We start from the raw sequence: 57,671 nt of genomic DNA on the forward strand, positions 1-57,671 counted from the left end.
ACCACCCCGGTCCACGCCGTCGCCACCCGCTGGGGCCTGCCCCGCGCCGACGACTTCAGCCGCGCCTTCCGCGCCGCCTACGGGCTCTCACCCCGTGAACACCGGCAACAGGCCCTGAGCAAGGGGGAGGGCGAGTAGCGGGAGGGGCCGCCCCGATCACTCGACGGTGCGGGAGCTGCTCCCCAGCGCCTCCAGGTTCCAGGTGATGATCCGCCGGGGGTGGACCCGGACGATGTCCTTGCTGAAGCGGTCGGGCGCCACCGGGGGCACGTCCACGGCCAACACCTCGGCCCGGCCCCTGATCTCGATACCGCGCCCCCAGCCGGACGCCACCGGGTCGTCGTCCGGTGCCATGTCGTCGACCAGTACGGAGACTTCGGGACGGGCGGCTGCGTTGCGGTACTTCTGGCTGCGGGCCATGTCGGGCCCGCCGATGTCGATGGTGCCGTCCTCGTTGAGCCGGAAGCCGACCGGGCGGACCTGCGGGGAGCCGTCCGGTCCGGTGGTGGCCAGGCGGGCCAGCAACTGGGCGGTGAGGTAGGCGCGTTCTGTTTCGGTGAAGATCACGCGGTCGACGATAGGGCCTCAAGCCGACTTGAGGTCAAGACCGTTCGGGGATCCGGACCGACCGGGCGGCTGCCGCGGCGGGTCCGGGCGGAGGTGCGAGGTGAAGGTGCGTCAGGGACGGGCCCCGGGTCCGGTCCCGGTGTGGGCCCGGTCGTAGCCTGGGCGGCGCAGGTCGTACTTCAACTTCCGGGGGGAAGACATGCGTTGGCGTTCCTCGGCTGCCGCCGTCCTGCTCGCCGCACTGACCGCGACGGGCCTGGCCGCGCCCGCCGCCGGCGCGGCCGAACCGGGGGCGATGGTGCCCGCGGCCGACCGCGAGATCAGCTTCACCGCGGACGGCACCACCGCCTACGGCACCCTGCACGTCCCCGCCCACCGGGCCGGGCACCGGCTGCCCTCCGCCCTGCTGCTGCCCGGCAGCGGTCCGACCGACCGCAACGGCGACGAGCCGCCCTCGCTCACCCCGGGCACCCTGGGGGCGGTCGCCGACACCCTCGGCACCGACGGCGTGATGACGCTGCGCTTCGACAAGTACTTCACCGGCCGCACCGGAGCCGGCGCCTACCAGGGGGACCCGGGCCGGCTCGACCTGCCCGCCTTCACCCGCCAGGCGGCCGCGGCCTACGCCACCCTGCGGGACCAGCCGGAGGCCGACCGGCACGCGATGCTGGTGGTCGGTCACAGCGAGGGCGGGCTGCAGGCCCTGCTGGTCGCCCGTACGGTCCGGCCCGCGCAGGCCGGCCTGGCGCTGCTGGCCCCGCAGGACCAGCGCCTGCTGGACCTGCTGACGACCCAGCTCGACGGCCAGATGGACCAGGCGGTCACGGCCGGGCAGCTCACCGAGGAGGTGGCGCGGGCGAACAAGGCCGGCGTGGCCGCCGCTGTCGCGGACTTCCGGGCCGGGCGCCCCGCCGACACCGGCGCCCTGCTGCCTCCGCTCGCCGGGCTGCTGAACGCGCTGTTCGGCCCGAACAACGCCCGTTTCGTCCGCAGCGACGACGCGGTCTACCCGCCGGACGCCGCCCGGGAGGTCCGCCCCGGCACCAGGGTCACCGTCACCTGCGGCACCGCCGACACCAACGTGCCGTGCGCGAGCGTGCCGCCGCTGCTCGACGCCCTGGCCCGGGCGCACACCACCGGCCCGGGCCTGCGCACCCTGGACGGCGTGGACCACTTCCTGCACCCGGCCGGCACACCGGTCGACGACCACGCGCTCGCCCCGGCCGCGGTGGCGGCGCTGCACGAGTTCGCCCGGCCCTGGAAGGGCTGAGCGCGAACGGCGACCACGCGCGCCGGAGCGTCCGGTGCGCGTGGTCGCCGTTCGAAGGCGGTGTCAGCCGGGCCGGCTCGCGGCCAGCAGCTTCCGCAGCAGCGGCAGCAGTTCCTCGGGGTCGGCCGCCGCGAGTTCGGTGAACGCCCCGCTGGAGCGGGCCAGGATGACCCCGGCGAAGGCCGCCGTGGCCAGCTCGGCCCGCAGCTGCGGCCGGTCCACCTCCTCGGCGGCGAAGCGCTCGTGCAGCGGGTGCACCATCCGCTCGTAGAGGTAGGTGCGGGAGGCCTGCTGCACCTCGGTGTTGTCGCCGGGCGTCACCGCGGCCTGGAAGGAGGGGCCGGGGCCGCGCTGGGTGAGCCGCACCAGCAGGGTGCGCAGCCGCTCCTCCTCCAGCAGGTCGGCCGGTGCCTCGTCGCCCAGTTCGAGCCGGACGGTGGCCAGGTAGAGCTGGGTCTTGCCGCCGAAGTAGCGGGCGATCAACGCCGGGTCCACCCCGGCCCGTTCGCCGATCTCCCGGGTGGTGGTGCGGTCGTAGCCGCGTTCGGCGAAGAGTTCCAGGGCCGCCCGGATCAGCAGTTCGCGGCTGCGGGCGGCGTCCCGGCGCCGGGGCGGTGCGGGCTCCGTCCCGGCGGTCCCGTCGGCCGGCGCGCTCACCGGTCGGACTCCGCCCGCAGCACGGGTACCTCGCTCTCGCCGGCCACGGCGTCGGCGATGCTCTCTTCCACCATCAGCTCCTCGTCCACTCGCACACCGTTGTTCCGGGCGGCGCCCGCGGCACTGAGCCGTGGCAGGACGATCGTAGTCACGCCGATCACCACCCAGACCACGCAGCCGATCAGTGCCGCGTCCCGGTAGCCGCTGTCGGCGGGCAGCAGCCGCCCCGGCGCGGTGTGCGCCTGGAGCACGGCGCCGCACAGCGCGCTGCCGGTGGAGTAGCCGATGGTGCGCAGCAGCTGGTTGAAGCTGACGGCGCTGCCGACCTCGTGGGCGGGCACCGCGGTGACGATCAGCCCCGGCATCACCGCGAAGGTGCAGCCGACCCCGAGGCCGGCGAGCGCCATCACGACCAGGTGCTCCCACAGCTGGTCGCGGGCGAGCAGGAAGAACAGCACCGAGCCCAGCGAGACGGCGCAGCCGATCGGCAGGACCAGGGCGGAGGAGGCGCGGCGGGTGAGGACCGGCAGCATCTTGCTGGACGCCAGGCTGGCCGCGGAGAAGGGCAGCAGCACCAGCCCGGCCACGACGACCGAGGCGCCCAGGCCGTAGCCGGTGCTGGTCGGGGTCTGGACGTAGCGGATCACCAGGGAGATCAGCAGGTACATCCCGATGCCGCCGACCAGGCCGGCCACGTCGGCGGTCAGCACGATGGGGTTGCCGAGGCTGCGCAGGTCGACCAGCGGGTGGGGGGTGCGCAGCTCGTGCCGGATCCAGCCGGCGAGCAGCAGCAGCGAGAGCCCCGCGACCGTCCACAGCCGGCCGCCGGCCCAGCCCCAGCTCTCGCCCTCGCTGAGCACCAGCAGCAGTCCGACCAGGGCGAGGCTGAGCAGGACGGTGCCGACCACGTCCAGCGGGCGCCGCTCGCGGTGCGTGGCGCGGGGCAGGACGAGGGCGGCGAGCACCAGGGCCAGACCGCTGATCACGGCGCCGAACCAGAAGCCCGCGTGGATGCCGAAGGACTGGGCGATCAGCCCGGTGACCGGGTAGCCCAGGCCGACGCCGGCCACGGTGGTGATCGACAGCAGCGCGACCGCCGAGCGGGACTTCTCGGCCGGCAGGGCGTCCCGTGCGGTGGCGATGGCCAGCGGTGTGAGGCCGACCCCGACGCCTTGCAGGGCCCGGCCGGCGATCAGCCACCAGAAGCCGAGCGGCAGCGCGGCCAGCACGCTGCCGAGCACCACCACGGCGGCGGCCACCAGGGTGACCGTACGGCGGTCCGGCCCGTCGCCGAGGCGCCCGAGCACCGGGGTGGAGACCGCCCCGACCAGCATGGTGACGGTCAGCGACCACTGGGCCTCGGCGAGCGAGACGTGGTTGACGGTGGCGATGGTCGGGATCATCGGGGCGCCGAGGCTGCTGATCACCGCCACCACGGCGCTGAGGAACACCAGCACGGGCACCAGGGCCCGCTCACGTCGCGTCGACAGGCCCGTTCGGGTCTCCATGGACGCGCCCTCCCTTGTCACAGATCGAGAATCCGAACCGGGGAGCGGGAACCCGACCCCCGGGCACCCCGGGGTACAGGTGACCGAGGGATGTCATCAACCGATGTCATCGAATGATGTCTTCAGATGATGACATGCTGGGGCGGCCCGGCAGAAGCCGGAGGGTCGGTCGAGGCGCGACGGCTCAGCCGCCGTAGCGCCGCTGTCTGGCGGCGAAGCTGCGGACGGCGCGCAGGAAGTCGACCTCGCGGAACGCGGGCCAGTAGGCCTCGCAGAAGTACAGCTCGGAGTAGGCGCTCTGCCAGAGCAGGAAGTTCGACAGCCGTTGTTCGCCGCTGGTGCGGATGACGAGGTCGGGGTCCGGTCGGCCGGCGGTGTACAGGTACGGGGCGATGTCGTCGACGGACAGGGCGTCGGCGACCTCGGTCAGTGACGCGCCCGCTTCGGCCCGCGCGTACATCAGGTCGCGCATGGCGTTGACGACCTCCTGCCGGCCGCCGTAGCCGACCGCCAGGGTGAGGTGGGCGCCGGTGGTGCAGGTGCGGGTGGCCTCGACGGCCTCCCTGAGCGTACGGGCGGTGCTGTCGGGCAGGGCGTCGGCCAGTCCGGCAAGGTGGACCTGCCAGTGGGCGTCCGGGCGGGTGAGGCGATCGGCGACCACCTGCTCGATCAGCCGCATCAGGTAGGCGACTTCGGTGTCGCCTCGGCGCTGGAGGTTCTCGGTCGAGCACACGAAGACCGTGACGTGGTCGATCCCCAGGGCTTCGCACCAGCCGAGCACCTCTTCGACGTGCTCGGCGCCCGCCTTGTGTCCGAAGCTCGGGTCGGCCATGCCCACCTGCCGGGCCCACCGGCGGTTGCCGTCCATGATCAGCCCGACGTGCCGGGGCCGTGGGCCCGCCATGACCTCGCGGCGCAGGCGGCGGGTGTAGAGGGAGCGGAGCAGGTCGGGCATGAGCGCCGTCCAAGTGGGTGGGGGTGGCCCGCCGGTTCGGGCGGGCCCTGGTCGGGTGGGTGCCGCGCGGCTACGCGGCCGATGGCAGGTCGCGAAGGTCGCGCAGGGTGCCCGCGCACACCCCCGTCAGTAGGAGCAGGCTCACGCCGATGCCCGCGCCGAGCGGGTGGAAGCCGCCACCGGTGAGCGAGACCCCGAGGATGGTCGCGCCGCCGGTGGCGCTGGCGCCGGCGAGCGTCCACACGCCGGCCCGGAGACGGCCGGTGCCCGGCGGCACGACGGTGTCCGCGCCGACGCCGGTGAAGATCCGGGGGATCTGGATCGTCCCGAGGCCGAGGGCGATCCACCAGGCGGCGATCACCGCGCTGCGCAGGGTCGGCGGCGAGGCGTCCGCGTCGACGCCGCTGTGCACCAGGACGACCACGACGGTGCCGAGGAGCGTCGGTACGGAGAGGCGGCGGAGCGCCCAGCCCGACAGCGTGACCGCGGCGGCCGGCGTGGGCCGGGGCCGGGGGGCGACCAGGGCGATGCCGAGCAGCAGCAGGGTGGTGCAGCCGTGCATGACCCCGTTCCGCACGCCGTCGGCGGGCAGCGGGCCGGTCTGCTCGGCGGCCAGGTGGCTGAGGAACCAAGCGGCGAGGGCGACCGTGATGCCCATGGTGGCCACCCGCCGCTGCCGCTGTGCCGGGGAGTCGGCGGGCCACACGGCCGGGTGCAGCCACATGTCCGCGATGCCCGCGATCAGGTTGGGCCAGGACTTCCAGCCCGCGCCCCGGGCCTCGTCCTCCACCATCGAACCCCAGCGCTCGCGGAAGGCGTCCGGGTAGAGCCTGACCAGGCTTCGGGTGACGGCACTCATGCCCACTCCTCGCTGCGCTCGTCGCGTGCTCTCGCACAACGCCCGGTTCCCTCGGTTCGCTCGCTGCGCTCGTTCACGCCGGGTTCACCCCCAGGCGTCGCAGTCCCGCGTCCGCGACCCGGGCCATGGCCCGCAGCTCGCGTTCCAGTACCTCGCGGCCCAGGGGTGTGAGCTGCACCGGGCGCTGGCGGCCCTGTCCGTCGAGCGGCTCGATCAGCCGCTTCGACTCCAGCCTGGCCAGCGCCCCGTACAGGCTGCCGGGCCCCAGTCGCTGCCCGGTCAGCTCCTCGATCGCCGTGTTGACGGCGTATCCGTGCAGTGGCCCGTCGGCCAGCGCGCAGAGCACCAGTGTCTGGGCATCGTTGGCTTGCATATCGCTCCTCCCGATCTGACGGAGCACCATACTACGTGCCGCGAAGTACGCGCCAAGTAGTACGCGGTGTGTACTATCGCCGCCATGCGCGATGACTTGACGATCGATCATCTGGAAGTCGGGCACCCCGCCCGGCCCGCCGCCACCGCGGCGCTCCTGACGTCCGCCGCCGGCGCCGCCGCCTTCACCCTGTTCGCCTACCTGACGACCCAGGTCCGCGTGGTGCGGGCGGGCAGCCCCTGGCAGGACGACCCGTACGACGCGGTGGTGACCTTCACCATGTTCTTCGTCCCCCTGCTCGGCGCGCTCGGCGCGGCGAGGGCGCTGCTGTGCCGTCGTGACCGGCCGCTGCCGCGCTACCGGATCGAACAGGTACTTCGGGCCGCACGGGTCTGCACGCTGCTCGTCGCCGCCACGCTCGCCACCGACTGGGCGGCGGTGGTCCTGCGGGCGGACCGCGCCGCCTGGGGTGGCGGCACCCCCTGGCTGATCGCCTCCCTGCTGCCGCTCACCGGGGTGGCGGCCGAGAGCCTGATGTTCCAGCACCAGGCGATCCGACGGCTGCCGGAACCGGCGCGCGGGGCCGAGTGCGGGGCCGAGCGCGGGGACTGGCTGGACGACCTCGCGCCGCTGGCGAACCTGCTCGTCGCCCCCCACTGGCGTACGGGGCGTGCGCTCGCCGCGCTGATCGGCCGCAGCGACGTGCTCGGGTTCGTGCGCCTGCGCTTCGCCCCGCTCGCCGCCGTGGCCGCCCTCGCCGCCGGTCTGCTGGTCGCCACGGGACTGGCCCGCGGCGAGGGCTGGCCCGGGGCGCTGCTCTTCGCGGTGGAGACGGCCGTGTTCGCGGGCGGCACCTTCGCCTTCGTGATGATCTGCAACAGCGTCCTGCGGTTCGCCGCGCCGCCTCCCGCGTCGAGGAGGCGGCGGGCCGCCCGGGTCGCGGTCACCGCGGGCGCGTTGGCGCTGCCGGTCTCACTGGCACTGCGGGACACCGTCTGGCGACTGCTCGGGCTCGGCGAGCAGGTCGACTCCCTCGGGCTGTGGACGGCCCTCACGCTCGCCGGTGCGCTGCTGACGGGCGCGCTCGCCTTCGCGGTGACGGCGGCCAGGGCCGGAACGTGACGGTGCCGGACCCGAGCCGGGGCGGCCACGGACTCTCCGTGGGGTGGGCGCCCGGCGTCAGCGGCGGCCGAACAGCCGCCCGAGCCAGCCGCCGGAGGCCCGCTCCTTCGGCGGACAGGCACACCGCTGCGACGCGGGGATCCCGGCCAGCACCTGTTCGACGTGCATCCCGCACCCGGCGTAGGTCGGCTTCCCGCAGGTACGGCAGGCGATTCGGCGGCACATGCCGCGCTCCCTTCTCAAGGCCCCCCGGTGGATGGACTGACCCGGCAAATATACCCCTACCCGTATTCGAACTGCCGCGACCGAGGCCGTCCACGCGCAGCACCGGGCGCTCGACAAGGCCGACGCGTCCCGCTGCGGGCCCACGCCGGCCGGGTCGGCGAGGCGCCCGGTCCGGTCCGGTTCGATGGTGAAGTCCCGGACGGTGACCGGCGTTCCGTCGTGGCGCCAGGTGAGCCGTGCGGCCGGGGCCCGGAGGTCCGGGGGTGCAGCCGGAGGCTCGGGGGTGCGGCCGGAGGCCCGGGGGTGCAGCCGTACGGGTGATGCTTGAGCCGGGTCCGGGCGGTTCCGCCGGGACGGCTCCCCACGGGTGGTTGGCTGTCCGGCGGGCTGCGGCCGACCGGTCCTCCACCGCCGAACGGAGCACCGGCGCCCGCCCGTTGCCTCCCGCGCGGGCTGCGCCCGGAGGATCCCCGGGCGGCTGGAGGTGGTCGGTGGTCACGGCACGGAACGACGACGGCGATGGCGACGGCGGCGGCGACGACGACGGCGCGGCGCGGAAGCGGCCCCGGCGGCTCGCCGGCGCCCGCGCGGCCGGCGCGAGGGCGGCGGGGTTCGCGAGGGGGCTGGCGGCGGGGATCGGCCGGCTGCCCGCGCCGCCCGGTCCGTTCCGGCCCCGGTTCTGGCGCAGCCCGCTCCGGGGGCCCTGGCTGACCTCGGTGTTCGGGCTGGTGCTGCTGGTCGGAATCCCCGTCCTCTTCGTCACCGGCGCCCTGTCGTACGCCGCCTACAACCCCGACCTCGGCCCGCTCAACGACCAGACGCCGGACAAGGGCGTGCTGGGCTTCTACCTGTTCGACTGGCCCACCAGCCCGGCCTGGCTCTACCGGCTCACCCAGGGCGTGCACGTGACGCTCGGCGTCGTCCTGGTCCCGGTGCTGCTGGCCAAACTGTGGTCGGTGATCCCCAAGCTGTTCGAGTGGCCGCCGGCCCGCAGCGCGGCCCACGCGCTGGAGCGGCTGTCGCTGCTGATGCTGGTCGGCGGGGCCGTCTTCGAGTTCGCGACCGGGATCCTCAACATCCAGCTCCACTACGTCTTCCCGGGGTCCTTCTACACCCTGCACTTCTACGGGGCATGGGTGTTCATCGCCGCCTTCGCCGTCCACGTCGGCCTCAGGTTCGGCAGGATGCTCCGCGCCCTGCGGTCCCGCTCGCTGCTCGTGGAACTGCGCACCGGCCGGGCCGGCACCCGGCCCGAACCGCCGGACGCCGACGGCCTGGTGGCGCCCGAACCCGCCCTGCCGACGATCGCCCGGCGCGGGGCGCTCGCGCTGGTCGGCGCGGGCTCCCTGGCGCTGCTGCTGGTCACCGCGGGGCAGAGCATCGGCGGCCGGCTGCGCGGCACCGCACTGCTGGCGCCGCACAACCGCGACCCGGAGTCCGGGCCGAACGGCTTCCAGATCAACAAGACGGCCGCCGCCGTGGGCATCTCGGCCGCGAGCGTGGGGCCGGACTGGCGGCTGGAACTGTACGGCGCCGGGCCGGTACGGGTGTTCACCCGGGAGCAACTGCTCGCCCTGCCGCAGTCCTCGGCCCGGCTGCCGATCGCCTGCGTGGAGGGCTGGTCCACCGAGGACCAGCAGTGGAGCGGACTGCGACTGGCCGACCTCGCCGCGCTGGCCGGCCTGCCCGACGCCGCGAACGTGCTGGTGGACTCCGTCCAACCACCCGGCCCCTACAGCTCGGTGGTGCTGCGCGGCAACCAGATCCGCGACCCGCGCTCGCTGCTCGCCCTGCACGTCAACGGCGCCGAGCTCTCGATCGACCACGGCTACCCCGCCCGGATCATCGTCCCGGCCAACCCCGGTGTGAACAACACCAAGTGGGTGGGCCGGCTCACCTTCAGGACCTGACCGACATGAGCGACACGAACGATGCGACCGATGCCGCGGATGCCGCCGACCCGGAGCCCGGTGGTCTCGCCCGCTGGTACGGCGCCGGGCCGCTGCACCTGCTGGCGCTCCTCGCCTCCCTCGCCCTGACGGGCTACGCGGTCGAACGCCTGGTGGCCGTACGGCCGCTCGCGGTGGCGCTCTGGTTCGTCGGCGCGGCCGTCGTCCACGACCTGATCCTGCTGCCGCTCTACTCGCTCGCGGACCTCTCGGCCCGGTCGGTGCTGCGCCACCGCGCGGAACGGCCGCCGGGCGTGGCCTGGATCAACCACCTGCGCGTACCGGCGTTCCTGTCGGGCCTGCTGCTGCTCGTCTGGTTCCCGCTGATCCTCGGCCTCTCCGTGCCCTATCCGGGTGCCACCGGTCTGTCGGAGGAGGTCTACCTCGGCCGCTGGCTCGCGATCACCGCCGTGCTGTTCGGCGGCTCCGCCGTCGCCCTCGCGGTCAGGCTCCGCCGCGCCCGTCCACGCGGTGCCCGGCGCGGTGGCGCTCGTCGGGGCGGAGGCCGCCGGGGCGGTGGCGTTCGGGAATCGTAAGGACGCGCTTCGCCGAGGCCGTCCCCGTCCGCTCCTACATTGGTCGGGATCGAACTCCCGAGGAGAGGTGCTTGAGATGACGCTGCGTCAGGACATGCCGGAGGGCCCCCGGGCCGAGCTGGGTGTGATCGGTGGTTCGGGGTTGTACGCGTTGCTGGAGGAGGTGGTGGAGGTGCGGGTGGAGACGCCGTACGGGCCGCCGAGCGATGCGGTGTTCGTGGGGGAGGTGGCCGGGCGTCGGGTGGCGTTCCTGCCGCGGCACGGGCGTGGGCACGGGGTGCCGCCGCACCGGATCAACTACCGGGCGAACCTGTGGGCGTTGCACTCGCTGGGGGTGCGGCAGGTGTTGGGGCCGTGTGCGGTGGGCGGGTTGCGAGAGGAGTACGGTCCGGGCACGCTGCTGGTGCCGGACCAGTTCGTGGACCGGACTTCGGGGCGGGTGCAGACCTTCTACGACGGGCGGCCGCTGCCGGACGGCTCGCTGCCCGGGGTGGTGCACGTGTCGATGGCCGACCCGTACTGCCCGGCCGGGCGGCGGGCGGTGCTGGGGGCGGCGCGCTCGGCGGCCTGGGAGCCGGTGGACGGCGGCACCCTGGTGGTGATCGAGGGCCCGCGCTTCTCCACCCGCGCCGAATCCCGCTGGTTCACCGCCAACGGCTGGTCCGTGGTCGGCATGACCGGCCACCCCGAGGCCGTCCTCGCCCGCGAACTCGGCCTCTGCTACAGCTCCCTGACCCTGGTCACCGACCACGACGCCGGCATCGAGACCGGCGACGGCGTCACCCACACCGAGGTACTGGAGGTCTTCTCCGGCAACGTCGACCGGCTGCGCACGGTGCTGTTCAAGGCCCTGGAGGCCCTGCCCGTGCTCCGGGAGTGCCCCTGCCCGCACGCCCTGGACGGCCTCACCACCGGGCTGCCCGGTGTCCCGGGGCGCTGAGCGGCCGGTGCTCACCCGGACCCTGCCCTGCGCCGCGGCCCTGGCCGCCCTGGTCGCGTCCCTCGCGCTGACCGTGACCGGCGGCGGCACGCTCGCCGACCGGGCGCCGCTGTACGACTGGTACCTCCTGGACGCCGCCCTCTTCGCGCTCGCCCTGCTCCTGCTGCGGCGGGTGGACGACCGCCAGGTGGTGCCGGTCGTCCTGGCCGGGAGCATCCTGGTCGCCGCGGCCGGACTGCTCGCGCCGCCGCGCACCAGCGACGACGCCTACCGCTACGTGTGGGACGGCAGGGTCCAGGCGGCCGGCATCTCCCCGTACGCCCACACCCCGGACGACCCGGCCCTGCGCGCCCTGCGCGACCCCGGCCTGTTCCCCACGGCGGGCGGCTGCACGGCCTGGGACGAGCACCGGACCGCCGCCGGGGACTGCACCCGGATCAACCGGCCCGCCGTGCACACCGTCTACCCGCCGGTCGCCGAGGCCTGGTTCCTGGCCGTGCACCCCTTCGGCGGCGGGGTGCGCGGCGTCCAGGCCGGCGGCGCCCTGCTGGCCGTCGCCACCACCGGCGCGCTGCTGGGCGGCGGACGCAGCCGGCGGGCGGCGCTGTGGGGCTGGTGCCCGGGTGTGACGGTGTGGGCCGTCAACGACGCCCACGTCGACACCCTCGGCGCGCTGCTCATGGTCGCCGGGCTCGGCTGTGTGGCCCGCCGCCGGGCCGGGGCCGGCGGCGCCCTGCTCGGAGCGGCGGTCGCCACCAAGCTGCTGCCCGCCCTCGCCCTGCCCGGGGCGCTCTCGGGGCTGCTGGCCCGGCGGCCCACCAGAGCCGGAGTCGTGCTGCTCGCCTCGGCCCTCGGCACCTTCGCGGCGGCCTACCTGCCGTACGTCGCGCTCTCCGGTGTGGGCGTCCTGGGGTACCTGCCCGGGTACCTGCGCGAGGAGGGCTACGAGCAGGGCCACCTGGAGCGGTTCGGCCTGGTGCGGGCGGTGCTGCCGGACCGCTGGGCCCCGTGGGCGGCCGCCCTGGTGCTGGCGGCGGTGGTGCTGTGGGTGCTGCGGCGCGGTGACCCCGGCCGGCCCTGGCGGGGCGCGCTGCTGGTGACCGGGACGGCCCTGCTGCTGGTCGCCCCCAGCTACCCCTGGTACGGGTTGCTGGTGGTGGCCCTGGTCGCGCTGGACGGCCGGTGGGAGTGGCTGGCCGTCCCGGCGGCCGGGCAGGTGCTCTACCTGGCGGGCGGCGAGGACGCCCAGCGCACCGCGTACGGCGCCGCGCTGGCCTGCGTGCTGGTGGTGCCGCTGCTGCGCGGGCTGGTCCGGGCCGGGGCCACCCGGGCGGCGGTCCGGCCGGCGGGCACCGCGCGCCAGGAGATGACGAAAGTCTGACGGGACGCCGCAGCGACTGGCCCCGGACCGGGTCGAACTGGTCGAATCGTCGCGTGGACAGTACAGACGAAGAGGGCCGGGGCACCCCGGTCGGACGCCGGGTGGTGCTCGGGCTGCTCGGCCTCGGTGCCGCCGGCGTCGCCGCCGGGCCGTTCCTCCAGCGGGTGGAGTCCGGGCTGGCGCAGCGGGACCCGAGCGGCCTCGCCGGGCTGCTGCCCGGCAACAACGGGTTCCGCTACTACTCGGTGGTGACCTCCGTCCCCGAGCGGAGCGCGGCGGACTACACGCTCACCGTGGACGGACTGGTGGACCGCCCCGCCACCCACCGGCTCGCCGACCTCCAGGCCATGCCGCAGCGGCGGCTGGTCAAGGACGTCCAGTGCGTCACCGGCTGGCGGGTGCCGGACACCCCCTTCGAGGGGGTGCCGCTGGCGCACCTGCTGGACGCCGCCGGGGTGCGGCCGGGCGCGAAGGCCGTGCGGTTCAGCTGCTTCGACGGCGCCTACACCGAGAGCCTCACCCTCGACCAGGCCCGCCGGGACGACGTGCTGGTCGCGCTGCGGCTGCAGGACCAGCCGATCGGCCACCAGCACGGCGGGCCGGTGCGGCTGTACGTCGCGCCGATGTACTTCTACAAGTCCGCGAAGTGGCTCTCCGGCATCACCGTCACCGACGCGGTGCAGCCGGGGTACTGGGAGGGCAACGGTTATGACGTCGACGCCTGGGTCGGCCGGTCGAACGGGCGGGACGATGCGCCGACGAGCTGACCTGGTCCCGCGCTTCACCCGCGCCGAGCGCTGGGCGCACCGCGCCACCGCCGCCCTGATGGGCGTCTGCCTGGCCACCGCCGCCTGCCTCTACCTGGCGCCGCTCGCCCAACTCGTCGGCAACCGGCCGCTGGTGGTCACCGTGCACGTGTGGTGCGGCCTGGCGCTGCCGGTGCCGCTGCTGCTCGGCCTCACCACCCGGGCGCTGCGGGCGGACTTCTCCCGGCTGAGCCGCTTCACCCCGGCGGACCGGCAGTGGCTGCGCGCCCTCCGGGCCCGGGCCGCGCACCGGCCGGCCGGCAAGTTCAACGCCGGACAGAAGCTGTACGCCCAGTGGACGCTCGGCTCGATGCTGGTGATCCTCGGCACCGGGCTGCTGATGTGGCTCACCCACCTCGCCCCGCCGGCCTGGCGCACCGGCGCGACCTTCGTGCACGACTGGCTGGCCGCCGCCATCGCCGTGGTGGTCGCCGGGCACGTCCGGATGGCCTGGCGGGACGGCGAGTCGCGGCTGGGGATGCGCACCGGACTGGTCGAGCGGAGCTGGGCCGAGCGCGAGCACCCGCAGTGGCGGCCGGAAGGCGAGGAGCCCGCGCCGGTGCGGACGGGCGCCGGCGAGGCGGCGGACTGACGAACGCCCAGCGACCGCGACCGACAGCGCGACCGACAGCGCGGCCGACAGCGCGGCCGAGGAACGGGCCGTACCGCTCGGCCGGTTGGCGGGTTGACCCGCTCCGGGCACCGTTCGCGCTGTGCCACCCCGCCGGTCGGTCCTCAGCGTGGGGGCAGCAGCAGCCCCCACACGTCGCGCTCGGCCGTGGCCGACCAGACGACGTCCCCGTGCCCGTAGTCCGGCACCACCCGGTAGTCGACCTTCGCGCCGCCCCGGCCGATCAGCCGGGCGCCGAGGCCGTGGTCCCCGCGCCCGAACTCGGCGTTCAGCCAGACCACATCGGCCCGGATCGCCGCCCACTCGATCGCGTGGGTCTCCGTCCGGCCGGCCCAGACCGCCGCCAGGTCGCGCAGCAGCGCGGTCGGCTGGAGGCCGCTGCCGAGGCGGGCGACGGCCTCCTGCCAGACGGCCAGGGGCGTGTGGGTCAGGGCGAAGCGGTCCTCGGCGGGGGTGGCGCCGAAGCGGTAGCTGCCGGTGCTGTGCCCCCGGTGGTGGATCCAGTTGGCCGGGCCGGGCAGGTCCCGGGTGTTCGTCAGCGCGTAGTGCAGCAGCCCGAGGTTGCTGAAGGGCGCCGCCCCGTCCACCGGTCGGGGCAGGCCGCTGGGGGCGTCCGGGTCGGCGGCGGCGCGGGCGAACAGGCCCTTCAGCCCGGGGTCGACGGTCCACCCGCCGGCGTCCAGCTGCTGCTGGAGCAGGTCGGTCAGCGCCTCGGCCCGGGCCACCGACTCCGGTTCCCGCCGCGGGTCGTAGGGGCCGGTGGTGTCCAGGACGAGCACCCGCCGCAGGCCCGCGCGGACGCTCCGGGCGGCGGTGGCCAGGGCGAGCGCGGCCCCGGCGGAGTGGCCGAGCAGCTCGTACGGCAGGCCGGTGGCGGACTCGGCGGCGGCGATGACCCGTTCGAGGTCCGCCCGGTGCCCGTCCAGGCCCCAGCCGGCGCACCGGGGGCCGATCCGCTCGGGGGTCAGCGCGTCCTCGCGCGGGGTGGTGCCGATCACCAGGTAGCCGTGGTCGGCGAAGTAGCGGGCCAGGCTGCGGCCCCGCGCGGTGCAGTAGTCGGCGTCGACGTTGAGGCCGCCGCCGGGCAGCAGGTGGAGCACCCGGTGTGCGGTGCGCTCGTCGCCGAGGACGTCCACGGTGAAGCCGGCCCCGGCCCCGTGCCCGTTCCGGTGCTCGCCCCGGTCTCCGTTCCCGTGCTCGTCCGGGACGGCCAGCCGGTGGTGGCCGGGGCCGACCTGGCGCACCGCCGCGTCCTCGCAGCCGAGTGCCGCCCGCAACGCCCTGACGGTGTCCGTGCCCACCGCAGCCCCCTCCCGTGCCGTGCCGCCCGGTCTGCCGGACGGTGCGCACCAGTGTGACGCATGGTCCGGGCCGGCTCAGCCCTTGCGCAGGGCGAGGAAGCGGCGGCCGTGCGAAGTCCAGCGCTCCGCCTCGACCAGGCCGGCGGCGCGGGACCGCCGCAGGGCGGCGGCCGTCCCGAGGCGGGCCCAGGGGAAGGCCGGGCCGAGCCGGCCGTCCGGCCCCTCCACCCGGACGACGGCCCGCTCGTCCACCTCCTCCGGCTCCACCTCCACCAGCAACAGCCCGTCCGGGGCGAGGAGTTCGGCGCCCCGGCGGAGCAGGGCGTCCGGGTCGCCGCCGATGCCGAGATTGCCGTCCGCGAGCAGCGCGGCGCCCCAGCGGCCCTCGGCGGGCAGCCGGTCGAACACCGAGCGGCAGAGCGCCGCGCCGCCCAGGCCCACGGTGCGGGCGACCGCCGCCCTGGTCACGTCCACCCCGAGGGCGGGCACCCCGAGGGCGAGCAGCGCGGCCACCAGGCGGCCGGGGCCGCAGCCGAGGTCGAGGACGGGCGCGGCCGGCCTGGCACAGCGCAGCAGCAGGCTGTGGTCGGCGCCGGCCGCCGGCGCGCACCAGCGCTCGATGTCCAGGTGCAGCCGCCGGCCGTCCTCGCGGCGCAGCCAGAGCGGGCCGAAGCCGGTGCGGACGGCCTCGGCGAAGGGGTCGTCGACCCAGGGTGCGGTGACGGTCAACTCGCCGCCTCCGGAACGGCGTCGAGAGTGCGCAGCCGGGAGGCGAAGCGGCTGTGCGGGGCCTCCTCGGCGACCTGCCGGGCGTCGTGGATGGTGTCCACGTCGGTCAGCCGGGGCAGCCGGTGGACGGTCAGGCCGGCCTGTGCCAGCCGCCGCAGCAGGGCCGCGCCGGTGTCCGGGGTGGACATCGGGACCCCGTGCAGCAGGCGCGCCGCCAGCCGCTCGGTCGGCCGGGCCAGGCCGAGCGCCCAGAACCCGCCGTCGGCCGCCGGCCCGTACCAGGCGTCCAGGCCCGGCCGCCGGGCGGCGGACAGCGGCTCGGCCAGCGCGGCCGCGTCCAGCTGAGGGGTGTCCATGCCGACCAGCAGCGCGGGGGCGTCCGGGGCCAGCCGGGCGGCGTGGGCGAAGGCGGCGGCCAGCCGGTGGTCCAGACCGCCGCCGCCCTGCGGGAGGACCTCCCAGCCCGGCGGCAGCCAGCCGCCCGGCTCGCCGTCCAGGACCAGCAGGCGGCGTCCGGCGGGCATCGCGCCCAGGGTGTGCAGGGTGTCGGTCAGCGCCGCCTCGGCCAGGGCGGCCGCCTGGGCCGGGGTGCAGGGCGGGGTGAGCCGGGTCTTCACCCGGCCGGGGACGGGCGCCTTGGCGATCACCAGCAGGGTGGGCGGCGGCGCGGCCAGCACCGAGCGCATGTCGCGGACAGCCTGGCGGGTACCGCGCAGGGTGCCGGTGACCTTGGAGCGGCCCGCGCGCGGCAGGTAGTCGACGGGCGTCTCGGCGATCCGCAGCCCGGCGGCGGAGGCCGCGAGCACCATCTCCAGCGGGTAGCCGGAGCGCCGGTCGCCGAGGCCCAGGGCGAGCAGCCGCTCGCGGCGGGCGGCCCGCATCGGGCCGAGGTCGTGCAGCCGGGCGCCGGTGCGGGCCCGCAGCCGGCGGGCGAGGACGGCGTTGGCGAGCCGGGCGTGCACCGGCCAGGCCCCGGCGGTGGCGGGCCGGCGGCGGCCGAGCACGAGGTCGGCGGCGCCGGCCAGGACCGGGCCCGTGACCCGGGGGAGTTGGGCGGGGTCGAGCGAGCCGTCGCAGTCCATGAAGCAGACCAGCTCGGCGGTGGCGGCGCGCAGCCCGGCGTGGCAGGCGGCGCCGAAGCCGCGCCGGGGCTCCTCGACCACGGTCGCGCCGAGGGAGCGGGCCAGCTCGGCGGAGCCGTCGCGCGAACCGTTGTCCACGACGACGGCCCGCCAGCCCGCCGGGATGCGGCCGAGCACCCACGGCAGGGCGGCGGCCTCGTCGAGGCAGGGCAGGACGACGTCGACGACCGCTGCGGGAGGGAGGGGAGGAGTCACGCCGGTCACGCTAACCGCGGCCGGTCCCGCCAGGGTCCAGCCGCGCCCTTACGGAAGTACGACGGCCGGGCGGCGCGGCCCGTTCGGGGGAGCGCGCGGCGGTCGCGGGCGCCGTCGGGCGGTTCTTACGGAAATCGGACGCGGGGGCCGCCGGCCGCCCGTCGGGGCCGGCGGCTCGTATCCTCGGCGAGGTGAACGAGAGCCCCACCCCCGCCGGAGCGCCACCCACCCCCGCCGCAGCGCCGCCCACGCCCGCCGGCCCGACCCGGCCCGGCCGCATCCTGGTGGTCGACGACGACCCCACCGTGGCCGAGGTCGTCGCCGGCTACCTCACCCGGGCCGGCCACCAGGTCGACCGCGCCGCCGACGGCCCCCAGGGGCTGGCCCTGGCCCGCACCGGCCGGCCGGACCTGCTGGTCCTGGACCTCATGCTCCCGGGCATCGACGGACTGGAGATCCTCCGCAGGCTGCGGGCCGACCCGGACGGCGCCGAGCTGCCGGTCGTGCTGCTCACCGCCAAGGGCGACGAGACCGACCGCATCCTCGGGCTGGAGCTGGGCGCGGACGACTACGTCACCAAGCCGTTCAGCCCGCGTGAACTCGTCCTGCGGGTGCAGTCGGTGCTGCGCCGCTCCCGCGCGGGCGGCCCGGCCGGACCGGTCGGCGGCCGGGTGCGCTCGGGCGACATCGCGCTCGACCCCCAGGCCCGCCGGGTGCACCGGGGCGGGCGTGAACTGGCGCTGACGCTGCGGGAGTTCGACCTGCTGGCGTTCCTGCTGCGGCACCCGCAGACGGTGTTCGCCCGGCAGGAGCTGATGGAGCGGGTGTGGGGCTGGGACTTCGGCGACCTCTCCACGGTCACCGTCCACGTCCGCCGGCTGCGGGAGAAGATCGAGGACGACCCGGCGGCGCCGCGGCTGATCTCCACGGTCTGGGGCGTCGGCTACCGCTACGACCCGGCTCCGGCCGAGGTCGCGCAGACCGGCGAGGAGGGCGGGGCGGCGTGAAGGACCTGCTGCTGATCGCGCTGTTCGCCGCGCTCGGCGCGGGCGGGGCGGGCCTGCTCGGCTGGGTGGCCGTGCGGCTGCTGCGGCGCCGTTCGCTCGCGCTGTCGCTGTTCTGCGTCGCCGCCGTCACCGTGCTGGCGGTCACCTCCGGGACCTTCGCGGTGGCTCAGGCGATGTTCCTGTCCCGGCACGACCTCGGTGTGGTGATCACGGTGCTGGTGATGGCGGCCGTGGTCTCGCTGGCCACCGCCGCGCTGCTCGGACGCCAGGTGGTGGCCGGGAGCCGGGCGCTGACCGCGGCCGCCCGGACCGTCGGCAGCGACACCGGGTTCGCGCCGCCGGAGCGCCCGCTCGGCCTGGAGCTGGCCCAGCTCGGCGCCGAACTCGCCGCCACCAGTGCCCGGCTGGCCGAGTCCAGGGCCCGGACCCAGGCTCTGGACGCCTCCCGGCGCGAGCTGATCGCCTGGATCTCGCACGACCTGCGCACCCCGCTGGCGGGCCTGCGCGCCATGGCGGAGGCCCTGGAGGACGGCGTCGCCGAGCACCCGCAGGACTATCTGCGGCGGATGCGCGCCGAGGTCGAACGGCTCACCGGGATGGTCGACGACCTCTTCGAGCTCTCCCGGATCCAGGCGGGCGCGCTCGCCCTGTCGGTGTCCCGGGTCTCGGTGTACGACCTGGTCGACGAGGCGCTCGCCGGGGCCCATCCGCTGGCCCGCCGGCGCGGGGTGCGGCTGGAGGGCGGGCAGGTCGCCGCCGAACCGGTGGAGGTGGACTCCGGGGAGATCACCCGGGTACTCGGCAACCTGCTGGTGAACGCGATCCGTTCGACCCCGGAGGACGGCGTGGTCGCCGTCTCCGCCCGCCGGGAGGCGGACGAGGTGGTGCTCGCGGTCACCGACGGCTGCGGCGGCATCCCGGAGCCGGACCTGCCCCGGGTGTTCGAGACGGGCTGGCGCGGCAGCGCCGCCCGTACGCCCCGCTCGGCCGACCCGGGCGGCGCCCCGGAGCGGGGGGAGGGCGGTGCCGGGCTCGGACTGGCCATCGTCCGGGGCATCGTGGAGGCCCACGCCGGGCGGGCCCGGGTCCGCAACGTCGCCGGGGGCTGCTGCTTCGAGATCGTCCTGCCGGCCGCGCGCGGCTAGGGTCACCCGCGCTGGGGCGCCGCCGCGAGCTCCGTCATGCCCGCCGCGAAGGCCATCCGGGCCCGCCAGCCCAGCTCCGCGCGCAGCCGCGCGGAGTCCGCGGTGATGTGCCGGACGTCGCCGAGCCGGTACTGGCCGGTGACCACCGGGGCCGGCCCGCCGTGGGCGGCGGCCAGCGCCCCGGCCATCTCGCCGACCGTACGGACCTCGCCGCTGCCCGTGTTGTACGCCCGGACGCTGCCCGGCGGGCGCTCGCCGACCGCCGTGAGCGCGGCGAGGTTGGCGTCCGCGACGTCCCGGACGTGGACGAAGTCCCGGCGCTGCCCGCCGTCCTCGAACACCCGCGGCGCCTCGCCCCGAGCCAGCGCCGAGCGGAACAGCGAGGCCACCCCGGCGTACGGGGTGTCGCGCGGCATCCCGGGGCCGTAGACGTTGTGGTAGCGCAGCGTCAGGAGCCGGCCGCCGCAGGCGCGGGCCCAGGCGCCGGCCAGGTGCTCCTGGGCGAGCTTGGTGGCCGCGTAGACGTTGCGCGGGTCGGTCGGGGCGTCCTCGGCGACCAGGCCGGGGCGCAGCTCGGCGCCGCACTCCGGGCAGGGCGGCTCGAAGCGTCCGGCGTCCAGCTCGCCGGGGTGCCGGGGGCCGGGGGAGACCTCGCCGTGCTCCGGGCAGCGGTAGCGGCCCTCGCCGTAGACCACCATGGACCCGCCGAGGACGAGGCTGCGCACTCCCGCCCGGGCCATCGCGGCGAGCAGGACGGCCGTGCCCAGGTCGTTGCAGCCCGCGTAGGCGGGCGCGTCGTCCAGGTCCAGGCCGAGGCCCACCATGGCGGCCTGGTGGCAGACCGCGTCCACCCCGGCCAGCGCCGAGCCGACCGCCGCCTCGTCCCGGACGTCCCCGTGCCGGAAGTCGACGCCGTCCGGCAGCGCGGGGGCCGCTCCGGAGGGGTGGACGGCGGGCAGCAGCGCGTCCAGGACCAGCACGTCGTGGCCCGCCGCCACCAGGGCCCGTACGACCGCCGAACCGATGAACCCGGCGCCGCCGGTGACCAGAATCCTCATGACCGGCGACGCTACCGCCGGCGGCCCCGCCGATTGGGTGATCCGGGGGGCGTGTCACGCTTCGGTAAGACCCGGGGCGGCGTCGGCTCCGTCAGCTCCGTCGACTCCGTCGACCGCGAGGTAGCGCTGGGTAGAGATGACATGTACGCTGCGTGTCGCCGGATGAACAGCAATCGGGCCCGGCCGTTGCTCCGTGGGGGGAGTCACGCCCAGGCCCGGTCACCGGTCGGGGCTCGGTCGCACTCGTGGGGGAGTTGCGGCCGGGCCCATAACCGGTTGCTGGTCGTATGCCCGGTCTGAAGTCCCGCCAGACATGACAACTGTCCAGCGGGAGGCCGGCTTCGGGCCCGTCCGTCCAGAACTGCAGGTCGGCGGCCCGGGGTTGGTCGGCCCTGGGTGCGCGCGGTCGTCGACGGGTTGCCGTCAGCGGCCCCGGTCAGCGGGCCCGGTCAGCGGGCCAGCAGCTGCCGCAGCTGGTCGATGACGAACTGCGGGCTCTCCTCCGTGACCCAGTGGTTGGCGTTCGGCACCACCGCGGTGGTCACGTTCGCGCGCACGGCCACGTGCTTCAGATCCTCGCCGACCTTCTCGCCCATGCTGTGCTGGCCGCCGATGCCGAGCACCGGCATGGTCAGCGGGTTGTCGTCGAGCAGCGCCTGCACCTCTCGCTCGCCCTTGTCCTGCTGGCGGAAGAAGTCGAAACCCGAACGGGTGGCACCGGGTCGGCTGTAGGCGGCGATGTACTCCTTCTGGCTCTTGGCGCTCGGGGCCCCGCCCGGGGCGCCGCCGTTGAGGACCGAGCCGTAGAAGACCTTCTCCCGGCCTGCCACCAACTGCTCCGCCATGCCGGCCTTCTGGCCGTTGACGAAGGAGTCCCACCACAGGTAGTTCGGCTGGTCGGCGACCAGCTGCAGGTACCAGGTGGTCGGCGGCGCCTCCAGGATCGCCAGGTGGTCCACCCGGTCGCGGTACTTGGCCGCGTAGGCCAGCGCCACCCCGCCGCCGACGTCGTGGCCGGCCACCGAGATCCGGGCGTCGCCGAAGCCGAGCCGGTCCACCACGGCGTGCACGTCCGCGGCCAGGGTGAGGGCGGTGTAGGTGCCGTAGGCGTCGCTGTCGGAGGGCTGCGAGCGGCCCAGGCCGCGCAGGTCGACCGCGATCACGGTGTGGTCCGCGGTCAGCGCGGGCGCCACCTGCTCCCAGGTCTGCAAGGTCTCCGGCCAGCCGTGCAGCAGCACCAGCGCCGGGCCGTGCCCGGCCACCGCGTAGTGGATCCGCAGACCGTCGCTGGTCGCGTAGCCGTCCGTGAAGCCCGGCAGCCCGCCGGGCGGGGTGGCGGAGGCCTCGGCGGCGCCACCGGTGGCGGTGAGGAGTGTGGCGACGGTGAGCGCGGCGGCGGTCGCGGCGACCGGCCAGCGACGCTGACGCTTCGTCAATCCCGTGATCGCGGACATGACTTCCCCCAGGTGATCGTTGCGTTTGAGGCGCATCGTAGGGGGCGGGCCGGATAGCTCGGGCGCGAAGGCGCCGGGCCGCGGCCCGGTACCGGGGCCGGGGGATCGACCCCTGCGCCGCCGCCCGGGTGCGTCCCCGGTCGGCAGCTCCGGATGTCCCTGCTGATCAGGGATCAGGGACGGCTCGGTCACATCGAGTCGGACGACTTCGCCGCTGGGGGCCCGACGGCGTCCGGCTCGTCGGGCGGCGGCACCGCACTGGTTGTTCGATTGGCTCGAAATCGCCGTTCCCGTTGGCGCGATGTGCCCGTTCGCCCGGCGCCGCGCCGTGCCCGACCCGGCGATCAGGCCCCCGGCCAGGGGCACAGCGGACCATCGCCCGGGTGCCGCCCGCTCAGACCATCCGGGCCGTGGTGGGGGAGTCCGCCCCCTGGCGGCGGGCGTCGCGGCGGGCCCGCCCCGGGGTCGGGCCGGTGCCCAGCACCCGGCCGGCGCCGAGGGCCAGCCAACTGCCCGGCGGTGTGCCCTCGGGCGCGGGGGCGTCCAGGGCGGCGGCGAGTTCGGCGCCGGGGCCGGCCCCGGCAGGCGGCAGCGGAGCGGAACGGCCCTCGCGCCACTGGGCGGTGGTGCGCTCACCGCCCGAGCGCCGCCGCCAGTGGAGGTGCTGGGCGACGATCAGCGGGCCGAGCGCGGTGAGCAGCGGGAAGCCGGTGGACAGCACCCCGAGGGCGAAGCAGGCGCTGACGGCGCTGGTCACCAGCAGCCCGGCCAGGGCGGCGGTCCACGCCGCCGTCCGGCCGTAGGCCTTGGCGGCGACCAGCGGGAACAGGACGAGCAGCAGCAGGTCGCCGAGGCCGACCGCGACCGGCTGGGGCCCGCCGGTGAGGGCCAGCATCGGGGCGAACGGCCGGTCGCGGACCTGCTCGAAGAAGCGGGCGGTGGTGTCGGTGAGGGTGGTGGCCGCCAGGTCGTACCCGGTGAGCGCGGCGGCCAGCGCGGCGGTGTGGCCGGCCCGCAGGCCGCTCTGGGTCCACAGGTTGGCGACGCCGACCACCGCGACGGCGATCAGCAGGTCGCTGCCGGCCCGGGCACCGTCCGGGTGGCCGGTGAGGGCGGCGAGCCCGGTGGCCGCGGTGCCCGCCAGGGCGGCCGCCCAGGACCACGGTCCGGCCCGCAGCCCGGTGGCGGCGAGCAGCGGGGCGAGGGTGAACTGCACGGCCAGGCAGAGGACCAGGCCGAACACGGCGGAGACGGCCGCCCCGGGCAACGCGGTGTACAGCAGCGGGGCGACGACCACACCGGCGCACAGCACGGCGATGTCGCCCCCGGTGTACACCCCGACCGGCGGCCGGGGCATCCGGATCCGGGCCAGGTAGCGGGCCGCGAGGGCGATCTCGACGGCCACGGCGGCGCTCAGCGCGGTGAGCGCGAGGGGGCTGACGTCCATTCACGGCCTCCCGGGGCCCACGGCGCCCGACGTCTCGAAGCTGTGTTCGCGCAGGTCGGCGCGGACGGGCGCGGTCGGCGGCATGGTGGCCCGGTCCTCGTGCGGCACGATGGCGGACAGCCGCAGCCCGGCCGCCCCGGCCCGCTCCTCCAGCCGGCCGAGCAGGGCGGTCGCGGGCAGCCGGGGGACCAGCAGGTGCAGCCGGGCGGGGCCGTCGGGGCCGTCGGGCCCTTCGGTGAGGGCGTAGCGGGCGGGCAGCGGGACCTCAGGTTCGGCCTCCACCAGGTCGAGCACCTCCCGGGTGGTGACGGCCGTGCTCGGCGGGCCGGACCAGCGGCCGAGGATCTCCGAGGTGGCCGGCAGGTGGGCGAGTTCGCAGTCCGGCGGCCCGTCCGGGAGGCGGACCAGGTCCCCGGTGGCGTAGCGCAGCAGCAGGGTGCAGTCGCGGTAGGGCACGTACGGGGTGTGCACCAGGGTGCCGATAGCGCCGGGCGTGGTCGGCTCCCCGCTGACCGGGTCGAGCACCTCCAGGTGCCCGAACTCGGTGGTGTGGTGCAGATGGCCCCGGGCACAGGGGGTGGCGCCCGAGGGCAGGATCTCGGTCATCAGGTACGCGGAGGACACCGCGGCGCCGAACGCCGCCTCGGCCCGGCGGCGCAGCGGCGCGGAGAGCACCTCGCCGCCGACGCTGATCGACGCCAGGCCGAAGTCGGCGCGCTGCCACTTCTGTCGCTCGGCCTCCTGGACGAGCGCGGCCAGGTACGAGGCGGAGGTGGTCAGGTGGGTGATCTGCGGGTCCTTGCCGGGCAGTCCGAGCGGGGCGGCGAGGCGGTCGAGGGCGAGCGCCGGGTCGATGGTGCCGAACTGGACGAAGCCGGCGCCGGCGCGGGTGGTCGACTCCTCGGCGTAGACCAGCGGCAGGGTGGCGCGGGAGCAGCCGGCGTAGGCCACGGTGTGGCGGGGCCGCAGGCCGAGGCCGAGCACGGCGGAGATGGTGCTGAACGCGATGGCGCTCTCGATCTCGGCGCGGGAGAACCACACCGCGGTGGGGGTGCCGCTGGTGCCGGTGGTGAGCGCCATCAGGGCGGGCGCGGAGGCGGCGGAGACGAAGGCGGCGGGCAGTGCGCGCAGCGCCTGTTTGGGGGTGACCGGGACGCGCGACCAGTCGTCGGGCTCCAACTTCGCGGGTTCGAGGTCGAGTTCGGCGAACTGCCGGCGGTAGTAGGCGGTGTGCCGGGCGGCGGCCCGGGCGGTGGCGCGCAGACTGCGCCGGGCCACCTCGCGGCGCAGCTGGGGGTCGACGTGCCCGGCCCGGCCGGGCAGCAGCGCGGAGTCCTCGCCGGGCTCGCCGAACTCGGCGATGGTGGCGACCAGGTCGCGGGCGAGGCGCTCCAGGTCGCCCGGACGTATCCGGCGGTTCGTCAGGATGGCCGCGCCGTAGCGCAGTTGGCTGAGTGCGGTCGCGAACAAGCGGGCTCCCCGGGCCAGGGTCGGACGGTACGCCACCCGGCCCTGGCCGGGGTCGTGCGGATCAGGCCATGTGCAGGAACATCGCGGCGGTGAGGGTGCTGAAGGCGTACTTGAGGTAGTGCTTGACCATGCTCGGTTCCTCCTTCGTGCGGGCGCGCGGCCGGGCGGGCCGAGCGCGCTGCGGTGTCGCCCGCGGCCGGGACGTGGTCGGCGGGCAGCCGCAGTCTAGGGGCGGCGCGGGCGTGCGGAACAGCCCATGTGCATGGGTAATTCTCCTGTGATTCACCTCAGTTGTCGGCCTGTCGTTCGGAAGGGCCGCCGCGATCCGCTCGACGCCGACCGCGATCCGCTCGACGACGACCTCGCCTCGCCTCGCCTCGCCTCGTCGCGGACGCGGCCGATCGGACGGTTCCGTCCGCCCCGCCGGGGCCATCCGGGTTCTGACGGCGCGGGCGCGGTCGCCGCGGTGGTGGTGGCGGCGGTGGTAGGGGCGGGAGGCGGTTCCGGGGCGGCCCGCCGCTCGCGGCGCCGGCCCGCGGACACCACCGGGCGGTCGGACTCGCCGACCGCCCGGTGACGGGTCAGGCGGTCGGCCTGGCGGTGACCAGGGCGGTGATCTCCTTGGCCAGGTCGGGGCCGAGTTCGCCCCAGCCCTCCTTGTAGCCGTAGACGCCGGCCAGGGTGCGGGCCTCGTAGTCGCCGTTCATGATCTCGATGTCGTTCGCGGTGATGAGCGACGGGTGGGCGACGCCGACGGCCGAGGAGACCTTCATCAGCTCCTTGCGCAGGGTGCGCAGGTAGACGGCGGCGCGGGTGGACTTCGAGGCCGGGTCGAGGCCGCGGGCCAGCCACTGGTTCTGGGTGGCGATACCGGTGGGGCACTTGTCGGTGTGGCACTTCTGCGCCTGGATGCAGCCGATCGACAGCATCGCCTCGCGGGCCACGTTGATCATGTCGACGCCCAGGGCGAAGGCGACCGCGGCGTTCTCGGGCAGGCCGAGCTTGCCGGAGCCGATGAAGGTGAGGTCGTCGGTCAGTCCCAGCTCGGCGAAGGTGCCGTAGACCCGGGAGAAGCCCATCCGGAACGGCAGCGACACCGAGTCGGCGAACATCCGCGGTGCCGCGCCGGTGCCGCCCTCGCCGCCGTCGATCGTCACGAAGTCGACGCCGCGGTCCCCGCGTTCCATCAGCGCGGCCAGCTGCTGCCAGAAGCCCAGGTCGCCGACCGCGCTCTTGACCCCGACCGGCACGCCGGTCTCGGCGGCGATCAGCTCGACGAAGTCGAGCATCGAGTCGACGTCGCCGAACGCGGTGTGCCGGGACGGCGAGGCGCAGTCCTGGCCGACCGGGATGCCGCGGATCGCGGCGATCTCCGGGGTGACCTTCGCGCCCGGCAGCATGCCGCCCAGCCCGGGCTTGGCGCCCTGGGAGAGCTTGATCTCTATCGCCTTGACCGGGGCGCCGGCCACGACGTCCTTGAGCTTCCCGAGGTTGAAGCTGCCGTCCTCGTTGCGGCAGCCGAAGTAGGCGGTGCCGAGCTGGAGGACGAGGTCGCCGCCCTGGCGGTGGTACGGCGAGAGGCCGCCCTCACCGGTGTTGTGCATGACGCCGGCCTCCGCCGCGCCCTTGTTGAGTGCCGTGATGGCCGCGCCGGAGAGCGAGCCGAAGCTCATCGCCGAGACGTTCACCACGCTCGCCGGGCGGAAGGCCTTGGCGCGTCCGCGCGGCCCGCCCAGCACCTTGGCGGAGGGCAGCGGGGCCTGCGGGTCGTGGGCGTCGGGCATGGCCCCGGCGAAGGTGCGCTGCTTGACGTAGGCGTGGCCCTGGACGTGCTCGACGTCGACCTCGGTGCCGAACCCGAAGTAGTTGTTCTCCTCCTTCGCCGACGCGTAGATCCAGCTGCGCTGGTCGCGGCTGAAGGGGCGCTCCTCCTCGTTGGAGGTCACGATGTACTGCCGCAGCTCCGGCCCGATCTTCTCCAGCAGGTACCGGGCGTGGCCGAGCACCGGGAAGTTCCGGAGCAGCGCGTGCTTCTTCTGGACGAGGTCGCGGGCAGCCAGAAGCGCCACCGCTGTCGCGGCGGCCGCGCCGATCTTCCGGGCTTGCATGGAGGTTCCTCCTCGGTGCACGGCTCCATCGCCGTCGGTGGAGTCGTGGGGTCGTGCGTCGGGTGGTGCGGGACGTGGAGCGGCGGCGGGCGCCCGGCCGGTCCGGCTCCGGCGTCCGTCGAGGAATGCGAACCGATCGTAGGAGGCCCCCCTGACCGCTCTGCGGTCAGGGGGGCCTCCGGGCGCCGACGACGGTGGCGGGGTCAGGCCGTGTAGTGGGCCGTGCGGTAGCCGCCCTGGGCGGTGCGGTCCACGTTGTCGTCGTCCCAGGTGTGGGGCACCGCCAGCTTCCAGCGCTTGCGCAGCACCTTGTGCTCCTCGCGGTTCCTGGTCACGTACCACGTGCCCATCCGGCACCAGGCCAGCGGCTCGTCGGTCTCGGTGGCCACCGCCCGCACCAGTTGCTGCGCGTGCCGGGCCACCTCCGACTCCAGGTACTGGTTCATCCGGTAGGTGGCCTGGTCGCCGTGCTGGAACATGGCGTGGTCGGAGCCGGCCTGGGTGTGCAGCCGGCCGTGCTCCAGGGCCACCGTGCCGTGGCGCGCCACCGGCTCCTGCTGGTCGTTCCGGGCGATTCCCGCGTTGAGCCGGTTCAGCAGCTTGGCCTTCTCCATGGTCGCCTCCGGGATCTGGCCGCCGCCGGTGCCGCCCTGGGCGGAGTACACCTCGTGCAGGTCGTAGTCCCCGGTGTAGAGGTACTGCTTCCAGTTCGGGTCGGTCTTCAGGGCGACCAGTGCCGGTCCACCGCCGGCCTGCCCCATGTCGAGCGGCACGTACGGCTCACCGTTGGCGCCGTTCTGCACGATCCCGGCGGGGAGCGTGCCGGGCGGGTTGTCGATCCGCACACCGAGCAGGCCCTGGGCGCCCCAGTGGCCGACGAAGCCGCTCAGGTCGTTGGCGTCCAGCCAGGCCAGCACCGTCGCCGGATCGCCCGGGGCCTGGCCGGGCCCGGTGCCGTACTTCTTCTCGACGGAGGCGGGCTTGATCGACTTCTCCAGGATGGTGTGCGGCTTGGCCTTGGCGCCCTCCGCGATCCGCCGGATCGAGTACTCCCCGGTCTCCCGGACGGCGATGGTGTACTTGTGCTTCTTGCACACCGCCGAGATCGCGTCCCAGTGGTCCTGCCAGACGATGTTCCGCAGGTCGCCCGCCCGTTTGCCCGGGGTGACGGTCCGTCCGTCGAAGGCGCCGGCCGCGCAGGCGGCCTCCACGTTGTTCTCGTCCAGCACCCGCTGCACCACCGGCCGGCCGGCGGCCCGGTCGCCCGCCGCGCGCTGGAGCGCCCGGCCGGTCGCCGCGTTGCCGAGGGTGCTCTGCAGGTCCGCGGCGGACTGCGGGGGCACGGCCCGGGCCGTCGGTCTCTCCCGGGCGCCGGTCCGGGTCGGGCTCGTGTCCTGATGGGAGTGTCCGGCTCTCTCCCGCTGGTTCCTCGCCTGCATGCTGCAACCTCCTCGGTCCCCTTCGTCCCCGTTATATCGGGAGCCGGGGCGGAGGAGGAGACCGCATCCGGACTCGCCCGCCCGGGAGTTGGGGATTCCGGCTCGGCACCGGGACTCCTCACTCCCGCCGACCGATGCCCTCCGCCGGGCGGCTGCTCGGCGGGCCGGCGGACGCCCAGGGCCTGCGGACCGTCCTCGTCCTGGTGCTCGGGGTGCTGGTGGTCGCGCTCGGCTGCGCACTGCGCCTGCGCGACCGGGCGTTGCCGGAGCCGGCGTCGGGGCCATCGCTCGTGTGGGGGCCGTCGCCTTCGTCGGGCTCTCGTCGGGGTGCGGGGCCTGGACGCCCGCCGGGTCGTCGCTTGCCTCCAGGTTAGTTGTGTGGCCACAATGATTGCACCAACACAATTAATCTTGGGAGTGTCCGTCATGCCCGACACCGCGCGGCCGCGGCCCTGGCTCGTGCTCGCCATCTGCTGCATGAGCCTGCTGATGGTCAGCCTCGACGTCACCATCCTGAACGTGGCCCTGCCCGCGATCCGGAGCGATCTGCACACCTCGGTGTCCGGGCTGCAGTGGACGGTCGACGCCTACACCCTGGTGCTGGCGAGCCTGCTGATGCTCTCCGGCTCGACCGCCGACCGGATCGGGCGGCGCCGGGTGTTCCGGATCGGGCTGGTGGTGTTCAGCGCGGCCTCCCTGCTGTGCAGCCTGGCCCCCGGGCTCGGCTGGCTGATCGCGGCGCGGATGCTCCAGGCGGTCGGCGGGTCGATGCTCAATCCCGTCGCCATGTCGATCATCAGCAACACCTTCACCGACTCCCGCCAGCGCGCCCGCGCCATCGGCATCTGGGGCGGGGTCGTGGGCATCAGCATGGCCGCCGGGCCGATCATCGGCGGGGCGCTGGTGGAGTCGGCCGGCTGGCGGGCGATCTTCTGGATCAACGTCCCGGTCGGCCTCGCCGCGCTCTTCCTGACCGGCCGGTACGTCCCGGAGTCGCGGGCGGCCCGCGCCCGCCGGGTGGACCCGGTCGGCCAGCTGCTGGTCGTCGTGCTGCTCGCCGGGCTGACGTACGCGATCATCGAGTCGCCGCAGCGCGGCTGGACCTCGCCGGTGGTACTCGGCTGCACGACGGCGGCCGTGGCCGCGCTGCTGGGCCTGCTCCGGTACGAGCCCCGGCGCCCGGACCCGCTGATCGACCTGCGGTTCTTCCGCTCCGCGCCGTTCTCGGGCGCCACCGTGATCGCGGTCGCCGCCTTCGCCGGTCTCGGTGGCTTCCTGTTCGTCAGCTCGCTCTACCTCCAGGACGTCCGGAAGCTCGACCCGCTGCACGCCGGGCTGTTCATGCTGCCGATGGCCGTCATGGCGCTGGTGGCCGGGCCGCTGTCCGGCCGGATGGTGGCGGCACGGGGGCCGCGCACGCCGCTGCTGCTGGCCGGGACGGCCCTGAGCGCCAGCGCTGTGCTCCAGGCGGTCAGCTACTCCGAGCACCTGCCGACGGGCCTGCTGGTGCTCGCCTTCCTGCTGTTCGGCATCGGATTCGGCCTGGTCAACGCGCCCATCACCAACACCGCCGTGTCCGGGATGCCCCGCTCGCAGGCCGGCGTGGCGGCGGCCGTCGCCTCCACCAGCCGACAGGTCGGCCAGTCGCTGGGCGTGGCCGTGATCGGCGCCCTGATGGCCGGCGCGGCCCACTCCGACCCGGCGGCCTTCACCGGCGCGGCGCGGACGGCCTGGTGGATCGTCGCCGGCTGCGGTGCCGCCGTCCTGGTCACCGGTACGCTCACTTCCGGCCGCTGGGCCCGGGCGACGGCCGAGCGCACGGCGCAGCGGCTCGCCGCCGAGGAGGCCGGCGAGGGAACCAGGACGGTGAAGGAGAGGGTGGGCACCTGATGGAGCGCACGCACACCGGCGGACATCCGGAGGCGGACGAGGCCGACCGCGAGAGGGCGGCCAGGGTCTGGCAGGGGATGGGCACGCTGGTGCTGGAGCGCTACAACCGCCGCAAGGCCGTCGCCGACGCCCTCGGCATGAGCTTCAACCGGGTCCGGGCCCTGCGCCGCCTCGCCGGCGGCCCGATCACCCTGCGGGAACTGGCCGAACGCCTGACCGCCGATCCGCCGTACACCACCGTGATCGTGGACGACCTGGTGCGGCGCGGCCTCGCCGAGCGCATCACCAACCCCGCCGACCGGCGCTCCAAGCTGGTCCACCTCACCGAGGAGGGCGAGGCGAAGGCCGCGCTCGCCACCGGAATCCTCATGACCCCGCCGGACGCCCTGCTCGCGCTGCCGTCGGAGGACATCCGCGCGCTCGACCGGGTGCTGACGAAGCTCCTGGGCTGAGCCCGTCCGCAGCCGCCGACCGGAAGGCGACGGCCTGCGCCAGGGGCGGAACAGGCCCCTCCGTGCCGGGTTGTGGCCAGTTCCGGCCTCACGCCGGCGGTTTCTGGCGGTCGTCGCAACACGTGGTCGGTTGGTTGGGCCGCGAGGAGTTCAGCCAGACGCTCGGCTGGGGTTTCCCAGCCGAGCGTCTGGCGTGGGCGGCAGTCGAGTCCGGTCAGCCGAGCGAGGTGAGGAAGGTGTTGAGCGCCTGGACCTCGGTGGCCTTGTCCGGGTGCGAAGCGCGCAGCGACGTCAGGACCTGGTCGATCTCGCCGTCGAGGAAGTGCCAGGCCTGTCCGTTCTCCGGCGGGTGGGACTCGGCGGACTCGCTGCTCGGCTGCGTACGGGCGGTGACCTCCGTGCTCCGGCCCGAGGACGGGTGAATTCCTTAGCCGCGTCAGTGGTTCGCTGGCTGGGCCGAGAGCGGTCCGCGAGCAGTGGCTGAAGGGGAACGGATGTCCAAGCGTGCACTGATCACCGGGGTGACCGGCCAGGACGGGTCATACCTGGCCGAGCACCTGATCTCCCTGGGGTACCAGGTGTGGGGCCTCACCAGGGGGCAGGCGAATCCGCGGAAGGACCGGGTCAGCCGGCTGATCCCGGAGCTGCGCTTCGTCGACGGCGACCTGATGGACCAGAGCAGCCTGGTCTCCGCGGTCGACACGATCCAGCCCGACGAGGTGTACAACCTCGGGGCGATCTCCTTCGTGCCGATGTCCTGGCGTCAGCCGGAGCTCGTCACCGAGGTCAACGGCACCGGTGTGCTGCGGGTGCTGGAGGCGATCCGGATGGTCAGCGGGATCAACCGGCCGGCCGCGACCAGCGGAGGTGCCGGGCAGATCAGGTTCTACCAGGCCTCCAGCTCCGAGATGTTCGGCATGGTCGCCGAGGCTCCGCAACACGAGTCCACCCGGTTCCACCCGCGCAGCCCGTACGGCGTGGTGAAGACCTACGGGCACTACATCACCCGCAACTACCGCGAGTCGTACGGGATGTACGGCGTATCCGGGATCCTGTTCAACCACGAGTCCCCGCGCCGCGGCGCGGAGTTCGTGACCAGGAAGATCTCCCTCGCGGTCGCGCAGATCAAGCTCGGCCTGCAGGACCGGCTGCTGCTCGGCAACCTCGACGCCGTCCGCGACTGGGGCTTCGCCGGGGACTACGTCCGGGCGATGCACCTGATGCTCCAGCAGGACGACCCGGGCGACTACGTCATCGGCACCGGCCGGATGCACTCGGTCCGCGACGCGGCCCGGATCGCCTTCGACTGCGTGGGGCTGAACTGGGAGGAGCACGTCACCGTCGACCCCGCGCTGGTGCGTCCCGCGGAGGTGGAGACGCTCTGTGCCGACGCGGACAACGCGCGTCGCACGCTGGGCTGGGAGCCGACGGTGGACTTCCCCGAACTCATGCGGATGATGGTCGAGTCCGACCTCGAACAGGCCCGGCTGGCCCGCGACTACGGCGACGTGCTGGCGGGCGGGCACTGGTGACGGCGCCCGCGGGCTGACGGGGCGGTGGGGACGGGGGAGGCCCGGCCCCACCGCCCTACGGCTGTTCGGCGGTCGGCGCGGACGGCGGACGGGAGAGCTCCAGGATCGCCAGGGCGATCCCGGCACCGGGATCGCCGAGCCGGGCCACGTACCGGCGCAGCATCGCGTTCTCCTGGGCCAGGCTGGTCGTCGGCAACCCGGCCGCGCGCCGGCTCAGTTGGTGGCCCCGGCCCAGCCGGATCCGCAGGACCAGCTGGGCGATCAGCTGCTCGTCGAGTTCGCTGAGCTCCTCCGCCGCCTCGTGCGCGGCGCCCGCGGTGGCTCGCGGCGGTCTCGGCAGGTCGCCGTACGGGACGGTTTCGGGCATGGCGGTGATCCTCGTCGACGTCGATGGCCCGTGGCCTCGCCCGACGGACCGTACCCCTGGCACGCGCATCCGACGATCCAGCCCGAACGCCCGGCAAATCCCTAGACTCCGCGCGCGGTTGCGGGAGGCCCCGAAGACCCTAGGGATTTCCCGCGCCGGGCGGACCGAGACTGATCGCGGAGTGCGGGAATGCGAGCGCCGCGGGTGCGGGGCACGCGGGCCGTCCACAGCGGGCCCCCTGCCGTTCGCCGGTCTTCCAGATGGGTTGCGTCGATGATGGACAAGGAACAGAAGCTCCGGGACTACCTCAAGCGGGCCAGCGCGGACCTCCAGCGCTCCCGGCAGCGGGTGGACGAGCTGGAGGCGGCCGCCCGGGAGCCGATCGCCATCGTGGGCATGAGCTGCCGCTTCCCCGGCGGGGTGGCGAGCCCGGAGGACCTCTGGGCCATGCTGGTGGCCGGCGAGGACGGCATCACGGGCCTGCCGGCCGACCGCGGCTGGGAGCTCGACCCGGCGGACGGGCCGGTCGACGTCCGGGGCGGATTCCTGCGGGGCGCCGCCGACTTCGACCCCGGCTTCTTCGGCATATCGCCCCGCGAAGCACTCTCGATGGACCCGCAGCAGCGCGTCCTGCTGGAGGCCTCCTGGGAGGCCTTCGAGCGGGCCGGCATCGACCCCAGTGGCATCCGCGGCACCCGCACCGGTGTCTTCGTCGGCGCGATGCCGCAGGACTACCGCACCGGCCCGGACGACGACGTCCAGGGCTTCGTGCTGACCGGCAACGCCACGAGCGTCATCTCCGGCCGGCTCTCGTACGTGTTCGGCGCCGTCGGCCCGGCCGTCACCGTGGACACCGCCTGCTCCTCCTCGCTGGTCGCCCTGCACCTGGCCGCCCAGTCCTTGCGGGCGGGCGAGTGCGGCCTGGCGCTCGCCGCCGGCGTCACCGTGATGTCGACCCCCACCACGTTCGTCGAGTTCGCCCGGCAGGGCGGGCTGGCCTCGGACGGCCGCTGCCGCTCCTTCGCCGATGCCGCGGACGGCACCGGGTGGGCCGAGGGCGTCGGTGTGCTCGTGCTGGAGCGGCTGTCGGTGGCGCGGCGCAACGGCCGCCGGGTGCTGGCCGTGGTGCGCGGCACCGCCGTCAACCAGGACGGCGCCTCCAACGGGCTCACCGCCCCCAACGGGCCGTCCCAGCAGCGGGTGATCGAGCAGGCGCTGCGTAACGCCCGGCTCTCGACCGACCAGGTCGACGCGGTCGAGGCCCACGGCACCGGCACCGTGCTCGGCGACCCGGTGGAGGCCCAGGCGCTGCTCGCCACCTACGGACGGAACCGTGAAACCCCGCTGTTGCTCGGCTCGGTCAAGTCGAACCTCAGCCACACCCAGGCCGCGGCCGGCATGGCCGGGGTGATCAAGACGGTGCTGGCGCTGCGGCACGAACTGCTGCCGCGCACCCTGCACGTGGACGAGCCGTCCTCGCACGTCGACTGGGAATCCGGTGCCGTCCGGCTGCTCACCGAGGCGACGCCGTGGCCGCAGCGCGCCGAGCCGCGCCGGGCAGGCGTCTCCTCCTTCGGCCTCAGTGGCACCAACGCGCACGCCATCATCGAGGAGGCCCCGGCGTCCGAGGAGATCCCCGAGGCCGAGCCGGTCGAGCCGGGCGCGCTGCCCTGGCTGGTCTCCGGCCGCACCCCTGAGGCGCTGCGCGCCCAGGCGCGGCAACTCGTCGCCTTCCTGGAGACGGACGCCGAGGGCACCGACGCCGACCTCACCCACGCGCTCGCCACCACCCGCGCGGCCCTGGAGCACCGCGCCGTGGTCACCGCCGGCGGCCGCGCCGAGGCCGCCGCCGCGCTCGCCGCGCTCGCGGACGGGCAGGGCGACGGCCGGGCGGTGCTGGGCACCACCCAGGGCCGGGGCAAGCTCGCCTTCCTGTTCGCCGGGCAGGGCTCGCAGCGCCTCGGCATGGGCCGCCGACTGGCCGCCCGCTTCCCGGTGTTCGCTGCCGCGCTGGACGAGGTGCTCGGCGAGCTCGACGGGCGGCCGGACGCGCCGCTGCGCGGCGTGCTGTGGGGCGCCGACGAGGAATCGCTGAACCGCACCGGCCACGCCCAGCCCGCGCTGTTCGCCGTCGAGGTCGCGCTGTACCGGCTGCTGGAGTCCTGGGGCGTGCGGCCGGACTTCGTGGCCGGCCACTCGGTCGGCGAGATCGCCGCCGCGCACGTGGCCGGGGTGTTCTCACTCGCCGACGCGTGCGCGCTGGTCTCCGCCCGGGCCCGGCTGATGCAGGCCCTGCCGACCGGTGGCGCCATGGTCGCGCTGGAGGCGAGCGAGGCCGAGGTCGTCCCGCTGCTCGGCCAGGGCGTCTCGCTGGCCGCCGTCAACGGGCCGACGGCCGTGGTCGTCGCGGGCGAGAGCGCGGCGGCCGAGGCCGTCACCGCGCACTTCGCCGAACTCGGCCGCAAGGTGCGGCGGTTGCGCGTCTCGCACGCCTTCCACTCGCCCCTCATGGACCCGATGCTCGACGAGTTCCGCGCCGTCGTCGCCGGACTGAACCCGCAGGCGCCCGCGATCCCGGTCGTCTCGACGCTCACGGGCACGCTCGCCACCGTCGAGCAGCTCACCTCCGCCGACTACTGGGCCGACCAGGCCCGGCAGGCCGTCCGCTTCGCCGACGCCGTCGCCTGGCTCGGCGGCCACGGCACCGGGCTGTTCCTCGAACTCGGCCCGGACGGCGCCCTCGCCGCACTCGCCCAGGCCGGCCTCGACGACCCGGCCGGCGACGGTCGCAGCGCCCTCGCCGCGCTGCGCCCCGGCCGCGACGAGGCCGAGGTGCTCACCGAGGCCCTGGCCGGCCTGCACGTGCGGGGCGTCCCGGTGCGCTGGGACGCCTACTTCGCGGGCACCGGTGCCCGCCCCGTCGACCTGCCCACCTACGCGTTCCAGCACCGGCGCTACTGGCCGAAGAGCGCGCTCGCCCGCACCGGCGACGTCCGCGCCGCCGGGCTCGGCTCGGCCAACCACCCGCTGCTCGCCGCCGCCGTCTCGCTCGCCAACACCGACGGCCTGCTGCTGACCGGCCGGCTCTCGCTGCGCACCCACCCCTGGCTGGCCGACCACACCGTCGACGGCACCGTGCTGCTGCCCGGTACGGCCTTCCTGGAGCTCGCCGTGCACGCCGGCGGCGAGGTCGGCTGCGACCGCGTCGAGGAACTGACGCTCACCGCGCCGCTGGCGCTGCCCGAGCAGGGCGGCGTCCAGGTACAGGTGTGGGCCGGGCGGGCCGACACGAGCGGGCGGCGCACCGTGGGCGTCTACGCCCGCCCCGAGGGCGACGAGGACGCCCCGTGGACGCAGCACGCCGACGGTGTCCTCACGGCAGATGAGAACCCGGCCACCGTCAAGGAGTTCACGGTGTGGCCGCCGGCCGGTGCCGAACCGCTGGACCTGGACGGCCTGGACGGGCGGCTGGCCGCCGCGGGCTTCCGCTACGGCCCGGCCTTCCGCGGCCTGCGCGCGGCCTGGCGGCGCGGCGAGGACGTGTTCGCCGAGGTCGCGCTCGACGAGGGCGTGAGCGGCGAGGCGGGCGCGTTCGGGATCCACCCGGCGCTGCTGGACGCCGCACTGCACGCCACCGCGTTCCTGGGGCTCGGTGGGGTGCCGTTCTCCTGGCAGGACGTCAGCCTGCACGCCACCGGGGCGTCCGTCGTGCGAGTGCGGCTGTCCGCCTCCGGTGACGACGCGGTGGCGGTCGAGGTCGCCGACGCGGCGGGCGGCCCGGTCGCCTCGGTCGGCTCGCTGCTGCTGCGGGCGCTCCCGGGCCTCCCCGCCACCGCCGTCGGGCCGCTGCGGGACGCGATGTTCGAGCTGCGCTGGTCCCGGCCGCGCGGCGGCGCGTCGGCGCCCGCCGCGGTGACCGTCCGGGGCGAGGACCCGCTCGGACTCGGCGCGCTGCCGACGGGCGACGGCCCGGCCCAGGTGGTGTTGGTGCCGCTCGCGGGCGACCCGGCCGACCCGGTCGGCTCGGCCCACACCCTGACGGCCCGGGCCCTGGCCCGGCTCCAGGAGTGGCTCGCCGACGACCCGCACGACGGCCGGCTGGTCTTCGTGACCCGAGGCGCCGTCGCCACCGGCGCGGACGACGAGGTCACCGACCCGGCGGCGGCCGCCGTCTGGGGCCTGGTGCGCTCCGCGCAGGCCGAGCATCCGGGCCGCTTCGGGCTCGTCGACCTGGACCCGGCCGGCGGCCCGCTGCCCGGGCGGGCGCTCAGCGGTGACGAGCCGCAACTGGCCGTGCGCGCCGGCGACGTCCTCGCGGCCCGGCTGGCCCGAGCGGGCGCGGTGGCCGCCACCGGCCGCGCGTGGGACCGGGACGGGACCGTCCTGATCACCGGCGGCACCGGTGGGCTCGGCGCCGTTCTCGCCCGGCACCTGGTCGCCGAGCACGGCGTCCGGCGGCTGCTGCTCGCGAGCCGCCGGGGCGCCGAGGCCGAGGGCGCCGCCGACCTGGCGGCGCAGCTCACCGCGCTGGGCGCCGTCGTCGCCGTCGAGGCGTGCGACCTCACCGATCGTGCCGCCGTCGAGCGGCTGATCGCCGGCATCCCGGCCGAGCACCCCCTGACCGCCGTGGTGCACGCCGCCGGTGTGCTCGACGACGGCGTCATCGAATCGCTCACCCCCGAACGGCTCGCCGCCGTGCTGCGGCCCAAGGCCGACGCCCTGTGGCACCTGCACCAGGCCACCCGCGCGCTCGACCTCGGCGCGTTCGTCGTCTTCTCGTCCTTCTCCGGTACGGCCGGTGCGGGCGGCCAGGGCAACTACGCCGCCGCCAACGCCTTCGCGGACGCGCTCGTCCGCACCCGCCGCGCCGCCGGGCTGCCCGGACAGTCGCTCGGCTGGGGCCCGTGGGCACCGGTCGGTGGCATGACCGGCGGACTCACCGACACCGACCTCGACCGGCTGGCCCGGCTCGGCACGCCGGCCCTCTCCGAAGCCGACGGCACCGCGCTGTTCGACGCCGCCCTCGCACACCCCGAGGCCGTCCTCCTCCCCGTCCGGCTGGACCTCCCGGCGCTGCGCGCCCAGGGCGAGGTGCCGCCGCTGCTGCGCGGTCTGATCCGCACCCCCGCCCGGCGCGCCGCCGTGACGGCCTCCGAGGCGGCCGGCGCCCTCGCCCGCCGGCTGGCCGGGCTGGACGAGCGCGGCCGCACGGAGGCCGTCGTCGAGCTGGTCCGCGCCCAGGTGGCCGCCGTGCTGCGGCACGCCGACCCGTCCGAGGTCGACGCCCACCGCCCGTTCCAGGACCTCGGCTTCGACTCGCTCACCGCCGTGGAGCTGCGCAACCGGCTGAGCGCCGCCACCGGTCTGCGCACCTCGGCCACCGTCGTGTTCGACTACCCGACCGTCACCGCCCTGGCCGGGCACGTCCTGGAGGAGCTCACGGGCGCCCAGGCGCCCACCGCCGCGGCCCCCGTGCGGGCCGCGGCCGACGACGACCCGATCGTCATCGTCGGCATGAGCTGCCGCTACCCCGGCGGCGTCGCCTCGCCCGAGGACCTGTGGCGCCTGCTGCGCGAGGGCACCGACGCCATCTCCGGCCTGCCCACCGACCGCGGCTGGGACATCGACGCGCTCTACCACCCGGACCCGGACCACCTCGGCACCAGCTACACCCGCTTCGGTGGCTTCCTGCACCGGGCCGCCGACTTCGACCCGGGCTTCTTCGGCATGAGCCCGCGCGAGGCGCTGGCCACCGACGCCCAGCAGCGCCTGCTGCTGGAGGCCTGCTGGGAGGCGGTCGAGCGGGCCGGGATCGACCCGGTGTCACTGCGCGGCAGCCGTACCGGCGTGTTCGCCGGCGTGATGTACAACGACTACTCCGCGCTGCTCGCCGGGGGCCGCTTCGAGGGCCACCAGGGCAGCGGGACCTCGCCCAGCATCGCCTCCGGCCGCGTCTCCTACACCCTCGGCCTGGAGGGCCCGGCCGTCACCGTCGACACCGCGTGCTCGTCGTCGCTCGTCGCCATGCACTGGGCCATGCAGGCCCTGCGCGCCGGCGAGTGCACGCTCGCGCTGGCCGGCGGTGTCACCGTGATGTCCACCCCGACCTCGCTGGTCGAGTTCTCCCGGCAGCGCGGCCTCGCCCCGGACGGGCGCTGCAAGGCGTTCTCCGACCGGGCCGACGGGGTCGGCTGGGCCGAGGGCGTCGGCGTGATCGCCCTGGAGCGCCTGTCCGACGCGCGTCGCCACGGGCACCCGGTGCTGGCCGTCGTCCGCGGCTCCGCCGTCAACCAGGACGGCGCCTCCAACGGGCTCACCGCGCCCAACGGGCCGTCTCAGCAGCGCGTCATCCGCCAGGCCCTGGCGACCGCCGGGCTCGCGACGGCCGACGTCGACGTGGTCGAGGCGCACGGCACCGGTACCTCCCTGGGCGACCCGATCGAAGCCCAGGCACTGCTGGCCACCTACGGCCAGGACCGCGAACTCCCGCTGCTGCTCGGCTCGGTGAAGTCGAACCTCGGCCACACCCAGGCCGCCGCGGGCGTCGCGGGCGTGATCAAGATGGTGCTGGCGATGCGTCACGGCGTCGTGCCCCGCACCCTGCACGCCGCCGAGCCGTCCTCCCACGTGGACTGGGACGAGGGCGCGGTGGAACTGCTGACCGAGGAAGCGGACTGGCCGGACACCGGCCGGCCGCGCCGGGCCGGTGTGTCGTCGTTCGGCTTCAGCGGCACCAACGCCCACGTCATCCTCGAACAGGCCCCCCCAGCGGTGGTGCACGCCCGGACTCCGGCGGTTGCGGAGCCCGTCCTGCTCTGGCCGCTGGCCGGCCGTAGCCAGGCCGCCCTGCGCGACCAGGCCGCTCGCCTGCGCGCCTTCGCCGGCGCGAGCCCCGAGTCGAGCCTCGCGGACGTCGGCCTCTCGCTCGCCACCACCCGCTCCGCCTTCGACCACCGCACCGTGGCCGTCGGCGGCGACCGTGACGAACTGCTCGCGGCCCTGACCGCCCTCGCCGCGGGCGAGCCCGCCGCAGGGCTGGTCACGGGCGAGACCGGCGCCGGCAAACTCGCCCTGCTGTTCGCCGGCCAGGGCGCCCAGCGCCTCGGCGCCGGACGCGAACTCGCCCAGCGCTTCCCGGTGTTCGCCGAGGCGCTGGAGGCGGTGCTGCGCGAGTTCGGCCCCCGTCTGGACCGCCCGCTGCGCGACGTGCTGTGGGGCGAGGACGAGGAACTGCTGAACCGCACCGGCTGGGCGCAGCCCGCGATCTTCGCCGTCGAGGTCGCGCTGTTCCGCCTGGTCACCTCGCTCGGCGTGCGCCCCGACGTGCTGCTCGGCCACTCCGTCGGCGAGATCGCCGCCGCGCACTGCGCCGGGGTGCTCTCGCTCGCCGACGCGTGCGCACTCGTCGCCGCGCGGGCCCGGCTGATGGACGCGCTTCCCGAGGGCGGCGCCATGGTCTCCGTCGAGGCCACCGAGGACGAGGTGCTGCCGCGCCTGGCGCCCGGCGTCTGCGTCGCGGCGGTCAACGGGCCCCGGGCCGTGGTCGTTTCCGGTCTGGAGGACGAAGTGCTGCGCATCGCCGGGGAGTTCGCGGCCGACGGCCGCCGGACCAAGCGGCTGCGCGTCTCGCACGCCTTCCACTCGCCGCTGATGGACCCGATGCTGGAGGAGTTCCGGCGCACCGTCGCGGAGCTGGAGTTCCGCGCGCCGACCGTCCCGATCGTCTCCGACACCACCGGCGAGCTCGCCACCGAGGCCGAGCTGTGCTCCCCGGACCACTGGGTCGAGCACGTCCGCCGGGCCGTGCGCTTCGCCGACGGCGTCCGGGCCGCCCGCGCGGCCGGCGCCGCCACCTTCCTCGAACTCGGCCCCGACAGCGTGCTGTCCGCGCTGACCGAGGACATCCTGACCCAGGACGACCCGGCGGACGCCGCCGCGGTGACGGCCGTCCCGCTGCTGCGCGCCGCACGCCCCGAGGAGCGCACCACCGCCCTGGCCCTGGCCGCGCTGCACGTGCGCGGCCACGCCCTCGACTGGGCCGCGCTGCACACGGGCACCGGTGCCCGCCGCACCGACCTGCCCACCTACGCGTTCCAGCACGAGCGCTACTGGCCCGAGGCCGAGGCCGGCATCGCCGCCCCGGCCGCCGACCCCGGCGACTCCGCCCTGTGGGGCGCCGTCGAGCGCGGCAGCGCCGCCGAACTCGCCGGCCTGCTCGGCCTGCGCGACGAACAGCACGCCGGCCTCTACGCCCTCCTGCCCGCCCTCGCCGACTGGCGTCGCACCCGGCACGAGAAGGCGCAGCTCGACGCGGCCCGCTACCGCGTCCACTGGCGGCCCGTCCGCCCGGCGGCCGCGCCCGTGCTGGACCGCACCTGGCTGGTCGTCACCACCGACGCCGTCGACGACACCGAGCTCCTCGACGCCCTGCGCGGCCACGGCGCCCGCCTGGAGCGGCTGGCGCTCGACGAGGCCTGCCGCGACCGCGCCGAACTCGCGCGCCGGATCGCGGACTTCGGCGAGCTGAGCGGCATCCTGTCGCTCGTCGCGCTGGCCGACCGGCCCGTCCCCGGGCCAGGCCTGCCGGAGGGCGTCGCGCTCGGCGCCGTCCTCGCCCAGGCCCTCGGCGACCTGCGCTCCGCCGCGCCGCTGTGGACCCTCACCCGCGGCGCCGTCTCCACCGGGCCCGCCGACCCGCTCACCAACCCCGTCCAGGCCGCCGCGTGGGGTCTCGGCCGGGTCGCCGCCCTGGAGCGCCCGCAGGCGCCGGGCGGGCTGGTCGACCTGCCACCGGTGCTGGACGCGCCGACCGTGCAGGGCCTGGTCGGCCTCCTCGCGGCCGGTGGCCGCGGCGGCGAGGACCAGGTCGCGCTGCGCGGCACCGCCGCGTACGGCCGCCGCCTGGTGCGGTACGCCGTCGACGAGCTGCCCCGCGCCGAGGAGTTCACCGCCGACGGCACCGTCCTCGTCACCGGCGGCACCGGCGCGCTCGGCGCCGAGGTGGCCCGCTGGCTGGCCCGCAGCGGCGCCCGGCACCTCGTGCTCACCGGGCGCCGCGGCCCGGACGCCCCCGGCGCCGGCGGACTCGTCGCCGAACTCGCCGAGCTCGGCGCCACCGCGGCCGTCGTGGCCTGCGACGTCGCCGACCGCGACGCGCTCACCGCCGTCCTCGCCGCGATCCCGGCCGCGCACCCGCTGACCGGCGTCGTGCACGCCGCCGGTGTCGGCCAGGCCGCCCCGCTCGCGGACACCCCGGTCGCCGAGGTCGCCGCGCTCACCGCCGCCAAGCTCCACGGCGCCGCCCACCTCGACGCCCTCCTCACCGACCACGACCTGGACTTCTTCGTCCTCTTCTCCTCCGTCGCCGGCGTCTGGGGCGGCGCGGGCCAGAGCGCCTACGCCGCCGCCAACGCCTACCTCGACGCCCTCGCCGAGAACCGCCGCGCCCGCGGGCTGACCGCCACCTCGATCGCCTGGGGCCCGTGGGCCGGCGCCGGCATGGCCGCCCACGAGGCCGTCTCCGACGGCCTGCGGCGCCAGGGCCTGCGCTTCCTCACCCCGGAGACCGCCCTCACCGAGCTGCGCCGCGCGATCGTCCACGAGGACGTCACGGTGACCGTCGCGGACGTCGACTGGGAGCGCTACGTCCCCGTCTTCACCGCCGCCCGGCCGAGCGTCCTGTTCGACGAGCTCCCCGAGGTCCGCGCCCTCGCCCGCGGCGCCGCGGCCGACGCGGGCGCCGCCTCCGACCTCGTCCGCCGCCTGCGCGGCCTGTCCGAGGCCGAGCGCGACCGCCTGCTCGTCGACCTGGTGCGCCGCGAGGCCGCCGCCGTCCTCGGCCACGGCTCCGTCGACGGCGTGCCCGAGAAGCGCGCCTTCCGGGACGCCGGCTTCGACTCGCTGACCGCCGTCGAGCTGCGCAAGCGGCTCGCCGCGCTGACCGGCCTGCCGCTGCCCAGCACGATGGCCTTCGACCACCCGACGCCGGTCGCGCTCGCCGCCTTCCTGCGCGGCGAACTGCTCGACGGACCGCAGGACGTGACGGCGCCGCCGGCCGCCGCCGCCGACCCGGACGAGCCGATCGCCATCGTCGGCATGGGCTGCCGCTTCCCCGGCGGCGCGGGCAGCCCCGACCGGCTGTGGCAGCTCGTCACCGAGGGCACCGACGCCGTCTCCGAGTTCCCGGACAACCGCGGCTGGGACACCGGCCTCTACGACCCGGACCCGGACACCCCCGGCCGCACCTACTCCACCCAGGGCGGGTTCCTGCACGAGGCCGGCGAGTTCGACGCCGCGTTCTTCGGCATCTCCCCGCGCGAGGCCCTCGCCATGGACCCGCAGCAGCGCCTGCTGCTGGAGACCACCTGGGAGGCCCTCGAATCCGCGGGCATCGACCCGACCTCCGTGCACGGCAGTGCGACCGGCACGTTCATCGGCTCCACGTACCAGGAGTACGGGCTCGGCATGGACGACAGCTCCGCCGGGCACGCCGTCACCGGCACCAGCCCGAGTGTGCTCTCCGGCCGCCTCGCCTACCTGTTCGGCCTGGAGGGTCCGGCCGTCACCGTCGACACCGCGTGCTCCTCGTCGCTCGTCGCGCTGCACCTGGCCTGCCAGTCGCTGCGCGGCGGCGAGAGCTCCCTCGCGCTCGCCGGCGGCGCCACCGTCATGACCAACCCGAACGCCTTCATCGCCTTCAGCCGCCAGCGCGCCCTGGCCGCCGACGGCCGCTGCAAGGCCTTCTCCGAGGCCGCCGACGGCATGACCCTCGCCGAGGGCGTCGGCGTCGTCGTCCTGGAGCGGCTCTCCGACGCCGAGCGCAACGGCCACCAGGTGCTCGCCGTCATCCGCGGCTCCGCGATCAACCAGGACGGTGCCTCCAACGGGCTCACCGCGCCCAACGGGCCGTCCCAGCAGCGCGTCATCCGCCAGGCCCTGCACAACGCGGGCCTCACCCCCGACGACGTCGACGCCATCGAGGCGCACGGCACCGGCACCGCCCTCGGCGACCCGATCGAGGCCCAGGCGCTCCAGGCCGCGTACGGGCGCGACCGCGACCCGCAGCGCCCGCTGCTGCTCGGCTCGGTCAAGTCCAACATCGGCCACACCCAGTCGGCGGCCGGTGTCGCCGGCGTGATCAAGATGGTCCAGGCGCTGCGCCACGGCGTGCTCCCGGCCACCCTGCACGCCGGCGAGCCGTCCTCGCACATCGACTGGACCCCGGGCACCGTCGCCCTGCTCAACGAGGCCACGCCCTGGCCGGCCGGCGAGCGGACCCGCCGCTGCGCGGTCTCCTCCTTCGGCATCAGCGGCACCAACGCGCACGTCGTGCTGGAGGAGGCGCCCGCCCTTGCCGAGGCCCCGGTCGCCGATCCGTCCGACGGCGTCGTGCCCTGGGTGCTGTCCGCCCGTACCCCCGCCGCCCTGCGCGCCCAGGCCTCGCGTCTGGCCGACCACCTCGACGTCGAGCCGGACCTGCGCCCGCACGACGTCGCGCACACCCTGCTGACCACCCGCGCCCTCTTCGAGCACCGCGCCGTCGTGCTCGGCGCCGACACCGCCGAACTGCGCGAGGGCCTCGCCGCGCTCGCCGCCGGCGCGTCCGCGCCCAACGCGGTCCACGGCCTCGCCGAGGACGGCGGCCGCACCGTCTTCGTCTTCCCCGGCCAGGGCTCCCAGTGGGCCGGCATGGGCGCCCGACTGCTCGACGAGTCGCCGGTGTTCGCCGCGCGGATCGCCGAGTGCGCGGCGGCCCTGTCCGCGCACGTCGACTGGTCGCTGCCCGACGTGCTGCGCCAGGCCGAGGGCGCGCCCGCGCTGGACCGCGTCGACGTCGTCCAGCCCGCGACCTTCGCCGTCATGGTGGCCCTCGCCGAGCTGTGGCGCGCCCACGGGATCCAGCCGGATGCCGTGGTGGGCCACTCGCAGGGCGAGATCGCCGCGGCCGTCGTCGCCGGGGCGCTCTCCCTGGAGGACGGCGCCCGCGTGGCCGCGCTGCGCAGCCGGCTCATCGGCCGCGTCCTCGCGGGCTCCGGCGGGATGGTCTCCGTGCCGCTGTCCGCCGAGGAGGCCGAGGAGCGGCTGCGCTCGCGCGGCGGCGGGCTCGCCGTCGCCGCCGTGAACGGGCCGCGGACCGTCGTCGTCGCCGGTCCGGCCGGCGAACTCGACGAGCTGATGGCCGAGTTCGAGGCCGAGGGCCTGCGCGCCCGGCGGATCAGTGTCGACTACGGCTCGCACTCCGCCCAGGTCGAACTCCTCAGGGACGACCTGCTGACCGCCCTCGCCCCCGTGCGCCCGCGCACCGCCGAGGTGCCGTTCTTCTCCACCGTCACCGGCGACTGGCTCGACACCACCGCCATGGACGCCGGCTACTGGTACCGCAACCTGCGCAACCCGGTGCGCTTCGACCCGGCCGTGCGGGAGCTGACGGCCCAGGGCCACGGCCTGTTCGTCGAGGTCAGCCCGCACACGGTGCTCACCATGGCGATCGAGGCCACCGCCGAGGACCTCGGCGGGCGCGCCACCGCCGTCGGCACCCTGCGCCGCGACAAGGGCGGCACCGACCGCTTCCTCGCCTCGCTCGCCGAGGCCTTCGTCCGCGGCGGACGGGCCGACTGGTCCGCCCGTACGGCCGGCGGGCGCCGCGTGCCGCTGCCCACCTACGCCTTCCAGCACGAGCACCTCTGGGCCGTCGCGCCGCGCCCCGGCGGGGAGCCGGAGGACGGCGAGTTCTGGAGCGCGGTCGAGGAGGCCGACGTCGAGGCGCTGGCCGCCCGGCTGCGCATCGACAGCGGCGCGCTCGCGCCGGTGCTGCCCGCGCTCTCCGACTGGCACCGCCGCCGGCGGGAGCGCTCGACGCTCGACTCCTGGCGCTACCGGGCGACGTGGAAGCCGGTGCCCGTCACCTCCGCCCGCCTGGACGGCACCTGGCTGCTCGTCACCGCCGTGGACGGGGAGGGGGAGGACGTCGCCGAGGCGCTGACCGCGCACGGCGCCACGGTCGAGCGGCTCGTCCTGGACGACACCTGCACCGACCGGCAGCGGCTCGCCGGGCTGCTCGACCCGGGTGAACCGAGCGGCATCGTCTCGCTGCTCGCCACCGCCGAGCACCCGAGCCAGCGCCACCCCGCCCTGCCCGAAGGCGTCGCGCTCACCCTCGCGCTGATCCAGGCCCTCGGCGACACCGGCCAGGACGCGCCGCTGTGGTGCCTCACCCGCGGCGCCGTCGCCGCCGGGCGCACCGACCGGATCGCCAACCCGGTCCAGGCGCAGGTCCACGGCCTCGGCTGGACGGCCGCCCTGGAGCACCCGCAGCGCTTCGGCGGCGTCGTCGACCTGCCCGAGGAGCTCGACCGGCGCGGCGGCGAGCGGCTGGCCGCCGTGCTGGCCGCCCGCGACGAGGACCAGGTGGCGATCCGCCCCTCCGGCGCCTACGCCCGCCGCATCGTCCGCGCCGAGACCGCCACCCGCCGGGAGGCCCGGCCACTGCGCGGCACCGTCCTCATCACCGGCGGCACCGGCACCCTCGCCCCGCACCTGGCGCGCCGCCTCGCCGCCGAGGGCGCCGAGCGGATCGTGCTCACCAGCCGCCGCGGCGCCACCGCGCCCGGCGCCGCCGAACTGCTCGCCGAACTCGCCGCCGCGGGCTGCGCGGCCGAGATGGCGGCCTGCGACCTCACCGACCGCGACGCCGTCGCGCGGATGCTCGCCGACCTCGCCGCCGCCGGCCACGAGGTGCGCACCGTCGTGCACACCGCCGCCGTCATCGAGCTGCTGTCGGTCGAGGAGACCACCCACGAGGCCTTCGCCAAGGTCCTGCACGCCAAGACCGCCGGCGCCCGCCACCTCGACGAACTCCTGCCCGACGACCAGCTCGACGCGTTCGTGCTGTACTCCTCCACCGCCGGCATGTGGGGCAGCGGCCGGCACGCCGCCTACGTCGCCGGCAACGCCTACCTCAACGCGCTCGCCGAGCACCGCCGCGTCCGCGGCGGCCGGGCCACCGCCATCTCCTGGGGCATCTGGGCCGACGACCTGAAACTCGGCCGCGTCGACCCCGGCCAGATCCGGCGCAGCGGCCTGGTCTTCATGGACCCGTCGCTCGCCCTGGACGGCCTGCGCCAGGCCCTGGACGCCGACGAGCAGGTGCTCGCGATCGCCGACGTCGACTGGGAGCGCTACCACCCCGTCTTCACCTCCGGCCGCCCGAGCGCCCTGTTCGAGGACGTCCCCGAGGTGCGCCGACTCGCCGAGGCAGCCGAACGCCCGGCCGGGGACGGCGAGTTCGCCGCCCGACTGCGCGCCCTGCCGGCCGCCGAGCAGGAACGCCGGCTACTGGACCTGGTCCGCGCCGAGGCGGCCACCACGCTCGGCCACGCCTCGCCCGACGTGCTGTCCGAGCAGCGGGCCTTCCGCGACGTCGGCTTCGACTCGCTGACCGCCGTCGACCTGCGCAACCGGCTGGCCGCCGCGACCGGGCTCACGCTGCCCAGCACCCTGGTGTTCGACCACCCGAACCCGCCGGCCCTGGTGCGCTTCCTGCGCGAGAAGATCGCCGGCGCCGCGGTCGCCGGCTCCGCCCCGGCGGCGGCGGGTGTCGCGCTCGACGAGCCGATCGCCATCATCGGCATGAGCTGCCGCTACCCCGGCGGCATCGCCTCACCCGAGGACCTCTGGCGGCTCGTCACCTCGGGCGGCGACGCCATCACCGAGTTCCCGGCGGACCGCGGCTGGGACACCGAGGGGCTCTACGACCCGGACCCGGACGCGCCCGGCCGCACCTACTCGGTGCGCGGCGGGTTCCTGCAGGACGTCGCCGACTTCGACGCCGCGTTCTTCGGCATCTCCCCGCGCGAGGCCCTCGCCATGGACCCGCAGCAGCGGCTCCTGCTGGAGACCGCCTGGGAGGCCATGGAACGCGCCGGCCTCGACCCGTCCACCCTGCGCGGCAGCCTGACCGGCACCTTCATCGGCGCCAGCTACCAGGACTACAGCCCCGGCGACTCCGCCCAGGACGGCGCCGAGGGCCACCTCGTCACCGGCACCATCCCGAGCGTGCTGTCCGGGCGCCTCTCCTACACCTTCGGTTTCGAGGGCCCGGCCGTCACCCTCGACACCGCCTGCTCGTCCTCGCTCGTCGCGCTGCACCTGGCCTGCCAGTCGCTGCGCAACGGGGAGAGCTCCCTCGCCCTGGCCGGCGGCGTCAGCGTGATGGCCACGCCCAACGCGTTCGTCGGCTTCAGCCGCCAGCGCGCGATGGCCGTGGACGGCCGCTGCAAGGCCTACGCCGAGGCCGCCGACGGCATGAGCCTCGCCGAGGGCGTCGGGCTCGTCCTGGTCGAGCGGCTCTCCGACGCCGAGCGGCTCGGCCACCCGGTGCTGGCCGTCCTGCGCGGCTCCGCCGTCAACCAGGACGGCGCCTCCAACGGGCTCACCGCCCCCAACGGGCCCGCGCAGCAGCGCGTGATCCGCGCCGCGCTCGCCAACGCCCGGCTCGCCCCGGGCGAGGTCGACGCCGTCGAGGGCCACGGCACCGGCACCAGGCTCGGCGACCCGATCGAGGCCCAGGCGCTCCTCGCCACCTACGGCCAGGACCGCGAACTTCCGCTGCTGCTCGGCTCGGTGAAGTCCAACATCGGCCACACCCAGATGGCCTCCGGCGTGGCCGGCGTCATCAAGACCGTGCTCGCGCTGCGCAGCGGCGTGCTCCCGGCCAGCCTGCACATCGACCGGCCGTCCACGCACGTCGACTGGACGGAGGGCGCCATCGAGCTGCTCGCCGAGGCGCGCGACTGGCCCGAGACCGGGCGGCCTCGCCGGGCCGCCGTCTCGTCCTTCGGACTCAGCGGCACCAACGCGCACGTGATCCTCGAACAGGTGCCGGTCCCGCCCGCCGCTCCTGCCCCGACGGACGGCGACACCGTGCCCTTCACGCTGTCCGCCCGTACCGACGAGGCCCTGCGCGCCCAGGCCTCGCGGCTGCTCACCGCGCTCGACGAGCAGCCCGAACTGCCGCTCACCGACCTGGCGTTCTCCCTCGCCACCACCCGGACCGCGCTCGACCGCCGCGCCGCCGTCACCACCGGCGACCGCGCCGAGCTGGAGCGCGCCCTCGCCGCGCTGCGGGACGGGCTGCCGGACGCCGCCCTGGTCACCAGCCGACCGGCCGGGGGCGGCCTGGCGTTCCTCTTCACCGGCCAGGGCAGCCAGTACCCGGCCATGGGCCGCGAGTTGTACGACCGGTACCCGGTGTACGCGGAGGCGCTGGACGCCGTGCTCGCCCGCTTCGACCTCGGCTACGAACGGCCCGTCCGGGACGTCCTGTTCGCGCCGGAGGGTTCGGCGGAGGCCGTGCTGCTGGACGACACGGGGTATGCGCAGCCGGCGTTGTTCGCGCTGGAGGTGGCGTTGTTCCGGCTGGTGGAGTCCTGGGGTCTGCGGCCGGACTTCGTAGTGGGTCATTCGATCGGTGAGATCGCGGCGGCTCATGTGGCGGGGGTGTTCTCGTTGGAGGACGCCTGCACGCTGGTCGCGGCCCGGGCCCGGCTGATGTCCGAACTGCCGGGCGGGGGAGCGATGGTGTCCGTCGAGGCGGCGGAGGCGGAGGTGCTGCCGCTGCTGACGGACGGCGTCTCGATCGCGGCCGTCAACGGGCCCGCCTCGCTCGTCCTCGCGGGCGACGAGGACGAAGTCCTGCGTATAGCACGGGAGTTCGGAGTCAACGGGCGACGCACCAAGCGGCTGCGCGTCTCGCACGCCTTCCACTCGCCGCACATGGAGCCGATGCTCGACGCCTACACCCGCGTCGCCGCCACGCTCACCTACGACACCCCGGCGATCCCGCTGATCTCCACCGTCACCGGCGCGCCCGCCACCGCCGACGAGCTCGCCGCGCCCGACTACTGGGCCCGGCAGGTGCGCGGCACCGTCCGCTTCGCCGACGCCGTCCACGCCCTCGCGGGCCACGGCGCCGCCACCTTCCTCGAACTCGGCCCGGACGGCGTCCTCACCGCCGCCGCCCGCGACACCCTCGGCGACGGCGACCGCCTCGTCGGCGTGCCCGCGCTGCGCCGTGGTCGACCCGGCGTCCCGACCCTGACGGCCGCGCTCGCCCGGCTGGCCGTCGGCGGCCTGCGCCCGGACTGGGCTGCCGTCTTCGCCGGCACCGGTGCCCGCCGCGCCGACCTGCCCACCTACCCGTTCCAGCGTGAGCGCTACTGGCCCGAGGCGCGCTCCGTCGCGCCGGTCGGCTCCGACCCGGTGGACGCCGCGTTCTGGGCCGCCGTCGAGCGCGGCGACCTCGCCGCACTCGACACCGGGCTGGACCTCGACCGGGACGCCGTGGCCGCGCTGTCCACGTGGCGCCGCGCCCGCCGCGAGCGCTCCACCGTCGACGCCTGGCGCTACCGCGCCGCCTGGACGCCGCTCGACGCGGCGGGCACGGCGGGCACGGCGGCCCGGCCGTCCGGCCGCTGGCTGGTGCTCGCGTCCGACGACGCGGCGTGGGCGGACGGACTGGTCGACGGGGTGACCCTCCGGGCCGCGGCCGACCGGGCCGCGCTCGCCGCGCAGCTGCGGGACGCAGGGGAGTTCACCGGAGTCCTGTCCCTCCTCGCCCTCGGCGACGACCCGCTCGCGGCCACCGTCACCGCCGTCCAGGCCCTCGGCGACGCCGGGCTGGAAGCACCGCTGTGGTGCCTCACCCGCGGCGCCGTCGCCACCGGCCGCTCCGACCGGCCCGCCGACCCCCGGCAGGCCGCCGTCTGGGGCCTCGGCCGCTCCGCCGCCATCGAACTGCCCACCCGCTGGGGCGGGTTGATCGACCTGCCGGAGCAGCTCGACGACGCCGCGCTGCGCCGCCTGGCCGCCGCGCTCGCCCGCACCGACGGCGAGGACCAGCTCGCCGTCCGCGCCTCCGGCATCTTCGCCCGGCGCCTCGTGCGCCACCCGCTGGGTCACCTGCCGGCTCACTCGCCGGGCGAGCGCCCGGCCGCCCGGCCGTACACGCCCGCCGGTACCGTCCTGATCACCGGCGGCACCGGCGGCCTCGGCGGGCAGCTCGCCCGTAGCCTCGCCGCCCAGGGCGCCGCGCACCTGCTGCTGGTCAGCCGCCGCGGCGCGGACGCCCCCGGCGCCGAGCAGCTGCGCGCGGACCTCACCGCCCTCGGCGCCGACGTCACCCTGGCCGCCTGCGACGCCGCCGACCGGGACGCCCTCGCGGCCGTCCTCGCCGCCGTCCCCGCCGACCGGCCGCTCACCGCCGTGTTCCACACCGCCGGGGTCGTCGCCGACGGCACCCTCGACACGCTGACGGCCGACCGGTTCGCCGAGGTGTTCCGCCCCAAGGTCGACGCCGCGCGCCACCTCGACGAGCTGACCCGCGACACCGACCTCGCCGCCTTCGTCCTGTTCACCTCCACCGCCGGCACCATCGGTGCGGCCGGACAGGCCAACTACGCCGCCGCCAACGCCCATCTCGACGCCCTCGCCGAGCAGCGGCGCGCCGACGGCCGCCCGGCCACCGCGATCGCGTGGGGCCCGTGGGCCGGCGACGGCATGGCCGGGGCCGGAGTGGAGCAGCGGGTGCGCCGGGGCGGCTACAGCCCGATGGCGCCCGAGCGCGCCCTGACCGCCCTCGGGCACGCCCTCGACCACGACGACACCGCGCTCACCGTCGCCGACATCGACTGGCAGCGCTTCGCCGCCGTGTTCACCGCGCAGCGGCCCGTCCCGCTGATCGCCCCGCTGGCCGGGCCGGCCGGCCGGCCGTCGGCGACCGCCCCGGACCCCGGGCTGCGACAGCGCCTCGCCGAGCTCTCCGAGCGGGCCCGGGAACGGTTCGTCCTCGACTTCGTGCGCACCCGCGTCGCGGCCGTCCTCGGCCACGCGGGCGGCGAGCGCGTCGGCGCCGACCAGCCCTTCACCGACCTCGGCATGGACTCCCTCACCACCGTCGAACTGCGCAACGCCCTCACCGCCGCCACCGGCCTGACCCTGCCCGCCACCCTGGTCTACGACCACCCGACCCCGGCCGACCTGGCCGCCCACCTACTCGCCGAACTCCTCGGCACGCTGTCCGAGCCCGACCGGGCCCCGGCCCTGCGGGACGTTTCGGACGACCCGGTCGTGATCGTCGGCATGGCCTGCCGCTTCCCCGGCGGCATCGAGACGCCCGAGGACCTCTGGCGCCTGCTCGGCGACGGCGCCGACGCCGTCCGCCCGTTCCCCACCGACCGCGGCTGGGACCTCGACGCCCTCGGCCGGGGCGGCTCCGCCACCCTCCACGGCGGCTTCCTCGACGGCGTCGGCCGCTTCGACGCCCGCTTCTTCGGCATCTCGCCCCGCGAAGCCCTCGCCATGGACCCCCAGCAGCGCCTCCTGCTGGAGACCTCCTGGGAGGCCCTGGAGCGCTCCGGCATCGCCCCCGACCGCCTGCGCGGCAGCGACACCGGCGTCTTCGTCGGCACCAACGGCCAGGACTACCTGACCGTGCTGCGCCGCGGCACCGCCGACGTCCGAGGCCACGCCGCCACCGGCAACACCGCGAGCGTCCTGTCCGGCCGCCTCTCCTACACCCTCGGCCTGGAGGGCCCGGCCGTCACCGTCGACACCGCGTGCTCCTCCGCCCTCGTCTCGCTCCACCTGGCCGCCCGGGCGCTGCGCGCCGGGGAGTGCTCGCTGGCCCTGGCCGGCGGCGCCTCGGTGATGTCCAGCCCGGACGCCTTCGTCGAGTTCACCGCGCAGGGCGGCCTCGCCGCCGACGGCCGCTGCAAGCCCTTCGCCGACGCCGCCGACGGCACCGCGTGGTCCGAGGGCGCGGGCGTGCTCGTGCTGGAGCGGCTCTCCGACGCCCGGCGGCTCGGGCACCCGGTGCTGGCGGTCGTGCGCGGCAGCGCCGTCAACCAGGACGGCGCCTCGAACGGGCTGACGGCCCCCAACGGGCGCGCCCAGCAGCGGGTGATCCGCGCGGCCCTCGCCGACGCGGGCCTGGCCGCCGCCGACGTCGACGCCGTCGAGGCCCACGGCACCGGCACCGCCCTCGGCGACCCGATCGAGGCGCACGCCCTGCTGGCCGCCTACGGGCGGGACCGCGAACTCCCGCTCCTCCTCGGCTCGGTGAAGTCCAACCTCGGCCACACCCAGGCCGCCGCGGGCGCCGCGGGCGTGATCAAGACGGTCCTCGCGATGCAGCACGGGGAGCTGCCGAAGTCGCTGCACGTCGACGCGCCCTCCCGGCACGTCGACTGGACGGCCGGCGCGGTGGAGCTGCTGACCGAGCCCCGCGACTGGCCGGAGACCGGCCGCCCGCGCCGGGCCGGCGTCTCCGCCTTCGGCGTCAGCGGGACCAACGCGCACGTCCTGCTGGAGCAGGCGCCGGAGGCCTCGGACGACACCGAGGTGGTGGCGAGCGCCGCGCCGTGGGTGGTCTCCGCCAAGTCCGAGGCCGCGCTGGACGCTTCGCTCGGGCGCCTCGCCTCCGTGGCGGGTGCGTCCGCGCTGGACGTCGCGCACTCGCTGGCCGTCGGGCGGGCCTCGCTCGGGCACCGGGCGGTGCTGCTGGACGGCGCCGAGATCGCGCGCGGCGTGGCCGCCGAGCGCTCGACGGCGTTCCTGTTCTCCGGGCAGGGCTCGCAACGGCTCGGCATGGGACGGGAGTTGTACGCCCGCTTCCCGGTGTTCGCCGAGGCCTTCGACGGCGTCTGCGCACGGCTGGACCAGCTGTTGGACCGGCCGCTGCGAGACGTGGTGTGGGGAGCGGACGCTGAGTTGTCGGAGAGGACGGAGTACGCCCAGGCCGGGCTCTTCGCCGTCGGGGTAGCGCTGTTCCGGCTCGTCGAATCGCTCGGTGTGCGGCCGGAGTTCGTGGCCGGACACTCGATCGGTGAGGTGACTGCGGCGCACGTCGCCGGGGTGTTCTCGCTGGAGGACGCGTGCACGCTGGTGGCCGCCCGTGGCCGGCTGATGCAGGCCCTGCCGTCCGGTGGCGCGATGCTCGCGGTGGAGGCCGAGGAGAGTGAAGTCCTGCCACAGCTGGGCGAGTCCGTGTCGATCGCGGCGGTGAACGGGCCGACGTCGGTGGTGGTTTCGGGCACTGCCGACGCCGTTGCGGCGATCGGGGCGCACTTCGCCGACCGGCGGACCACGCGCCTGCGGGTCTCGCACGCCTTCCACTCGCCGCTGATGGAGCCGATGCTGGACGACTTCCGGGCCGTCCTCAACGGGCTCGCGTACGGGGCGCCTTCGATCCCGCTGGTCTCCAACCTGACCGGTGAACTGGGCTCGGACCTCTGCACCCCCGACTACTGGGTGCGCCACGTCCGCGAGACCGTCCGCTTCGCCGACGGCATCCGCGCACTGGAGGAGGCGGGTGCCACCGCCTTCCTGGAGCTCGGCCCGGACGGCGTCCTCGCCGCCCTCGCCGAGCGGCGTCTCGGCGCGGAGAGCGTGACCGCCGCCACCCTCCGCCGCGACCGGCCGGAGGAGCACACCCTGGTCACCGCGTTGGCCCGGCTGCACGTCGCGGGCGTGGCGGTCGACTGGACCGCGCTGCTCGCCGGCACCGGCGCCCGCCGGGTCGACCTGCCCACCTACCCGTTCCAGCGTGAGCTGTACTGGCCCGAGCGCGCACCCGAGGCCGTCGCGGCCGGCGACCCGGCGGACGCCGCGTTCTGGTCCGCCGTCGAGCGCGCCGACACCGCCGCCCTCGGCACGACCCTCGGACTCGACGACGACACCTCGCTCAGCGCGCTGCTCCCCGCCCTCTCGGCGTGGCGCCGCCGCCGGAGCGAGCGGACGGACGCCGACCGGCTGCGCTACCGGGCCGTCTGGAAGCCGTACCCGGCCCCGGCCGGGCCGGACGCCCTGCCGGGCAGGTGGCTGGCCATCGTCCCGGAGGGCCTGGACGACGCCTGGACGTCCGCCGTGCTCGCGGCGCTGGGCGCGGAGGCGCTCCGGGTCGCGACCGACGGGGACCTGGTCGAGCGGCTCGCTGCGCTCGGCGGACCGGTCACGGGCGTGGTGTCCCTGCTCGCCGCCTCGGACGGCGTGCCCACCGGGCCCGCCCGGCCGGACGCCCTGCTCGCCGCCCTCGGTGAGGCCGGCGTCGAGGCCCCGCTGTGGTGCCTCACCCGCGGCGCCGTCGCCGTCGGCGACACCGAGGCCCCGCAGGACGCCGCACAGGCGGCCGTCTGGGGCATCGGCCGGGTGGCCGCCCTCGAACACCCGCGGCACTGGGGCGGGTTGATCGACCTGCCCGAGGCCCCCGACGCGCGCACGTCGGCCCGTCTGCGCGCCCTGCTGACGGCCGGAGACGGTGAGGACCAGCTGGTGCTGCGTCCCGCCGGAGCCTTCGCCCGCCGCCTCGTGCGCGCCACCACGGCCGACACCGCACGCCCGTGGACCCCGCGCGGAACGGTCCTGGTGGTCGGCGACGCGGAGGGCCACGCGGCCCCCACCGCCCGCTGGCTGGCCCACGCGGGCGCCCGGCAGGTGGTGCTGCTCACCGGCGTCGACGGCCAGGCCGTCGACCGCCTGCGCGCCGAGCTCGCCGAGCACGGCGCCGAGCTGACGCTCGTCACCGGCACGCCCGGCGACCCGGAGGCCGTCGCCTCCGTCCTCGGGCTCCCCGAGCTCTCCGCCGTCCTCTACACGGGCCGGGCCGGCGAGCCTGCCGACCACCTCGCCGGGCTGCTCGCCGACCTCGGGGCGCTGGACGAGGCGCTCGCGGACCGGGAGCTCGACGCCTATGTGCTGTTCGGGTCGATCGCCGGCACCTGGGGCGTGAAGGGGCGGGCCGACGAGGCCGCCGCGAGTGCCCTCCTCGATGCCGTCGCCCAGGGCCGCCGTGCCGCCGGGCGAGCCGGCACCGCCGTCTCGTGGGGCGCCTGGGCGGGCAGCACGCCCGATTCCCTGGCCGCGCACCTGCGGGCCAACGGGCTGCCGCCCCTCGCCCCCGACCGCGCCCTCACGGCCCTCGCCACCGCCCTGGACGGCCCCGCCGTCACCGTCGCCGACGTGGCGTGGGAGCGCTTCGCGCCCGCCTTCGCGCAGGACCGGGCGACGCGCCTGTTCGCCGACCTGCCCGAGGCCCGCGCCACCGCGGAGCCGGCGGAGGCGGGCGGCGGCTCCGGCCGCGCCGACACGCTCCGAGCGGACCTGCGTGAGCGGTCGGCGGCCGAGCGCACCGAGGCGCTGCTGACGATCGTGCGGGCCGAGTCGGCCGCCGTGCTCGGCCACGCCGACGCCGACGACGTGCCGTCCGGGCACCCGTTCAAGGACCTCGGCTTCGACTCGCTGACCGCCGTCGACCTGCGCAACCGGCTCACCACCGCGACCGGTCTGCGCCTGCCGGCCACCCTGGTGTTCGACTATCCGACCCCGGCGGCCCTCGCCGCCCACCTGCGGGGCGAACTCTTCGACGAGGAACGGGAGACGGAGCACTCGGCCGCCGTGGCCGACACGGACGACCCGATCGTGATCGTCGGCATGGGCTGCCGCTACCCCGGCGGCGTCCGCTCGCCCGAGGACCTCTGGCGGTTGCTGCGGGAGGGAACCGACGCCATCGGCCCGTTCCCGGTCGACCGCGGCTGGGACCTCGACCGGCTCGCCCACGGCGACCGCGACGGGCGCGGGCGCAGCGTCACCCAGCAGGGCGGGTTCCTGTACGACGCGGGCGAGTTCGACGCGGCCTTCTTCGGGGTCTCCCCGCGCGAGGCGATGGTTGTCGACCCGCAGCAGCGGCTGGTCCTGGAGACCGCCTGGGAGGCGCTGGAGCGTGCCGGGATCGACCCGGCCGGCCTGCGCGGCGGCGACACCGGCGTGTTCATCGGCGGCGGCAGCGGCGACTACCGGCCGTCCATCGGCCAGCTCGGCCACGTCGAGACCGCACAGTCCGCGAGCCTGCTCTCCGGCCGGCTCTCCTACACCCTCGGGCTGGAGGGCCCCTCGGTCAGCGTGGACACCGCGTGCTCCTCGTCCCTGGTGGCCCTGCACCTGGCCGCCCAGGCGCTGCGCTCCGGCGAGTGCTCGCTGGCCCTGGCGGGCGGCGTGACGGTGATGTCGAGCCCGGTCGGGTTCGTCGAGTTCGGCGAGATGGGGGCGCTGTCCCCGGACGGGCGCTGCCGGACGTTCTCCGACGCCGCCGGCGGCACCGCGTGGTCCGAGGGCGTCGGCGTCCTGGTGGTCGAGCGGCTGTCGGACGCCGAGCGCCGCGGCCACCGGGCGCTCGCCGTCCTGCGCGGCTCCGCGATCAACCAGGACGGCGCCTCCAACGGCATCACCGCGCCCAACGGCCCGTCCCAGCAGCGCGTCATCCGGCGCGCCCTGGCCAACGCGGGCCTGGCAGCCACGGAGGTCGACGCCGTCGAGGCGCACGGCACGGGCACGACGCTCGGCGACCCGATCGAGGCCCAGGCGCTCCTCGCGACCTACGGCCAGGACCGCGAACGGCCCGTCCTCATCGGCGCGCTGAAGTCCAACCTGGGCCACACCCAGGCCGCCTCCGGCGTGGCCGGCGTGATCAAGATGGTCCTCGCCATGCGGCACGGCCTGCTGCCGCGCACCCTCCACGTCGACGCGCCCTCCCGGCACGTCGACTGGACGGCCGGCGCCGCCGAGCTCCTCACCGAGGAGACCGCCTGGCCGGCCACCGGCCACCCCCGCCGGGCGGGCGTCTCCGCCTTCGGCGCGAGCGGCACCAACGCCCATGTGATCGTCGAGGCGCCGCCCGCGGCCGAGCCCGCCGAGGCGCGTCCGGACGACCGGCCGCTGCCCGTCCCGCTCTCCGCCGCGACACCCGGAGCGCTGCGCGAGCAGGCCGAGCTGCTGCTCGGCCGCCTGGCCGCGGACCCGGAGCTGACGGTCCGCGACCTCGGCCACTCGCTGGCCACCACCCGCACACTGCTCGACCACCGCGCCGCCGTCCTCGCCGCCGACCGCGACGAGCTGGCACAGGGCCTGCGCGCCCTCGCCGACGGGCAGGCCGCGCCCAACCTGGTCCAGGGCGCGGCCCTGGGCGGGAAGACCGCCTTCCTCTTCCCCGGCCAGGGCTCGCAGCGCCCCGGCGCCGGGCGGGAGCTGTACGCCGCCCACCCGGTGTTCGCCGACGCGCTGGACGCCGCCCTCGCGGGCTTCGAGGGACGACTGGCCGGGCCACTGC

At 75.9% G+C, this 57,671-nt stretch carries 31 protein-coding genes and 2 pseudogenes (1 of these 33 running past the window's edge); 15 read left to right on the top strand and 18 right to left on the bottom strand.

Annotation, left to right across the window (positions count from 1 at the left end; genetic code table 11):
* Window positions 1-138: pseudogene (locus tag ACZ3YL_RS33605) on the top strand (AraC family transcriptional regulator); the annotation flags it as partial.
* A gap of 18 nt (window positions 139-156) precedes the next feature.
* On the opposite strand, the gene ACZ3YL_RS33610 reads toward ACZ3YL_RS33605, so the two are convergent.
* The gene (locus tag ACZ3YL_RS33610; RefSeq protein ID WP_188303585.1) at window positions 157-567 is read right to left on the bottom strand and encodes a PPOX class F420-dependent oxidoreductase; all 411 of its coding nucleotides are present in this window, start codon (window positions 565-567) and stop codon (window positions 157-159) included.
* A gap of 199 nt (window positions 568-766) precedes the next feature.
* Here ACZ3YL_RS33610 and ACZ3YL_RS33615 point away from each other — a divergent pair, with 199 nt between their 5' ends.
* The gene (locus ACZ3YL_RS33615; protein WP_465661117.1) at window positions 767-1,837 is read left to right on the top strand and encodes a dienelactone hydrolase family protein; all 1,071 of its coding nucleotides are present in this window, start codon (window positions 767-769) and stop codon (window positions 1,835-1,837) included.
* A 63-nt stretch (window positions 1,838-1,900) separates the two neighbouring features.
* Here ACZ3YL_RS33615 and ACZ3YL_RS33620 read toward each other — a convergent pair whose 3' ends face one another.
* The 5 genes from ACZ3YL_RS33620 to ACZ3YL_RS33640 all read right to left on the bottom strand — a co-directional run bounded on the left by ACZ3YL_RS33620 (window position 1,901) and on the right by ACZ3YL_RS33640 (window position 6,189).
* Complete coding sequence (locus ACZ3YL_RS33620) at window positions 1,901-2,494, bottom strand: TetR/AcrR family transcriptional regulator (protein WP_465661119.1); 594 nt, start codon at window positions 2,492-2,494, stop codon at window positions 1,901-1,903.
* Entirely contained in the window at window positions 2,491-4,002 is a 1,512-nt protein-coding gene (locus tag ACZ3YL_RS33625) for an MFS transporter (RefSeq protein WP_188303582.1), read from the bottom strand. Before ACZ3YL_RS33625 ends, ACZ3YL_RS33620 begins: the two co-directional genes overlap by 4 nt.
* A 184-nt stretch (window positions 4,003-4,186) precedes the next feature.
* Window positions 4,187-4,957: a polyprenyl diphosphate synthase gene (gene uppS / locus ACZ3YL_RS33630; protein ID WP_465661121.1), complete on the bottom strand. Its 771-nt coding sequence runs from the start codon at window positions 4,955-4,957 to the stop codon at window positions 4,187-4,189.
* Window positions 4,958-5,027: 70 nt separating this feature from the next.
* Window positions 5,028-5,816: a hypothetical protein gene (locus ACZ3YL_RS33635; RefSeq protein WP_465661123.1), complete on the bottom strand. Its 789-nt coding sequence runs from the start codon at window positions 5,814-5,816 to the stop codon at window positions 5,028-5,030.
* Window positions 5,817-5,889: 73 nt separating this feature from the next.
* A complete protein-coding gene (locus ACZ3YL_RS33640) occupies window positions 5,890-6,189 on the bottom strand; it encodes a PadR family transcriptional regulator (protein WP_188303579.1) in 300 nt (99 codons plus the stop codon).
* 84 nt (window positions 6,190-6,273) lie between these two features.
* On the opposite strand from ACZ3YL_RS33640, the gene ACZ3YL_RS33645 reads away from it, so the two are divergent.
* The gene (locus ACZ3YL_RS33645) at window positions 6,274-7,311 is read left to right on the top strand and encodes a hypothetical protein (protein WP_465661125.1); all 1,038 of its coding nucleotides are present in this window, start codon (window positions 6,274-6,276) and stop codon (window positions 7,309-7,311) included.
* Window positions 7,312-7,368: 57 nt separating this feature from the next.
* Here the strand turns inward: ACZ3YL_RS33645 and ACZ3YL_RS33650 are convergent, their stop codons facing one another.
* On the bottom strand, window positions 7,369-7,536 hold the full coding sequence (locus ACZ3YL_RS33650) for a hypothetical protein (RefSeq protein ID WP_188303577.1): 168 nt from the start codon (window positions 7,534-7,536) through the stop codon (window positions 7,369-7,371).
* A 623-nt stretch (window positions 7,537-8,159) separates the two neighbouring features.
* Here ACZ3YL_RS33650 and ACZ3YL_RS33655 point away from each other — a divergent pair.
* The 6 genes from ACZ3YL_RS33655 (at window position 8,160) to ACZ3YL_RS33680 (ending at window position 13,740) form a co-directional block, all read left to right on the top strand.
* On the top strand, window positions 8,160-9,446 hold the full coding sequence (locus tag ACZ3YL_RS33655; protein WP_188308030.1) for a molybdopterin-dependent oxidoreductase: 1,287 nt from the start codon (window positions 8,160-8,162) through the stop codon (window positions 9,444-9,446).
* Between the two features lie 5 nt (window positions 9,447-9,451).
* A complete protein-coding gene (locus ACZ3YL_RS33660; RefSeq protein WP_223243088.1) occupies window positions 9,452-10,021 on the top strand; it encodes a hypothetical protein in 570 nt (189 codons plus the stop codon).
* A 76-nt stretch (window positions 10,022-10,097) separates the two neighbouring features.
* Window positions 10,098-10,961, top strand: a complete 864-nt coding sequence (locus ACZ3YL_RS33665; RefSeq protein WP_465661128.1) for an S-methyl-5'-thioadenosine phosphorylase — start codon at window positions 10,098-10,100, stop codon at window positions 10,959-10,961.
* A gap of 7 nt (window positions 10,962-10,968) precedes the next feature.
* Window positions 10,969-12,342 carry a glycosyltransferase 87 family protein gene (locus tag ACZ3YL_RS33670; protein ID WP_465661130.1) on the top strand — a complete coding sequence of 458 codons (1,374 nt, stop codon included), beginning with the start codon at window positions 10,969-10,971 and terminating at the stop codon, window positions 12,340-12,342.
* Window positions 12,343-12,395: 53 nt separating this feature from the next.
* The gene (locus tag ACZ3YL_RS33675) at window positions 12,396-13,109 is read left to right on the top strand and encodes a molybdopterin-dependent oxidoreductase (protein WP_188307525.1); all 714 of its coding nucleotides are present in this window, start codon (window positions 12,396-12,398) and stop codon (window positions 13,107-13,109) included.
* On the top strand, window positions 13,093-13,740 hold the full coding sequence (locus tag ACZ3YL_RS33680; RefSeq protein WP_465661132.1) for a cytochrome b/b6 domain-containing protein: 648 nt from the start codon (window positions 13,093-13,095) through the stop codon (window positions 13,738-13,740). The genes ACZ3YL_RS33675 and ACZ3YL_RS33680 overlap by 17 nt, the downstream gene beginning before the upstream one ends.
* Before the next feature lie 143 nt (window positions 13,741-13,883).
* On the opposite strand, the gene ACZ3YL_RS33685 is transcribed toward ACZ3YL_RS33680, so the two are convergent.
* From ACZ3YL_RS33685 to ACZ3YL_RS33700, 4 genes and pseudogenes are all read right to left on the bottom strand, one after another.
* The gene (locus ACZ3YL_RS33685) at window positions 13,884-15,080 is read right to left on the bottom strand and encodes a thioesterase domain-containing protein (RefSeq protein WP_465661133.1); all 1,197 of its coding nucleotides are present in this window, start codon (window positions 15,078-15,080) and stop codon (window positions 13,884-13,886) included.
* A gap of 75 nt (window positions 15,081-15,155) precedes the next feature.
* Window positions 15,156-15,809 carry a methyltransferase domain-containing protein gene (locus tag ACZ3YL_RS33690; protein ID WP_465661135.1) on the bottom strand — a complete coding sequence of 218 codons (654 nt, stop codon included), beginning with the start codon at window positions 15,807-15,809 and terminating at the stop codon, window positions 15,156-15,158.
* The gene (locus ACZ3YL_RS33695; RefSeq protein ID WP_465661159.1) at window positions 15,806-16,333 is read right to left on the bottom strand and encodes a TIGR04282 family arsenosugar biosynthesis glycosyltransferase; all 528 of its coding nucleotides are present in this window, start codon (window positions 16,331-16,333) and stop codon (window positions 15,806-15,808) included. The genes ACZ3YL_RS33690 and ACZ3YL_RS33695 overlap by 4 nt, the downstream gene beginning before the upstream one ends.
* 108 nt (window positions 16,334-16,441) lie before the next feature.
* Window positions 16,442-17,146, bottom strand: a pseudogene (locus ACZ3YL_RS33700) (glycosyltransferase family 2 protein); the annotation flags it as partial.
* A gap of 278 nt (window positions 17,147-17,424) precedes the next feature.
* Between ACZ3YL_RS33700 and ACZ3YL_RS33705 the strand changes: the two are divergent.
* Window positions 17,425-18,153: a response regulator transcription factor gene (locus ACZ3YL_RS33705; protein ID WP_465661161.1), complete on the top strand. Its 729-nt coding sequence runs from the start codon at window positions 17,425-17,427 to the stop codon at window positions 18,151-18,153.
* On the top strand, window positions 18,150-19,298 hold the full coding sequence (locus ACZ3YL_RS33710; RefSeq protein WP_188307298.1) for a sensor histidine kinase: 1,149 nt from the start codon (window positions 18,150-18,152) through the stop codon (window positions 19,296-19,298). The genes ACZ3YL_RS33705 and ACZ3YL_RS33710 overlap by 4 nt, the downstream gene beginning before the upstream one ends.
* A 2-nt stretch (window positions 19,299-19,300) precedes the next feature.
* Here ACZ3YL_RS33710 and ACZ3YL_RS33715 read toward each other — a convergent pair whose 3' ends face one another.
* The 6 genes from ACZ3YL_RS33715 to ACZ3YL_RS33740 form a co-directional block, all read right to left on the bottom strand.
* Window positions 19,301-20,356, bottom strand: coding sequence for an NAD-dependent epimerase/dehydratase family protein (locus tag ACZ3YL_RS33715; RefSeq protein ID WP_465661137.1), 1,056 nt, complete (start codon window positions 20,354-20,356; stop codon window positions 19,301-19,303).
* Window positions 20,357-20,805: 449 nt separating this feature from the next.
* On the bottom strand, window positions 20,806-21,792 hold the full coding sequence (locus ACZ3YL_RS33720) for an alpha/beta fold hydrolase (protein WP_465661139.1): 987 nt from the start codon (window positions 21,790-21,792) through the stop codon (window positions 20,806-20,808).
* Between the two features lie 412 nt (window positions 21,793-22,204).
* A complete protein-coding gene (locus tag ACZ3YL_RS33725; RefSeq protein ID WP_465661141.1) occupies window positions 22,205-23,257 on the bottom strand; it encodes a hypothetical protein in 1,053 nt (350 codons plus the stop codon).
* The gene (locus ACZ3YL_RS33730; RefSeq protein ID WP_465661143.1) at window positions 23,258-24,727 is read right to left on the bottom strand and encodes a phenylacetate--CoA ligase family protein; all 1,470 of its coding nucleotides are present in this window, start codon (window positions 24,725-24,727) and stop codon (window positions 23,258-23,260) included.
* Between the two features lie 581 nt (window positions 24,728-25,308).
* Entirely contained in the window at window positions 25,309-26,835 is a 1,527-nt protein-coding gene (locus ACZ3YL_RS33735) for a glutamate synthase-related protein (RefSeq protein WP_465661145.1), read from the bottom strand.
* Window positions 26,836-27,038: 203 nt separating this feature from the next.
* Window positions 27,039-28,178, bottom strand: coding sequence for a hypothetical protein (locus ACZ3YL_RS33740; RefSeq protein ID WP_188304799.1), 1,140 nt, complete (start codon window positions 28,176-28,178; stop codon window positions 27,039-27,041).
* 522 nt (window positions 28,179-28,700) lie between these two features.
* On the opposite strand from ACZ3YL_RS33740, the gene ACZ3YL_RS33745 reads away from it, so the two are divergent.
* The 3 genes from ACZ3YL_RS33745 (at window position 28,701) to ACZ3YL_RS33755 (ending at window position 32,148) form a co-directional block, all read left to right on the top strand.
* A complete protein-coding gene (locus ACZ3YL_RS33745; protein ID WP_465661147.1) occupies window positions 28,701-30,164 on the top strand; it encodes an MFS transporter in 1,464 nt (487 codons plus the stop codon).
* Window positions 30,164-30,616, top strand: coding sequence for a MarR family winged helix-turn-helix transcriptional regulator (locus ACZ3YL_RS33750; RefSeq protein WP_188304797.1), 453 nt, complete (start codon window positions 30,164-30,166; stop codon window positions 30,614-30,616). Before ACZ3YL_RS33745 ends, ACZ3YL_RS33750 begins: the two co-directional genes overlap by 1 nt.
* A 494-nt stretch (window positions 30,617-31,110) precedes the next feature.
* Window positions 31,111-32,148: a GDP-mannose 4,6-dehydratase gene (locus ACZ3YL_RS33755; RefSeq protein WP_188304792.1), complete on the top strand. Its 1,038-nt coding sequence runs from the start codon at window positions 31,111-31,113 to the stop codon at window positions 32,146-32,148.
* Window positions 32,149-32,203: 55 nt separating this feature from the next.
* Here the strand turns inward: ACZ3YL_RS33755 and ACZ3YL_RS33760 are convergent, their stop codons facing one another.
* Window positions 32,204-32,515 carry a chorismate mutase family protein gene (locus ACZ3YL_RS33760; protein ID WP_188304791.1) on the bottom strand — a complete coding sequence of 104 codons (312 nt, stop codon included), beginning with the start codon at window positions 32,513-32,515 and terminating at the stop codon, window positions 32,204-32,206.
* Between the two features lie 276 nt (window positions 32,516-32,791).
* Between ACZ3YL_RS33760 and ACZ3YL_RS33765 the strand changes: the two genes are divergently transcribed.
* Window positions 32,792-57,671: the 5' portion of a type I polyketide synthase gene (locus ACZ3YL_RS33765; RefSeq protein ID WP_465661163.1), read on the top strand. Its footprint extends 3,044 nt past the window's final position; 24,880 of the gene's 27,924 nt are visible here — the first part of the coding sequence; it begins with the start codon at window positions 32,792-32,794; the stop codon falls past the right edge of the window.

The organism is Kitasatospora sp. NPDC023176 (genome assembly GCF_055560495.1).

Coding starts and splice junctions, on each gene's coding strand:
- ACZ3YL_RS33640 (WP_188303579.1), bottom strand. CDS start 6,189: ATGCAAGCCAACGATGCCCAGACACTGGTGCTCTGCGCGCTGGCCGAC.
- ACZ3YL_RS33645 (WP_465661125.1), top strand. CDS start 6,274: ATGCGCGATGACTTGACGATCGATCATCTGGAAGTCGGGCACCCCGCC.
- ACZ3YL_RS33660 (WP_223243088.1), top strand. CDS start 9,452: ATGAGCGACACGAACGATGCGACCGATGCCGCGGATGCCGCCGACCCG.
- ACZ3YL_RS33635 (WP_465661123.1), bottom strand. CDS start 5,816: ATGAGTGCCGTCACCCGAAGCCTGGTCAGGCTCTACCCGGACGCCTTC.
- ACZ3YL_RS33695 (WP_465661159.1), bottom strand. CDS start 16,333: ATGCCCGCCGGACGCCGCCTGCTGGTCCTGGACGGCGAGCCGGGCGGC.
- ACZ3YL_RS33615 (WP_465661117.1), top strand. CDS start 767: ATGCGTTGGCGTTCCTCGGCTGCCGCCGTCCTGCTCGCCGCACTGACC.
- ACZ3YL_RS33650 (WP_188303577.1), bottom strand. CDS start 7,536: ATGTGCCGCCGAATCGCCTGCCGTACCTGCGGGAAGCCGACCTACGCC.
- ACZ3YL_RS33680 (WP_465661132.1), top strand. CDS start 13,093: ATGCGCCGACGAGCTGACCTGGTCCCGCGCTTCACCCGCGCCGAGCGC.
- uppS (WP_465661121.1), bottom strand. CDS start 4,957: ATGCCCGACCTGCTCCGCTCCCTCTACACCCGCCGCCTGCGCCGCGAG.
- ACZ3YL_RS33725 (WP_465661141.1), bottom strand. CDS start 23,257: ATGGACGTCAGCCCCCTCGCGCTCACCGCGCTGAGCGCCGCCGTGGCC.
- ACZ3YL_RS33735 (WP_465661145.1), bottom strand. CDS start 26,835: ATGCAAGCCCGGAAGATCGGCGCGGCCGCCGCGACAGCGGTGGCGCTT.
- ACZ3YL_RS33750 (WP_188304797.1), top strand. CDS start 30,164: ATGGAGCGCACGCACACCGGCGGACATCCGGAGGCGGACGAGGCCGAC.
- ACZ3YL_RS33665 (WP_465661128.1), top strand. CDS start 10,098: ATGACGCTGCGTCAGGACATGCCGGAGGGCCCCCGGGCCGAGCTGGGT.
- ACZ3YL_RS33625 (WP_188303582.1), bottom strand. CDS start 4,002: ATGGAGACCCGAACGGGCCTGTCGACGCGACGTGAGCGGGCCCTGGTG.
- ACZ3YL_RS33715 (WP_465661137.1), bottom strand. CDS start 20,356: ATGAGGATTCTGGTCACCGGCGGCGCCGGGTTCATCGGTTCGGCGGTC.
- ACZ3YL_RS33745 (WP_465661147.1), top strand. CDS start 28,701: ATGCCCGACACCGCGCGGCCGCGGCCCTGGCTCGTGCTCGCCATCTGC.
- ACZ3YL_RS33755 (WP_188304792.1), top strand. CDS start 31,111: ATGTCCAAGCGTGCACTGATCACCGGGGTGACCGGCCAGGACGGGTCA.
- ACZ3YL_RS33760 (WP_188304791.1), bottom strand. CDS start 32,515: ATGCCCGAAACCGTCCCGTACGGCGACCTGCCGAGACCGCCGCGAGCC.